Source organism: Streptomyces sp. BF23-19, from assembly GCF_041106355.1.
In the GTDB taxonomy this organism is placed as follows: Bacteria; Actinomycetota; Actinomycetes; order Streptomycetales; family Streptomycetaceae; genus Streptomyces; species Streptomyces virginiae_A.
In genome coordinates, this window is sequence record NZ_JBGBPT010000010.1 from 15,374 (window position 1) to 71,008 (window position 55,635).

48 protein-coding genes and 2 pseudogenes are annotated in these 55,635 nt (G+C 72.6%); 25 read left to right on the forward strand and 25 right to left on the reverse strand.

What is annotated here, in order from left to right; translation table 11 throughout:
• Positions 1-307 precede the first annotated feature (307 nt).
• Positions 308-1,213 (reverse strand): 5'/3'-nucleotidase SurE, encoded by a 906-nt coding sequence (gene surE / locus AB8A24_RS08235; RefSeq protein WP_328964730.1) that lies wholly within the window; start codon positions 1,211-1,213, stop codon positions 308-310.
• 116 nt (positions 1,214-1,329) lie between these two features.
• On the reverse strand, positions 1,330-2,583 hold the full coding sequence (locus tag AB8A24_RS08240; RefSeq protein WP_328964731.1) for an MFS transporter: 1,254 nt from the start codon (positions 2,581-2,583) through the stop codon (positions 1,330-1,332).
• A gap of 618 nt (positions 2,584-3,201) precedes the next feature.
• Here AB8A24_RS08240 and AB8A24_RS08245 point away from each other — a divergent pair.
• The 3 genes from AB8A24_RS08245 (at position 3,202) to AB8A24_RS08255 (ending at position 6,743) form a co-directional block, all read left to right on the forward strand.
• Positions 3,202-3,945 (forward strand): phosphatase PAP2 family protein, encoded by a 744-nt coding sequence (locus AB8A24_RS08245; protein WP_328964732.1) that lies wholly within the window; start codon positions 3,202-3,204, stop codon positions 3,943-3,945.
• 112 nt (positions 3,946-4,057) lie between these two features.
• Positions 4,058-5,632 (forward strand): carboxylesterase family protein, encoded by a 1,575-nt coding sequence (locus tag AB8A24_RS08250; RefSeq protein ID WP_328964733.1) that lies wholly within the window; start codon positions 4,058-4,060, stop codon positions 5,630-5,632.
• Between the two features lie 103 nt (positions 5,633-5,735).
• Positions 5,736-6,743, forward strand: coding sequence for a LacI family DNA-binding transcriptional regulator (locus tag AB8A24_RS08255; protein ID WP_328964734.1), 1,008 nt, complete (start codon positions 5,736-5,738; stop codon positions 6,741-6,743).
• A gap of 515 nt (positions 6,744-7,258) precedes the next feature.
• Here AB8A24_RS08255 and AB8A24_RS08260 read toward each other — a convergent pair.
• Positions 7,259-8,020: a phosphatase PAP2 family protein gene (locus AB8A24_RS08260; protein ID WP_328964735.1), complete on the reverse strand. Its 762-nt coding sequence runs from the start codon at positions 8,018-8,020 to the stop codon at positions 7,259-7,261.
• A 119-nt stretch (positions 8,021-8,139) separates the two neighbouring features.
• The gene (locus AB8A24_RS08265; protein WP_328964736.1) at positions 8,140-9,090 is read right to left on the reverse strand and encodes an alpha/beta hydrolase; all 951 of its coding nucleotides are present in this window, start codon (positions 9,088-9,090) and stop codon (positions 8,140-8,142) included.
• Between the two features lie 252 nt (positions 9,091-9,342).
• Here AB8A24_RS08265 and AB8A24_RS08270 point away from each other — a divergent pair, with 252 nt between their 5' ends.
• The 8 genes and pseudogenes from AB8A24_RS08270 to AB8A24_RS08305 all read left to right on the forward strand — a co-directional run bounded on the left by AB8A24_RS08270 (position 9,343) and on the right by AB8A24_RS08305 (position 18,329).
• Positions 9,343-9,786 carry an ATP-binding protein gene (locus tag AB8A24_RS08270; RefSeq protein WP_328964737.1) on the forward strand — a complete coding sequence of 148 codons (444 nt, stop codon included), beginning with the start codon at positions 9,343-9,345 and terminating at the stop codon, positions 9,784-9,786.
• A gap of 170 nt (positions 9,787-9,956) precedes the next feature.
• Positions 9,957-11,567, forward strand: a pseudogene (locus AB8A24_RS08275) (AMP-binding protein); the annotation flags it as partial.
• Between the two features lie 126 nt (positions 11,568-11,693).
• Positions 11,694-12,083: pseudogene (locus tag AB8A24_RS08280) on the forward strand (acyl-CoA thioesterase); the annotation flags it as partial.
• The gene (locus AB8A24_RS08285; RefSeq protein ID WP_369475244.1) at positions 12,065-14,368 is read left to right on the forward strand and encodes an FAD-dependent monooxygenase; all 2,304 of its coding nucleotides are present in this window, start codon (positions 12,065-12,067) and stop codon (positions 14,366-14,368) included. The pseudogene AB8A24_RS08280 and the gene AB8A24_RS08285, both read left to right, overlap by 19 nt.
• A gap of 20 nt (positions 14,369-14,388) precedes the next feature.
• Positions 14,389-15,417, forward strand: coding sequence for a carbon-nitrogen hydrolase family protein (locus tag AB8A24_RS08290; protein WP_328964739.1), 1,029 nt, complete (start codon positions 14,389-14,391; stop codon positions 15,415-15,417).
• Positions 15,414-16,526: a cupin domain-containing protein gene (locus AB8A24_RS08295; protein WP_328964740.1), complete on the forward strand. Its 1,113-nt coding sequence runs from the start codon at positions 15,414-15,416 to the stop codon at positions 16,524-16,526. The genes AB8A24_RS08290 and AB8A24_RS08295 overlap by 4 nt, the downstream gene beginning before the upstream one ends.
• A gap of 108 nt (positions 16,527-16,634) precedes the next feature.
• Positions 16,635-17,540, forward strand: coding sequence for a fumarylacetoacetate hydrolase family protein (locus tag AB8A24_RS08300; protein WP_328964741.1), 906 nt, complete (start codon positions 16,635-16,637; stop codon positions 17,538-17,540).
• A 9-nt stretch (positions 17,541-17,549) separates the two neighbouring features.
• Positions 17,550-18,329: an Asp/Glu racemase gene (locus AB8A24_RS08305; protein ID WP_369475245.1), complete on the forward strand. Its 780-nt coding sequence runs from the start codon at positions 17,550-17,552 to the stop codon at positions 18,327-18,329.
• A gap of 246 nt (positions 18,330-18,575) precedes the next feature.
• Here the strand turns inward: AB8A24_RS08305 and AB8A24_RS08310 are convergent, their stop codons facing one another.
• The 4 genes from AB8A24_RS08310 to AB8A24_RS08325 all read right to left on the reverse strand — a co-directional run bounded on the left by AB8A24_RS08310 (position 18,576) and on the right by AB8A24_RS08325 (position 22,343).
• Positions 18,576-19,631 (reverse strand): alcohol dehydrogenase catalytic domain-containing protein, encoded by a 1,056-nt coding sequence (locus AB8A24_RS08310; RefSeq protein ID WP_369475246.1) that lies wholly within the window; start codon positions 19,629-19,631, stop codon positions 18,576-18,578.
• A gap of 54 nt (positions 19,632-19,685) precedes the next feature.
• Complete coding sequence (locus AB8A24_RS08315) at positions 19,686-20,540, reverse strand: DMT family transporter (protein ID WP_266387315.1); 855 nt, start codon at positions 20,538-20,540, stop codon at positions 19,686-19,688.
• A gap of 100 nt (positions 20,541-20,640) precedes the next feature.
• Positions 20,641-21,438 carry an alpha-L-glutamate ligase gene (locus AB8A24_RS08320; protein WP_328964743.1) on the reverse strand — a complete coding sequence of 266 codons (798 nt, stop codon included), beginning with the start codon at positions 21,436-21,438 and terminating at the stop codon, positions 20,641-20,643.
• On the reverse strand, positions 21,435-22,343 hold the full coding sequence (locus AB8A24_RS08325; RefSeq protein ID WP_369475247.1) for a RimK family alpha-L-glutamate ligase: 909 nt from the start codon (positions 22,341-22,343) through the stop codon (positions 21,435-21,437). The genes AB8A24_RS08320 and AB8A24_RS08325 overlap by 4 nt, the downstream gene beginning before the upstream one ends.
• Before the next feature lie 153 nt (positions 22,344-22,496).
• Here AB8A24_RS08325 and AB8A24_RS08330 point away from each other — a divergent pair, with 153 nt between their 5' ends.
• Both AB8A24_RS08330 and AB8A24_RS08335 read left to right on the forward strand, forming a co-directional pair.
• Positions 22,497-23,915, forward strand: a complete 1,419-nt coding sequence (locus AB8A24_RS08330; RefSeq protein ID WP_328964745.1) for a hypothetical protein — start codon at positions 22,497-22,499, stop codon at positions 23,913-23,915.
• A 9-nt stretch (positions 23,916-23,924) separates the two neighbouring features.
• The gene (locus tag AB8A24_RS08335) at positions 23,925-24,656 is read left to right on the forward strand and encodes a hypothetical protein (protein WP_266387300.1); all 732 of its coding nucleotides are present in this window, start codon (positions 23,925-23,927) and stop codon (positions 24,654-24,656) included.
• Between the two features lie 468 nt (positions 24,657-25,124).
• On the opposite strand, the gene AB8A24_RS08340 is transcribed toward AB8A24_RS08335, so the two are convergent.
• From AB8A24_RS08340 to AB8A24_RS08350, 3 genes are all read right to left on the reverse strand, one after another.
• Complete coding sequence (locus AB8A24_RS08340; protein WP_328964746.1) at positions 25,125-25,850, reverse strand: zf-HC2 domain-containing protein; 726 nt, start codon at positions 25,848-25,850, stop codon at positions 25,125-25,127.
• The gene (locus AB8A24_RS08345) at positions 25,847-26,458 is read right to left on the reverse strand and encodes a sigma-70 family RNA polymerase sigma factor (RefSeq protein ID WP_030725819.1); all 612 of its coding nucleotides are present in this window, start codon (positions 26,456-26,458) and stop codon (positions 25,847-25,849) included. The genes AB8A24_RS08340 and AB8A24_RS08345 overlap by 4 nt, the downstream gene beginning before the upstream one ends.
• A 144-nt stretch (positions 26,459-26,602) precedes the next feature.
• The gene (locus tag AB8A24_RS08350; protein WP_328964747.1) at positions 26,603-27,601 is read right to left on the reverse strand and encodes a DUF1996 domain-containing protein; all 999 of its coding nucleotides are present in this window, start codon (positions 27,599-27,601) and stop codon (positions 26,603-26,605) included.
• Positions 27,602-27,683: 82 nt separating this feature from the next.
• On the opposite strand from AB8A24_RS08350, the gene AB8A24_RS08355 reads away from it, so the two are divergent.
• Positions 27,684-28,667: an aminoglycoside phosphotransferase family protein gene (locus tag AB8A24_RS08355; protein WP_328964748.1), complete on the forward strand. Its 984-nt coding sequence runs from the start codon at positions 27,684-27,686 to the stop codon at positions 28,665-28,667.
• Positions 28,668-28,738: 71 nt separating this feature from the next.
• Here the strand turns inward: AB8A24_RS08355 and AB8A24_RS08360 are convergent, their stop codons facing one another.
• On the reverse strand, positions 28,739-29,905 hold the full coding sequence (locus AB8A24_RS08360) for an ATP-binding protein (RefSeq protein ID WP_369475248.1): 1,167 nt from the start codon (positions 29,903-29,905) through the stop codon (positions 28,739-28,741).
• 328 nt (positions 29,906-30,233) lie between these two features.
• Between AB8A24_RS08360 and AB8A24_RS08365 the strand changes: the two genes are divergently transcribed.
• From AB8A24_RS08365 to AB8A24_RS08380, 4 genes are all read left to right on the forward strand, one after another.
• Positions 30,234-30,785, forward strand: a complete 552-nt coding sequence (locus AB8A24_RS08365) for a GNAT family N-acetyltransferase (protein ID WP_369475249.1) — start codon at positions 30,234-30,236, stop codon at positions 30,783-30,785.
• Between the two features lie 75 nt (positions 30,786-30,860).
• Positions 30,861-31,610, forward strand: a complete 750-nt coding sequence (locus AB8A24_RS08370) for a DUF1838 family protein (protein ID WP_328964751.1) — start codon at positions 30,861-30,863, stop codon at positions 31,608-31,610.
• 447 nt (positions 31,611-32,057) lie between these two features.
• Positions 32,058-33,824, forward strand: coding sequence for a S8 family serine peptidase (locus tag AB8A24_RS08375; RefSeq protein WP_328966091.1), 1,767 nt, complete (start codon positions 32,058-32,060; stop codon positions 33,822-33,824).
• Positions 33,825-34,040: 216 nt separating this feature from the next.
• Positions 34,041-36,806: an AAA family ATPase gene (locus tag AB8A24_RS08380; RefSeq protein WP_369475283.1), complete on the forward strand. Its 2,766-nt coding sequence runs from the start codon at positions 34,041-34,043 to the stop codon at positions 36,804-36,806.
• 24 nt (positions 36,807-36,830) lie between these two features.
• On the opposite strand, the gene AB8A24_RS08385 is transcribed toward AB8A24_RS08380, so the two are convergent.
• The 3 genes from AB8A24_RS08385 to AB8A24_RS08395 all read right to left on the reverse strand — a co-directional run bounded on the left by AB8A24_RS08385 (position 36,831) and on the right by AB8A24_RS08395 (position 38,670).
• Entirely contained in the window at positions 36,831-37,745 is a 915-nt protein-coding gene (locus tag AB8A24_RS08385; protein ID WP_369475250.1) for a glycoside hydrolase family 19 protein, read from the reverse strand.
• A 152-nt stretch (positions 37,746-37,897) separates the two neighbouring features.
• Entirely contained in the window at positions 37,898-38,311 is a 414-nt protein-coding gene (locus tag AB8A24_RS08390; protein ID WP_328964753.1) for a rodlin, read from the reverse strand.
• A 167-nt stretch (positions 38,312-38,478) separates the two neighbouring features.
• Positions 38,479-38,670: a DUF5302 domain-containing protein gene (locus tag AB8A24_RS08395; RefSeq protein WP_030725782.1), complete on the reverse strand. Its 192-nt coding sequence runs from the start codon at positions 38,668-38,670 to the stop codon at positions 38,479-38,481.
• A gap of 208 nt (positions 38,671-38,878) precedes the next feature.
• Between AB8A24_RS08395 and AB8A24_RS08400 the strand changes: the two genes are divergently transcribed.
• The gene (locus tag AB8A24_RS08400) at positions 38,879-40,240 is read left to right on the forward strand and encodes an FAD-dependent oxidoreductase (RefSeq protein ID WP_328964754.1); all 1,362 of its coding nucleotides are present in this window, start codon (positions 38,879-38,881) and stop codon (positions 40,238-40,240) included.
• An 85-nt stretch (positions 40,241-40,325) separates the two neighbouring features.
• On the opposite strand, the gene AB8A24_RS08405 is transcribed toward AB8A24_RS08400, so the two are convergent.
• Entirely contained in the window at positions 40,326-40,844 is a 519-nt protein-coding gene (locus AB8A24_RS08405) for a DUF664 domain-containing protein (protein WP_328964755.1), read from the reverse strand.
• Between the two features lie 85 nt (positions 40,845-40,929).
• Positions 40,930-42,474 (reverse strand): MFS transporter, encoded by a 1,545-nt coding sequence (locus AB8A24_RS08410; RefSeq protein WP_328964756.1) that lies wholly within the window; start codon positions 42,472-42,474, stop codon positions 40,930-40,932.
• Positions 42,475-42,628: 154 nt separating this feature from the next.
• Between AB8A24_RS08410 and AB8A24_RS08415 the strand changes: the two genes are divergently transcribed.
• Genes AB8A24_RS08415 through AB8A24_RS08425 form a run of 3 tightly spaced genes read left to right on the forward strand, consistent with a single transcriptional unit; the run spans position 42,629 to position 44,030 of the window.
• Positions 42,629-43,066 carry a MarR family winged helix-turn-helix transcriptional regulator gene (locus tag AB8A24_RS08415; RefSeq protein WP_030725769.1) on the forward strand — a complete coding sequence of 146 codons (438 nt, stop codon included), beginning with the start codon at positions 42,629-42,631 and terminating at the stop codon, positions 43,064-43,066.
• An 11-nt stretch (positions 43,067-43,077) separates the two neighbouring features.
• Positions 43,078-43,449 (forward strand): DUF4180 domain-containing protein, encoded by a 372-nt coding sequence (locus AB8A24_RS08420; RefSeq protein WP_369475251.1) that lies wholly within the window; start codon positions 43,078-43,080, stop codon positions 43,447-43,449.
• Positions 43,446-44,030, forward strand: a complete 585-nt coding sequence (locus AB8A24_RS08425) for a HutD family protein (RefSeq protein WP_328964758.1) — start codon at positions 43,446-43,448, stop codon at positions 44,028-44,030. Before AB8A24_RS08420 ends, AB8A24_RS08425 begins: the two co-directional genes overlap by 4 nt.
• 43 nt (positions 44,031-44,073) lie before the next feature.
• Here AB8A24_RS08425 and AB8A24_RS08430 read toward each other — a convergent pair whose 3' ends face one another.
• The gene (locus tag AB8A24_RS08430) at positions 44,074-45,906 is read right to left on the reverse strand and encodes a galactose oxidase-like domain-containing protein (RefSeq protein WP_369475252.1); all 1,833 of its coding nucleotides are present in this window, start codon (positions 45,904-45,906) and stop codon (positions 44,074-44,076) included.
• A 228-nt stretch (positions 45,907-46,134) separates the two neighbouring features.
• Here AB8A24_RS08430 and AB8A24_RS08435 point away from each other — a divergent pair, with 228 nt between their 5' ends.
• Positions 46,135-46,797, forward strand: coding sequence for a DUF4360 domain-containing protein (locus AB8A24_RS08435; protein WP_328964760.1), 663 nt, complete (start codon positions 46,135-46,137; stop codon positions 46,795-46,797).
• Between the two features lie 131 nt (positions 46,798-46,928).
• Here AB8A24_RS08435 and AB8A24_RS08440 read toward each other — a convergent pair whose 3' ends face one another.
• Both AB8A24_RS08440 and AB8A24_RS08445 read right to left on the reverse strand, forming a co-directional pair.
• Positions 46,929-47,990: a LacI family DNA-binding transcriptional regulator gene (locus AB8A24_RS08440; RefSeq protein WP_328964761.1), complete on the reverse strand. Its 1,062-nt coding sequence runs from the start codon at positions 47,988-47,990 to the stop codon at positions 46,929-46,931.
• Positions 47,991-48,079: 89 nt separating this feature from the next.
• Complete coding sequence (locus tag AB8A24_RS08445; RefSeq protein ID WP_266387250.1) at positions 48,080-48,508, reverse strand: MarR family winged helix-turn-helix transcriptional regulator; 429 nt, start codon at positions 48,506-48,508, stop codon at positions 48,080-48,082.
• A gap of 128 nt (positions 48,509-48,636) precedes the next feature.
• On the opposite strand from AB8A24_RS08445, the gene AB8A24_RS08450 reads away from it, so the two are divergent.
• Positions 48,637-49,521, forward strand: a complete 885-nt coding sequence (locus AB8A24_RS08450; protein WP_328964762.1) for an MBL fold metallo-hydrolase — start codon at positions 48,637-48,639, stop codon at positions 49,519-49,521.
• Positions 49,522-49,771: 250 nt separating this feature from the next.
• Here the strand turns inward: AB8A24_RS08450 and AB8A24_RS08455 are convergent, their stop codons facing one another.
• The 4 genes from AB8A24_RS08455 to AB8A24_RS08470 all read right to left on the reverse strand — a co-directional run bounded on the left by AB8A24_RS08455 (position 49,772) and on the right by AB8A24_RS08470 (position 53,266).
• The gene (locus AB8A24_RS08455; RefSeq protein WP_266387242.1) at positions 49,772-50,608 is read right to left on the reverse strand and encodes a class II glutamine amidotransferase; all 837 of its coding nucleotides are present in this window, start codon (positions 50,606-50,608) and stop codon (positions 49,772-49,774) included.
• An 87-nt stretch (positions 50,609-50,695) separates the two neighbouring features.
• Positions 50,696-51,208, reverse strand: coding sequence for a pyridoxamine 5'-phosphate oxidase family protein (locus AB8A24_RS08460; RefSeq protein WP_328964763.1), 513 nt, complete (start codon positions 51,206-51,208; stop codon positions 50,696-50,698).
• Between the two features lie 140 nt (positions 51,209-51,348).
• Positions 51,349-52,767, reverse strand: coding sequence for a glycoside hydrolase family 16 protein (locus tag AB8A24_RS08465; RefSeq protein WP_369475253.1), 1,419 nt, complete (start codon positions 52,765-52,767; stop codon positions 51,349-51,351).
• A gap of 277 nt (positions 52,768-53,044) precedes the next feature.
• Complete coding sequence (locus AB8A24_RS08470; RefSeq protein ID WP_266387234.1) at positions 53,045-53,266, reverse strand: hypothetical protein; 222 nt, start codon at positions 53,264-53,266, stop codon at positions 53,045-53,047.
• Positions 53,267-53,484: 218 nt separating this feature from the next.
• Between AB8A24_RS08470 and AB8A24_RS08475 the strand changes: the two genes are divergently transcribed.
• A complete protein-coding gene (locus AB8A24_RS08475; RefSeq protein ID WP_033225802.1) occupies positions 53,485-53,694 on the forward strand; it encodes an acyl-CoA carboxylase epsilon subunit in 210 nt (69 codons plus the stop codon).
• Between the two features lie 50 nt (positions 53,695-53,744).
• Here the strand turns inward: AB8A24_RS08475 and AB8A24_RS08480 are convergent, their stop codons facing one another.
• Positions 53,745-55,376: an FAD-dependent monooxygenase gene (locus AB8A24_RS08480; protein ID WP_328964765.1), complete on the reverse strand. Its 1,632-nt coding sequence runs from the start codon at positions 55,374-55,376 to the stop codon at positions 53,745-53,747.
• Positions 55,377-55,635 lie beyond the last annotated feature (259 nt).

Consider the following 55,635-nt stretch of genomic DNA (forward strand, 5'->3'; position numbering starts at 1 on the left):
GCAGGGCGCCCTGCGCGACGCCGACCACCGGGCGTGGTGATCCGCCGGACGGCGACGGCGGCGACCACGCGGCCGCGGGTGGTACGGAGGCGAGCAGTGCCACCAGGGCAAGTGCGGTACCGAGCAGGGACCTTGCCGAGGGCAGCCGTTTCCCGGGCCTCTTCATCCGTCCTCCTGGAGTGTTGCCGATGCGTGCCGATGCGTGCCGAAGTCGTCCCGGGGTGGGGCCGCTGCCGCGCCGGGGCGGGGCCGGGTGGTGTCCGGCCGGGGCGGAGCGGGGTGCGGGCTCCGCCCCGGCCGGGGCCTGTCAGGGGCGGAGCCCGGCGATCAGCGCGGCGGTCACGGCCTGGTCGACCGGCCCGGTGTTCCAGTTCGGGTTCATGGGACTCACGGCGATCCGGTCGGCGGCGACGGCCTCGATGTCACCGCCCTTGGCCGCGGGCCGCAGGTCCACCTTGACGGTCACCTTCCAGGTGCCGTCGCCCGCGTCGGTGAAGTCCGGTTCGAGCAGGGTCTGCGGGTCCTGGAAGGTCGCGGCCACACCGGCGGCCGTTCCCTTGCCGTCCGCGCCGACCACCGGGTGGTTGACGTTCAGACCGACGCCCTTGGGCAGCAGCGGCCCGGACCGGGCCCGCGTCCGCAGCCGGTCGATCAGCTTGACCGCGAAGTCGAGCGTCGGACCCATCGCGTTGACCGTGGTGACCGGGTCGGGCGCGGTGACGCCGCCGGTGCTCAACGCGATGGCCGGTACGCCGTGCTCCAGCGCGGCGACGGCGCCGCCGACCGTACCGGAGTGGGTGGCCAGACCGGCGACGTTCGGGCCGAAGTTGGTACCGGAGACGACCAGGTCGGGGGCGTCGCCCGCGAACACCTCGGCCAGCCCGAAGGCGACGGAGTCGCCGGGGGTGCCGTCGACGGCCCAGACCTTCGGCTCGGGGTGCTTCACCGTGATCGACGGGCCGCTCAGCATCTTCGTACCGGTGCCGCTCTGGTTGGTGAGCGGGGCGACGATCGTGACGTCGTGCCCGGCGGCGGTCAGCCGCTCGAAGGCCTTGCGGATGCCCGGGGCGTTGTAGCCGTCGTCGTTCGTGAGCAGGATCCGCAACGGGCCGGCGGGCGCGGTCCGCGGCGCGGCGACCGCCGGTGCCGTGCCGGCCAGCGCCGGCGTGCACAGCAGCAGCGCGGCCAGCGGCAGAACTCGCTTGCGTCTCACAGGTTGCTCCTTGGGAGGGGAGGTGGTCGAGGGTGAGCAGGGGTGGGAACCGGCGGGCGCACGACCCTCGGCGTGCGCCCGCCGGAGCTGCGGACGGGCGGGCCCGGGGGAGGGGGTCAGCGCACGCTGCGGATCGGGAGGATGGCGAGCGCGCCGACCAGCGAGAGGGCTCCGCCGACGAGGAAGAGCGGGGTGTAGCCGCCCAGGCCGGTGACGACGGCCGAGGCGACGAACGGGGCGATGATCTGCGGCCCGGCGTTCGCGATGTTGAGGACACCCATGTCGCGGGCGGCGTCCTCGGCCCGCGGGAGGACCAGCGTGACGAGCGCGGTGTCGACGGCCATGAAGCAGCCGAAGGCGAGTCCGTTGAGCGCACTGAAGACGAGCATGCCGGTCCAGGTCGGGCTGATGACCGGGACCACCATGACGAGCCCGGCGAGGGCCGCCGACACACCGACGAACACCTTGCGGCGGTTCCAGCGGTCGGACAGCAGACCGCCCACCACCGTGGACACCGCCATCGCGACCATCGACACCGGGGTGAGGACGGCCATCGCGGCGGGCGGGGTCAGTCCGTCGGGCAGCGCGATGTGGTCGCCGAGGATGTACAGCTGGTAGCCGACGACGGAGAAGTAGCCGAGGACCATCAGGGCGCGGCCGATGAAGGCCCAGCGGAAGTCGTGGTTGGCCAGGGCCGAGAGGAAGGCGGCCAGTTGGGCGCCCTTGGGTCTGGCGGGCGCCTCGGCGGCGGGTTCGGTCCGCGCGACGTCCCGGCAGAAGACGCTGAGCAGCAGGGCGGATCCGGCGACGATCGCGCCGAGGATCAGGTAGCCGGTGCGCAACTGGTCCGCGGTCCGGGAGGCGATGAGCACGCCGACGGTCCCGCCGATGGGCAGACCGAGACCGACGAGTGCGGACGCGGTGCCCCGGCGGGCCGCGGGGATCCGGTCGGGCACGATCGCGGTGACCGCCGCCTGGAAGACGTTCATGGTCGCCTGGATCAGGCACCAGACGATGCCGACGAGCAGGGCCGTGCTCACGCTGCCCAGGAGGGCGAGCAGGGCGAGCGAGGCCAGACCACCGCCCACGATCCACGGGTTGCGGCGCCCGCTGCGGTCGGACAGGGCGCCGGCGATGGGGTTGAAGGCGGTGGCGAAGACCGCGCTGACCCCGCCGATCAGGCCGAGGACGGCGACCTTGTCGTCGGGGGCTATCGCGGCGATCTGGGTGGGCAGCAGGACGGAGCCGACGCCCATGTAGAGCGCCATCATCGCCGAGTTGGCGACCAGCAGGAGGGGCAGGAGACCTCGCCGGGGGGCGGGCTCCCCGGTCGGGGGTACGGACGGTTCGACGACTTCGGGCGTGGCCATGACGACTCCTCGGGGGACGGAGCGGGGAGGTGGCGTGCGAGGGAGAGAGGGGCGGCCCATGAACGGGCGCGGGACGGCGTCGCCGTCGGGACGTGCGGTGGCGGACGTCGTTCGTAACGTGATGTTGTTACACGTGTCACCAGGTGCGGTGGACACTGTGTAGCACCCATTTCCGGGCTCCGCCAGGTCCTACGGCGCGTCGTTGTGCAGATCGTGACCGTCGGGGGAGTCGGCGTGGCATGACGTGTAACCAACCGGTCGCGGCCATCGGGTGCGGTAGATGTGTCGAGAAACCCTCTTGCTCTTGTGGCGGTCGTGACGCATCGGCAATACTCCGTGCCGCACCGCGACGATCCCGTCGCCGGCGGGCTTCCCGCCCGTCCCGGCGTTGCCGGGTGCCGTGCGTCGCCGCCGCGTTCCCGTGGCTGCCGGCCGCACCTCGATGACGTATCCCGATGCCGTACCCCGAGGGCGTTTCCCGATGGCGTCCCCCGCCGTGACGTCCTCCCCACGACGTCCCCTGAGGGTGTTCCCCGGCGCCCTCCTTGCGTTCCACCGTCCCGTGCCTGCTCTCCGCGTGCCCCCACCGCTCGGGGAGACGACCGTGAAAGGCCCGCCATGTTCCCCTCGCCCTCCTTCGTGCCACCGTCCCGGCCGCCCCTGCCGGTCCGCCCGCCCCGGCATCACCTTCCGGCGGCCCCGCCGCGTCATGCGCTCGGCCTCGGGATCGCCCTCCTGGTCCTCGCGCTGCTGGCCGGGCTGCTGCTCCGGCTGGGCCGGAGACCCTTCTTCCAGGGGCTCGACGACCGGTGGGCGGCCTCGGTGAACGACTCCGCCGCCGCGGGATCCCCCAGCGGTGACGGTGGCAGCGGCTTCATCACCGTCCTCGACCGGCTCGGCGGCCCGCTCGGCATGGTCCTGCCGCTGCTGGTGATCGGCTGCCTGTGCGTCTACGGACGCTGGCGCTCGGGGCTGTTCGTCTTCACGGTCACCGTCGTCGCCAACCTCGTCGTGCTCCTGCCCCTCAAGCAGCTGGTCGACCGGCCGCGTCCGCCGCACCCGCTGGTGCTGGTCAACGACGGCTCGTACCCGTCCGGGCAGGTGTTCGGCGCGGTGACGCTGGTGGTCGCCGTTGCGGTGGTGGTGTTCCCGCCGCGTGCGCGACGCTGGTGGTGGGCGTTCGGAGCCTCGTACGTCCTCGCCATGATGGGCAGCCGGACCTGGCTCCATGCCCAGTGGCTCAGCGACACCGTAGCCGGCGCCCTCGTCGGCGTCGGAACCTGCCTCGTCCTGTGGCGGGCCTTCGCTCCGCTACTGGAGACGGAGTCGGAGCGGATGGCCTCGAACAGCCTGTGGCTGTGAGGTGCGCTCCCGGAGTGCACATTATTGAGCAACATTGACGTTCGACAAATTTTCGCCATATTCTCGATCGGGCGGCGCGCATCGGCGCGCGGCAGCGAGGAAGGAACGGCTCATGCCTCACCCCCCAGGCCAGGACCCGGCGGTGGTGGACCTGCCCGCAGGCCGCCTGCGCGGCGCGAACGAGGGCGGGCTCACGGTCTTCCGAGCCGTGCCCTACGCCGCCCCGCCGGTCGGTGAACTGCGCTGGAGGCCGGCGCGGCCGCACGCCGGCTGGAGCGGCACGCGGGACGCCACCGCCGACGGCCCGAGCGCGCCGCAGATGTACATGGAGGGCGGTGACCCGGTGCTCGGTGGGCACGGGTCACCCCCCTTCGACGAGGACTGCCTGACCCTGAACCTCTGGACGCCCGCCGTCGACGACGCCCGGCGCCCGGTCCTGGTCTGGATCCACGGCGGCGGCTTCGTGTCCGGCTCCGGATCGCTGCCCGGCTACTCGGGCGAGACCTTCGCGCGCGACGGCGACCTCGTCGTTGTGAGCATCAACTACCGCATCGGGCCGCTCGGTTACCTCTACCCCGGTGACGGGGAAGGCGGTGAGGGGGGTGAGGTCGGCGCGGGCGGTGAGGGCGGCGAGGGCGGCAATTTCTGGCTCACCGACCAGCTCGCCGCCCTGCGCTGGGTGAAGGAGAACATCGCCTCGTTCGGCGGAGACCCGGACTGCATCACGGTCGCCGGGCAGTCCGGCGGCGCGGTGTCCACCGCCGCCCTCGCCGGCCATCCGCAGACCGAGGGCCTGATCCGGCGGGTGATCCTGCAGAGCCCGCCCTTCGGCCTGGACCTCCCCGGCCCGGCCGCGTGCCTGGAGCGGACCGCCGCCTACCTGGAGCTGGCCGGTGCCAAGGACCTGGCGGAGCTGCGTACGCTGCCCTGGCCGGAGTTGATCGCAGCCGGTGGCGGACTGTTCGCGCAGACCATGCGGTGGGGGTACTGGCCTACGCCCTTCCTGCCCGTGATCGACGGAGTGACCCTCTGCGACCACCCGGCCGAGGCCCTGCTGAGCGGTGCCGCGGCCGATGTCGACGTCATGATCGGCTGGACGCGGGAGGAGGCCAACTTCGGCTTCGCCCTCGACGAGGGGTACGCCGCCGCCACCCGGGCGCAGGTGACCGAGCGGATCGCGGAGACCTTCGGGAGCGAAGCCGCTGAGGGTGCGTATGCCGCGTACGAGCGGGCACGGCCCGGAGCCCGCCCCGCCGACGTCCTGATGGACCTCATCACGGACGAGCTCTTCCGGGTGCCGGCGGTGCGGCTGGCCGAGGCGCGCGGCGAGACGGGCAGTCCCGTATGGGCCTACCAGTTCGACCTGCCCACCCCGGCGTACGAGGGCCGGCTCGGCGCCGCGCACTGCCTCGAACTCCCCTTCGTCTTCGACAACTTCGACCAGTGGTCGCACGCGCCCTTCCTGGCCGGCCTCGCCCCCGCCGTCCGCGACGGCCTCGCGTACGCCATGCACCGGGCCTGGATCGCCTTCGTCCGCACCGGCGACCCCAACCACCCCGACCTGCCGCAGTGGCGGCCGTACGACACGCGCACCCGCACCACGATGCGCTTCGACTCGGTCGTGACCGCCCTCGACGACCTCGCGGGAGCCTCCAGGCTCCTGCACACCCCCGCCCCCTTGATTTGACTCGTGTAACCTGAGAAGGAAGGAGTCACCCGAGCGAAGCCGGTGCGTGCACCGGGGCTCGATCGGATGCCCGGTCCGAGCAGAAGGAGCGTCGAGGGACGTCATGACCAGAGACACTCACGTCCCCGCATCCATCACCAGCGCCGACGTGGCCCGCCTCGCCGGGGTGTCGCGTGCCACGGTCTCCTTCGTCCTCAACGACACCCAGGGCCATCGGGTGAGCGCCGGTACCCGTGTCCGGGTGCTCGACGCGGCGAAGCAGCTCGGCTACGTACCGCACGCGGCCGCCCGGTCCCTGCGCGCCGGCCGCAGCAACCTCGTCCTGATGCCCTCGTCGATCTCCGCGATCGGCCGCCTCGTCAGCGACTGGGTCGACGATCTGCACAGCGAGCTCGACCGCTTCGGATACACGGCCGTCCTGCACGCGGGCCGCTTCGCCGACCCCGTAGACGCCGCCCGGGCCTGGGCCGAACTGCGCCCCGCGGCCGTCGTCGCCCTGGACGGCGACCGCTTCACCCCGCAGGCGGCCGAGGTACTGGCGCGGGCCGGGGTGCGCGGCATGCTGGCCTTCGCGTCCCACCCCGTCAAGGGGGTGCACACCATCGGTTTCGACCACACCCGGATCGGTGCCACCGCGGCCGAGCACCTCATCGCGCGCGGCCGGTCCCGGATCGGCGTGGTCATGCCCCAGGAGCGCGGCCTCGGCACGCTGGCCGAGCCGCGCCTGGCGGGAGCCGAGTCGGTCGCGGCCCGCCACATGGCCACGGTCACCCCGGTCGAACTGTCCTACACCCGGGAGTCTGCGAGCGCCCTCGCCCGGCGCTGGCGCAGCCTCGACCTGGACGCCGCCTTCACCTACAACGACGAGTACGCCGCCCTGCTGCTGCACGCGCTCCAGGCCGAGGGCATCAGCGTGCCCGACGAGGTCGCCCTGGTCGGCTGCGACGACCTCGTCCTCTCCACGCTCCAGCAGCCCCCGCTCACCACGGTCCGGCTCGACATGCCGTCGGCCGCGCGGATCGCGGACGCGGTGCACGAGCTGATCGAGACCGGCACGGCGGCGCCGGTGCCGGCCGTGCAGCCGGTCCTGGTGCACCGCCGCACGTCCTGACCTGCCGACCTCCTGACCTGCTGACTTCCTGACCTGTCGGCCCCGTCAGTCCTCGACGGCCTGGTAGAGGGCGGGCCTGCGCGGTCCTGGGCCGGCTCACCGATCTCGGCTTCGGTCCGGACTGCGTGGCCGCGCAACGCGAAGCCCGGGTTCTGAGGACGGGGCGCCGGCCGTCGCCCGGCACAACGCACTGGTTCGAGACGAAGCTGCGCGCAGCCGGCATCGACATCCCGTATCGGTGACGGTCGCGGGGTCGACCCCGTTGCCGATTGCTCTCGTCCGATCCCCTGCTCCGGACGAAGCCAGGCGGCAGGATCACCGGGCCGGGCCCAGCATCTCGTACACGGCCTGCAGGTGGTCGGTCATCGTCGTCCAGGGCTGCTCGTCGGGCTATGGCCGTCACAGCATCGGCCATGCCTCCTCCGCGCCCCCGGCCGGGGCCCCTGGCCACGGGGGCCGAAGCCGGCCCGGCCCGTGCGCGGTCCGGCCGGCGCGCATGCCGGACGCCCGCTCGCTCAGGCGGTACCCGCGCCCGCGGCCGCCCCCCGACGGTCGTGGGCGCGGGCACGTTCCCGGGCGAGCGCCGGACCGAACAGCCACCACGCCAGCAGTCCCACCCCCGCGCCCGCCGCGGCTCCGGCCACCGTGTCGCTGAGCCAGTGCGCGTGCAGCCAGGTACGGCTCCACATCATGGCTAGCGTGAGGACCGCGCCCCCGATCCACCACGCCCGCCGCCGGGCGGCCGGTACCAGGAGCACCCCGAGCAGCACGACCAGGAGCGCCGCCGTGGCCGCGTGGCCGGACGGGAAGGAGCCGTGGTCGACGCGGACCAGCGGATGGGCCGGGCGCGGCCGGTCCACCAGGTGCTTGAGGCCCTGGACGACCAGCATGTTGCCGCCGAGGGTGGCGGCGAGCAGGAAGCCGGCCGAGACCCAGCGCCTGTGGACGAGCAGCAGGACCAGTACGGACAGCGGTATCAGGGAGCCGACCGGACCGCCGATCAGGTCCAGGATCGTGGCGGCGGCCTGGTAGATCCCCTCGTGCGGGCCGCCCATCCAGATCAGCCACCGGTCGTCCAGCCCCTGGAACGGCGGATCCGCCACGTCGGAGCGGACGACGAGTGCGGGTGCCACGGCCGCGCCCAGGAGCAGGAGACCCGCGACGAGGAGGCCGCGGCCGCGCGGCGTCCCGGTCTCGGGGCGCCGGCCGGTCCCACCGGATCGGCGGGGTCCGCGGGGTCTGCCGTGCGGGGTGGTGGTGGTCGGGTTGCCGGACATGGCTGCCTCTCGTGACCGCGGCGGGGGCCCGCGGCCGGGTGTGCTGTGAAGGGGAACGCGGGGGCGCGGCCGGCGGGGCCGCGCCCCCGCGGTGGAACAGGGGCGCGGGACCGGCGCCGTCAGGCCCCCGCGCCGAGGTGCAGGGCCAGGAAGGCCACGCCCCCCGCGACGATGGCGGGGATGTCGCGGGAGCCGAGGAAGATGTGGTCGGCGCCGTCCACGGGCTGCAGGGTGACCTCGCCCCCGGCGCTCTTGAGGGCCGCGGCGAGGGCCTCGCTCTGGCTGTACGGGACCAGGCCGTCGTGGGTCCCGTGGACCAGCAGGAACGGCGGCGGGTTCGCGCCGGCCGCGTAGGTCACGGGGCTCGCGGCCCGCGCCAGGTCGGGCCGCTCGGCGACGGTGGCACCGAGCAGGGCCTCGTAGGGGTCGGGGAAGTCCGTACCGGGCATGGCCGGCATGGGGTGCTCCGCCAGGGTGACGAGGTCGGAGACGCCGTACCAGTCCACGACCGCGCGGACCCCGGTCCCGCCGGAACCGACGCCCTGCGTGCCCTCCAGCGCCGCGCCCTGTGGGCTGTCGGGGCCGACGAGCCCGGCGAGCGCGGCCAGGTGACCGCCGGCGGACTCGCCCCAGACGCCGATCCGGTCCGGGTCGATGCCGAGGTCTCCGGCGAACGCGCGGACGTAGCGTATCGCGGCCTTCACATCGTGCAGCTGGGCCGGGAAGGGCGCCTCGAGGCTGTGCCGGTAGTCGATGGAGACGAGGGCGAGGCCGGCCGCCAGTACCGCCCCGTGCAGCAGGTCGGCGGGGACGGTGGGCGGCGGGTAGCGGCGGTCGCCGTCCAGCCAGCCGCCGCCGTGGATCCAGACGATCGCCGGGAACGGGCCTTCGCCGGCGGGCACCTGTACGTCGAGCAGCCGGGGGCGGTAGCCGGGCGTGGTCGCGTAGGTGATCCCGTCGAAGCGGCGGACGCCGTCCGCGCCCGTCACGGGCGGTACGGGGGACCGGTACGGCGGGGGCGGCCAGGTCATGTCGGCCATGTCGATCTCGGCGGGAGGAGATTGCGTCATTGCGGCCCTTCCAATTCGGCGCTGTCCCGGTGGAGCGGTGGCGATGTGGCCGGTGGGGCGGACGCAGGCTTCGCGTCGTTTGTCCGGAATGCTTGCGCGAGTCACCGGGGGAGGCGTAGCGTGTTACACGTGTAATCAAGGACTCTAGCGACGCATTTCCGCTGACCACAAGCCCAGGAACGATCCAGATTCCGGATCAGTTACACGAGCTACTGCAGTGGCGGCGCCGCCTTCCCCCTCCGGGAGCACGTCATGCTCACCATCGCCGACACCTCTGCGGTTCCCGTGGTCCGAAGCTACGTCCACTGGGTCGCCGCCCCCGACGCCGCGAGCGTTCCGCAGGTCAGGTCCCGTGTGCGCACCACTCTCGACGGTTGGAGGGTTCCCGGCGAGGTGGTGGACGCCCTGCTGCTGGCCGTCAGCGAACTCGTCGGCAACGTCGTCCGGCACGCGGGCGGCGCCGGCCGGATGCGGGTCGCCGTCGCGGCTGGCTCCGGCTGGCTCCGGCTGGAGGTTGCCGACCAGGGTGCCGGGCTGCCGCGGCTGCCCGCCCCCCGGGCGGAGGTCGACCCGGAGTCCGAATGTGGCCGCGGGCTGCTGATGGTGCAGCTCATGACGGCCGAACTGGGCGGCGAACTCTCCGTGGTGGCACATGAGTTCGGCAAGTCGGTGCGGGTGCGCGTCCCCGCCCCCTGAGTCGTGCCGCAGATGTCCGGAAGGGCGCCCGGAACGGTGTCCGGAAGGGCGCCGGAGGCGCTCGAAGGGGCTTCTTCGCCCCGCTCGATATCGCGAGATGTTGACGGGCGACAAATATTCGACATACCGTGCACCCATCTCCCGCTGCTCCCTGATCGAGGTGCCGCCCCATGGAGCTCTCCCCTTCCGCGTATGCCGATTCCTTCTGTCGTGATCGGCTTCCGCCCTTCCCCCTGTGGCCCGAACTCAACTTCGAACTCGCTGAGTTGGAGTACCCGGACCGCCTCAACTGCGCCCAGCGCCTGCTCGACGAAGCCGTCGAGCGGCACGGCCCCGACCGTCCCTGTCTGCTCACCCCGACCGAGCGCTGGACCTACGGCGAACTGCAGCACCGCGCCAACCAGGTCGCCCAGGTCCTCACCGAGGACTTCGGCCTCCGGTCGGGCAACCGCGTCCTGCTGCGCGGCCCCAACAACCCCTGGCTCGTCGCCGCCTGGTTCGGCGTCCTGAAGGCCGGCGGGGTCGCCGTCACCACCATGCCGCTGCTGCGCGCCGGAGAACTCGCCGAGCTCACCGACATCAGCCGGCCCTCCCTCGCCCTGTGCGACCACCGCTACGCCGACGAGCTCGCCCCGGGCCACCGCCCCGGTCTGCCCGACCTGCCCGTCCTCACCTACGGAGGTCCCGGGCCGGACGACCTGGCCGCGCGCTGCGCCGCCAAGGACGGCCGGTTCACCACCGTGGTCACGGCCGCGGACGACGTGGCGCTGATCGCCTTCACCTCCGGTACCACCGGGCGCCCGAAGGCGACCCTGCACTTCCACCGCGACGTCCTGGCGAACGCCGACACGTTCTCCCGGCACGTCCTCAAGCCCCGCCCGGACGACGTGTTCACCGGCACACCGCCGCTCGCCTTCACCTTCGGGCTCGGCGGACTCGTGGTCTTCCCGCTCCACGTGGGGGCCGCGACCCTGCTGATCGAGCAGGCGGCCCCGCTGCAACTGGCCGACCTGGTCGCGGAGCACGGTGTGACCGTGCTGTTCACCGCGCCCACGGCCTACCGGGCGATCATGGAGGCCGGGGCGGTGGACCGGCTGGCCGGGCTGCGCCGCTGCGTGTCCGCCGGGGAGCCGCTCCCGGCCGCGGTGTGGCACGAGTTCCACGCCGCCACCGGTCTGCGCATCATCGACGGCATCGGCGCCACCGAGATGCTGCACGTCTTCATCTCCGCGGCCGACGAGGACATCCGGCCCGGTTCCACCGGCCGGCCCGTTCCGGGCTACCGCGCGGCCGTGGTCGACGAGAACGGTGACCCCGTCCCCGACGGGCAGCCCGGACTGCTCGCGGTCACCGGCCCCACCGGATGCCGCTACCTGGAGGACCCGCGCCAGGCCTCGTACGTCAGGAACGGCTGGAACATCACCGGTGACACCTACATCCGCGACGCGGAGGGGTACTTCTGGTACGTCGCCCGCAGCGACGACATGATCGTCTCCTCCGGCTACAACATCGCGGGCCCCGAGGTCGAGAAGGCCCTCGTCACCCACCCGTACGTCGAGGAGTGCGCGGTGGTCGGGGCCCCGGACGCCCGGCGCGGCATGCTGGTGAAGGCGTACGTGGTCCTGGGCGCCGGTGTCCCGGCCGACGGGGCGACCGTCCGCGAGCTCCAGACCCACGTCAAGGAGACCATCGCCCCGTACAAGTACCCGCGCGCCGTCGAGTTCGTCAGCGCGCTCCCACGCACCGGCACCGGCAAGCTCCGCCGCGGTGAACTGCGCGAACGTGCCCGCACCGACGCCGCCCCCACGCCGGTCCCGATACCCGCCCCGGCACCGGCCGAGCCGGCCCGCGTCGTCGTCGAACGCCGCGTCGAGTGGACCGACACCGACGCCGCCGGCCACTACCACCACTCCACCGTCGTGCGCTGGGTCGAGGCGGCCGAGGCCGTCCTGCTCCACCGCCTGGGCCTCTCGCACCTGTTCGGCAGCACGCCCCGGGTCCACTTCGAGGCCGACTACCGGGCCCGCCTCTGGTTCGGGGACGCCGTGCGCACCGAGCTGAAGGTCACCAAGGTCGGCACGGCCTCCCTGCACTACGCCTTCACCGTACGGGGTGCACAGGGCGGCGAGGCGGCCACCGGCCGCATGGTCATCGCCCACTCGGCCGCCCACGCCACCGGGTCGACCCCCTGGCCCGCCGAGGTACGGGACCTGCTCGGCACGGCCGGACCGCAGCAACCGGAACTACTCACCACCGCACCATCAGCAGGAGGCACGCCGTGCGCGTCGCAGTCATAGGAGGAGGGCCCGGCGGACTGTACTTCGCGGCCCTCACCAAGCAGCTCTCCCCACACTGGGAGGTCACCGTCTGGGAACGCAACGCTCCCGACGACACCTTCGGCTTCGGGGTCGTCTTCTCCGACGAGACGCTCGACGGCATCGCCCAGGCCGACCACGAGATCTACGAGGCCATGTCGGCCGAGTTCGCCCGCTGGGCCGACATCGACGTCCGGAACCGGGGGAACACCCTCACCTCGGGCGGCCACGGCTTCGCGGCCCTCGGCCGCCGGCACCTCCTGCGCATCCTCCAGCAGCGCTGCGCCGACCTGGCCGTGGACGTCCGCTACCGCACCCAGGCCCCACCGGCGGCCCAACTCGCCGCCGGCTACGACCTGGTGGTGGCGTGCGACGGCGTACGGTCGGCCACCCGAGCCGCCTACGCCGACACCTTCGCCCCCGACCTCGACGAGCGCTCCGGCCGCTACATGTGGCTCGGCACGGACAAGGTCTTCGAAGCCTTCACCTTCATCGTCGACGAGCAGGACTTCGGCACCCTCCAGGTGCACGCGTACCCCTACGACGCCACCCGCTCCACCTTCATTGTGGAGATGACGGAGGACGCCTGGCGGCGTGCCGGCTTCGCGGAGTTCGCCGACCGCGACCATCCGCCCGGCACCAGCGACGAGGACAGCATCCGGCGCTGCGAGGAACTCCTCGCCGGCCACCTCGACGGCCACCGCCTGATCCCCAACAACTCCAAGTGGCTGCGCTTCACCACGGTCCGCAACAAGACCTGGCGGCACGAGAACGTCGTCCTGCTCGGCGACGCCGCCCACACCGCGCACTTCTCCATCGGCTCCGGCACCAAGCTCGCCATGGAGGACGCCCTGGTCCTCGCGGCCAGCCTGCACGAGCACCCGGACGTGCCGACCGCCCTCGCCGCCTACGAGCAGGAGCGCAGGCCGGTGGTGGAGTCCACCCAGCGCGCCGCCCAGGCCAGCCTGGAGTGGTTCGAGCACATCGACCGCTACACCGGCCAGGACCCGCACCAGTTCGCCTTCAACCTCCTCACCCGCAGCCGCCGCGTCACCTACGACAACCTGCGCGTCCGTGACGAGGGCTTCACCACCGCGGTCAACCGCTCCTCGGCCGTGCCGCCGATGTTCCGCCCCTTCCCGCTCGGCGGCCTGCTGCTGCGCAACCGGGTCGTCGTACCGCCCACCGCCCTGCACACCGCGCGCGACGGGGTCCCCGGCGACTTCGACCTCGTCCACCTCAGCACGCAGGCCATCGGCGGCGCCGGGCTGGTCCTCGCCGGGATGACGGCCGTCGGCGCCGACGGGCGGGCCACCCCCGGCTGCCCCGGCCTGTGGAACGAGGAACAGGAGGCGGCCTGGCGGCGCCTCACCGACTTCGTCCACGGCCAGACCGACACCTGCCTCGGCATCCAGCTCACCCATGCCGGACGCCGCGCGGCCACCCACGGCGGCGGGCAGCCGGTCGCCGCCTCGGCGCTGCCCTGGGACGAACGCGGCCCGGTGCCGCGCGAGGCCGACCGGGCCGACATGGACGCGCTCGTACGGGACTTCGTGACCGCGGCCCGGCGGGCCGACCGGGCGGGCTTCGACGCCCTGGAACTCCAGTACGGGCACGGGCACCTGCTCTCGGGCTTCCTGTCCCCGCTGACCAACCTGCGCACCGACGAGTACGGCGGCGATCTGGACGGCAGACTGCGGTTCCCGCTCGAAGTGCTGCGCGCCGTACGGGAGGTGTGGCCGGCGGGCAAGGCGCTCCTCGTGCGGATCTCCGCCGCCGACTGGGCCGAGGGCGGCACCACCGAGGCCGACGCCGTCGCCATCGCCCGCGCGCTCGCCGAGGCGGGCGCCGACGCCATCGACGTCTCCACCGGCGAGGTCGTCGCCCACGAGAAGCCCCGCTACGGCCGCAGCTACCAGACCCCCTACGCGGACCTCATCCGCAATGCCACCGGGGTGCCCACCATCGCCGTCGGCGCGATCTCCACGTACGACGACGTGAACTCGATCATCCTGGCCGGCCGGGCCGACCTGTGCGGCGTCGGCCGCGCCCAGCTCCACGACCCCCTGTGGACCCTGCACGCCGCGGCCGCCCAGGGCTACCAGGGCCCGGCCGCGCCCTGGGCACGCGCCTGGCGTGCGGGCAGCGGGCGGCCCCCGTCGGCGCGGACCGACCGGATCCCGCCGCGCCTGGAACTCCTGCGCCGGCCCGCCGCATCCGTCCACCGCCGCTGGCTGCCCCGCGCGGCCGTCCCCGCCCACCGATAGGCCCGGAGGTACCCACGCACATGGACAGGGACCACCTGCCCCGCTTCACGGCGGCGGCCGTTCAGGCCGCGCCCGTCTACCTCGACCCCACCGCCACCGTCGACAAGGCCGTCGCCCTGATCGCCGAGGCCGCGGCGAACGGCGCCGAACTCGTCGTCTTCCCCGAAGTGTTCGTCCCCGGCTACCCGTACTGGAACTGGACGATGAACCCGGTCCAGGGGTCCCCCTGGTTCGAGCGGCTCCAGCGCGCCTCCGTCGACATCCCCGGCCCGCACGTCGACCGCCTGCGCGCGGCGGCCCGCCGGCACGGCGTCGTCCTCGTCATCGGGGTCAACGAGCGGGCCGCGCACAGCCTCGGCGTCCTCTACAACACCCTGCTCACCATCGGCCCCGACGGCGAACTCCTCGGTGTGCACCGCAAGCTGGTCCCGACCTGGGCCGAGAAGCTGACCTGGACCGGCGGCGACGGCAGTTCGCTGAAGGTCCACGACACCCCGATCGGCCCGCTCGGCGCCCTCGCCTGCGGGGAGAACACCAACACCCTGGCCCGCTTCGCCCTCCTCGCGCAGGGCGAACTCGTCCACGCCTCCTGCTACATCGCCCTGCCCGTGGCTCCCGCCGACTACGACATGGCCGACGCGATCGCCGTCCGGACGGCCGCCCACAGCTTCGAGGGCAAGGTCTTCTCCGTCGTCGCCTGCTCCACCGTCTCCCCGGAGATCGTGGACGCCATCGCCGGGGACGACGAGGAACTGCGGGGGCGGTTCACCCGCCCGCGCGGCGCCCTGTCCGGGATCTTCGGCCCGGACGGCCGCCCGGTCACCGAACCCCTCGTCGACGAGGAGGGCATCGTGTACGGGGAGATCGACCTCGCCCGGTGCATCCAGCCCAAGCAGATGCACGACATCGTCGGCCACTACAACCGCTTCGACGTCTTCCGTCTCGAAGTGGACAACCGTCCCAGGCCGCCCGTCACCTTCACCGTCCCGCCCACGGTTCCCCCGCCCGCCGCCCCGGCCACCCCCGCCGCTCCCGAGGAGGACGTATGACCATCGAGCAGGACGACACCATGCTCGGCCGTGCCCGGGTGTCCGACACCCCGGAACTCACCCGCTACTACGAGGAGCTCGGCACCCTCGACGCGGGCGCCCTGTGGACCGTCGCCAACGACATCGAGCCCTGGTACCCGCAGCCGAAGTCGGTCCCCGTGCTGTGGCGCTACAGCGAACTGCGCCCGCTGGTCCACAAGGCCCTCGGCCTCGTCAAGGGGGACGACGCCGGCCGCCGCGTCGTCATGCTGGTCAACCCGGGCCGCAAGGACGTCAGCGCCGCCGCCGGGCTCCTCTACACCGGCCTGCAGATCATGGGCCCCGGAGAGGCCATGACCGCCCACCGCCACCAGGCCGCGGCGCTGCGCTTCGTCCACGAGGGCACCGGAGCCTGGACGATCGTCGACGGCCAGAAGCTGAAGGTCGGCCCCCGGGACTTCGCCATCACCCCCAACGGCACCTGGCACGAGCACGGCAACGACGCCGACGACGCCCCCGTCATCTGGCAGGACGGACTCGACATCCCCCTGGTCAACGCCCTGGACGCCGGGTTCTACGAGGTCCACCCCGAGCTGTACCAGACCCCCGGCAAGGTCATCAACTCCTCGGTCCTGACCTACGCGGCGAACCTGCTGCCGTACGGCGTCGAGAAGTGGACCCGGCCCTACTCCCCGCTCCTCGCCTACCCCTGGGAGCCCACCTACGAGGCCCTGCGCGGCCTCGCGAAGGCGAGCGAGGGTTCCCCGTACGACGGGATCATCGCCGAGTACACCAACCCGGTCACCGGCGGCTCCGTCATGCCGACCATGGGCGCCCACATGCAGCTGCTGCGCCCCGGCCAGGCCACCCTCGCCCACCGCCACACCGGCTCGGTGATCTACACGGTGGCCAAGGGCCACGGGGTCTCGGTGATCGCCGGACAGCGCTTCGAGTGGCGGCAGGGCGACATCTTCTGCGTCCCGTCCTGGGCCTGGCACGAGCACCACAACCTCGACGAGTCCGAGGACGCCTGCCTGTTCTCCTTCGACGACTTCCCCGTCATGCGCTCGCTCGGCTTCCACCGCGAAGAGGCGTACACCGACAACGGCGGCCACCAGCCCACCCCCTGAACCGCTCCGCCGTACCGGACGCCGCCGGCCCTGACACCGGCCCCGGTACGGCGGAGCCCCCGCCGCCGATCCCCGCGGCACCCTCCCTCTCCTACGCAAGGAGCCCCCATGCGGCTGCTCAGCTACACCCTCGACGATGCCTCCGTGCGTCTCGGCGCGCAGGTCGACGACCTCGTCGTGGACCTCGCCACCCTGGCCCGGCAGGCCACCGCGCAACTGCCCCTGGACCTGCTGTCGTTCATCCGGGCCGGCGCGGCCGCCCAGGAGACCGCGCGCGGCCTGCTGGCCGCCGGCCCCGAAGCCTGGCCCGCCGAGGCCGTCCATCGGCTCGACGCCGTGTCCCTGCGCGCACCCCTGCGCCCCGGCAAGATCATCGGCGTCGGCCTCAACTACATCGAGCACGTCGAGGAGTCCAGCCGCAGCCTCGACACCGACAAGGACCTGCCGCCGCGCCCCGTCCTCTTCGGCAAGCCCGCCACCGCCGTCACCGGCCCCGACCAGCCGATCCTGCACAACGCCGACCTGACCACCCAGCTCGACTGGGAGTGCGAACTCGCCGTCGTCATCGGCCGCCCCGCCTTCCGGGTGAGCGAGGAGGAGGCGTACGACCACATCTTCGGCTTCAGCATCGTCAACGACATCAGCGCCCGCGACCAGCGCCGCTCCGGCCAGTGGTTCTTCTCCAAGGGCCAGGACTCCTACGCCCCCTTCGGCCCGGTGGTCGTCACCCGTGACGAGATCCGGGACCCGATGGCTCTGGACCTCTCGCTGCGCGTCAACGGCGTCACCAAGCAGAAGTCGAACACCCGGCACATGCTCTTCCCCATCGCCCGCCTCATCGCCGACATCAGCTCCGGCATGACCCTGGAACCCGGCGACGTCATCGCGACGGGTTCGCCGTCCGGTGTCGGCGCCGGCATGGTCCCGCCCGAGTACCTGCGCCCCGGTGACACCGTCGAAGCCACGGTCGAAGGCATCGGCACCCTGACCAACCCCGTCGTCGACGCCCGCTGAGGAGCGCACATGTCCCCCCGTACCTACCGCATCGGCCAGATCGTGCCGAGCTCCAACGTCACCATGGAGACGGAGGTCCCGGCCATCCTCCGGGCCCGCCAGGCCGTCGTACCCGACGAACGCTTCACCTTCCACTCCAGCCGGATGCGCATGACCCATGTGACCCCGGAACAGCTCAAGGCCATGGACGCCGATTCCGACCGCTGCGCCGTGGAACTCTCCGACGCCCGGGTCGACGTACTGGGCTACGCCTGCCTGGTCGCCATCATGAGCATGGGGCTCGGCTACCACCGCACCTCCGAGCAGCGCCTGCACACCCGGACCGTCGAGAACGGTGCGCCCGCCCCGGTCGTCACCAGCGCGGGAGCCCTCGTCCACGGGCTGCACACCATCGGCGCCGAGAAGATCGTGCTGCTGGCCCCCTACATGCGCCCGCTCACCCGGACCGTCGTGGAGTACCTGACGCACGAGGGCATCGAGGTCCTGGACCACCAGGCCCTCGAGATCCCCGACAACCTCGACGTCGCCGCCCACGACCCGGCCCGGCTGCCGGGCCTCGCGCGAGCCCTGGACCACGCCGACGCGGACGCGGTCGTGCTCTCGGCGTGCGTGCAGATGCCCTCCCTCGGCGCCATCGAGGAGGCCGAGCAGCTCCTGGGCAAGCCGGTGGTGTCCGCGGCGGTGTGCACGGCCCACCAGATGCTGCGGGCCCTGGACCTCGACGCGGTGGCCCCGGGGGCGGGCCACCTGCTGTCGGGCCGGTACGCGCGCACCCCGCTGCCGGGGTAGCCGGTACGCCCACGGGAGCGTCGGCACCCAGTGGTACGGGTCCGAGGGCCCTTGACGCGAAGACCTCCGGGCGGTGAGTTCCCGGACGGCTCCCACCGCACGGAGGTCTTCGCCGTGTTCACGACCTCGACAGGTGTCGACCACGCTCGTGCGGGGCGACAGGCCGCGGCTCCACTCCGCGGACCGCGCCGAGCCGCGCGAACAGGTCGAGTCGGTCATCCGGGCCGAGGCCCGGGCGATCGCGGCTCAGCTCCGGGCGCCCGCTCCCGGGAGGATGATCGTGACCCCGCGCCCGGCCGCCGTGCCCATCGCGGCCAGCGCCGCCGGGGCGGCGTCGAGCGGGATCGTCGAGGTGACCAGCAGGTCCGGCCGCAGCGCCCCGCCCCGGACCAGCTCCATCATCGGCGGGTAGGCGTGCGCCGCCATGCCGTGGCTCCCCAGGATCTCCAGCTCCCAGCCGATCACCCGGTCCATCGGCAGGACCGCCGCTCCGGCCGCCGCCGGCAGCAGTCCCACCTGCACGTGCCGCCCGCGTCGGCGCAGCCCGGCCACCGAGGCCGCCGCCGTCGCCGGTGATCCCAGCGCGTCCAGGGACAGGTGCGCGCCCCCACCGGTCGCCTCCCGGACCGCCTGCGCGGTGTCGGCGGTGTCCCGGGCGTCCACGCAGTGCACGGCGCCGAACTTCCGTGCCAGATCCAGCGCCCCCGGCGCCGTGTCCACGGCGACCACCCGGGCCCCGGCCGCCGCCGCGATCATCACGGCGGAGAGCCCCACCCCACCGCAGCCGTACACGGACACCCACTCGCCCGCCGCCACCCGGCCCTGCGCCACCACCGCCCGGAACGCCGTCGCGAAGCGGCAGCCGAGACCGGCCGCCGTCGCGTACGACAGCTCCTCGGGCACCGCCACCAGATTCACATCGGCGTGGTCCAGGGCCACGTACTCGGCGAAGGACCCCCAGTGCGTGAACCCGGGCTGCGTCTGCCGCGCGCACACCTGGTGGTCGCCGGCCGCGCAGTCGGCGCAGCTGCCGCAGGCGCACACGAAGGGCGCCGTGACCCGGTCACCGACCCGCCAGTTCACCACGCCGGCCCCCACCGCCTCGACCACACCCGCGAGTTCGTGGCCGGGCACGTGCGGCAGCACGATGTCCGGGTCGTGCCCCATCCAGCCGTGCCAGTCGCTGCGGCACAGCCCGGTGGCCTCCACCCGCACCACCACCCCGCCCGCCGGCGGACCGGGCTCCGGTACCTCCCGTACCTCGGCCTGCTCGCCGTACCGTTCGAAGACCACCGCTCGCATGGATCCCGCCCTCCGCTCGACTGCCCGCACGGTACCGGTCGCCGAGGGCGCTGTTCACGGCGCGCCCTCCCCGGCCCGGGCCAGGGCCAGCACGCCCCCGCAGATCAGGGCGATGCCCAGCAGTTGGGGGAGCAGCCACCAGCCCGACCGCAGGTGTTCCTCGTACAGGACCACCCCCAGCGCGATGCTGATGCTCGCGTCGCCGAGGGTCAGCGCGGGCTGCGAGGCGACCAGCGGGCCGCCCTGCATGGCGTGTTCCAGCAGGAGCAGGGCGCAGATGCCGCTCGCCCCGAAGGCGTACGTCTCCCAGGTCGTCAGGAAGGCGACGAAGCCGCTGTCGTCGAGGACGTGCACCGCGGACTTCATCAGCGCGGCGGTGAGCGCGTAACAGACGGCGGTGGCGGCACCGAGGCAGCCGGCCCGGGCGCGGCCGGGCGGCAGGCGCATCCCGGCCACGGCCAGGGCGGCCACGACGACCGCGCACGCCGGCAGGGCCACCATCCAGCGCTCGGCCGGCACGTCCGTACGGTTGCCCATGGGCGAGGCGGCCACCAGCGCGACCCCGAGCCCCGCCACCACCCCCGCCACGGCCAGCCACAGCGCCCCCGGCAGCCGCTGCCGCGTCACCAGCGAGGCGATCAGCAGCGCGAGCGGCAGCTCCAGCACGAACAGCGGCTGTACGAGGGCCAGGGCGCCCGTGGCGAGCGCCACGGCCTGGCCCACCCCGGCCGCGATCACGGCCAGGATGCCGCCGATCCACAGCGGCCGCCGCAGCAGATCGAGGACCAGGCCGAAGCGGAAGCCGTCGCTCTGTGGCACGGTCAGCGCGGCCCGTCGCTGGAGCACGGTGGCGAGTGCGTTGCTGAACGCCGCGAACAGCGCGAAGAGGACCGGCAGGACGACGCCCATGCCCCGATCCTCACGGTGCCCGCCGCCCCGCCGTGGCACGACACCGGGCCACGGCCGTCATGCCCCGCGCATTCCCCCGTCCGGACCTGCCCGGCAACCCTCAGGCACGCCCCGCGGCCCGGCGCAGGGCCAGCGCCGCGAGGGCCTCCGGAGCGCCGGCCTGGCCCCGGACGCCGGGGAAGGCGTTGACGTCCACGATGAGCGGTGCCCCGCCGCCGGTGTCGATGATGTCCACGCCGTAGACGTCGAGCGCGAACACCGCGCCCACCTCGCGCACCAGATCGGCCCAGCCGGACGGCAGTTCCGCGAGCGGCAGGGGGCGGGTGGGCCCACGGCCCCCGGGGGAGAGCTCCGAGCGACGCAGGGCCGAGAAGACCTGGTCCCCTATGGCCCACAGCTTGTGGTCCCAGCCGCTGTTGGGCGCGTAGTCCTGCGCCACGACCGGCTCGTGCGGCCATTCCCGGGCCAACTCCCGCAGGCGTGCCGCGTCGTTCACGCGGGCGACGAGGTCGCCCCGGCGGCTGCGCCGGCTCTTGACCACCACGGGGGCGTCGAGCAGGGCCCCGGCGGCCCACGCCCCGAGGGAGTCGTGGGTACGGGTCGCGGCGAAGGGCAGCCCGGCCCGCAGGGCGAGCTCGGCCATCTCCGTACGGTCCTGGCACAGCGCGGTGGCCGCGGCGGAGTTCACCACGGTCGCTCCCCGCCGCTCCAGGTGGCGGGCGAGACCCAGCGCGTGCGGTGTCCGCGACTTCAGCAGGTACACCTCGGCGAGCGGCAGCGGTACGTCCCCGAGCGTGACCGGATCGAGGGCTTCGACCGTGTGCTCCGGGGCCAGCAGCGCGGTGGTGTCCGCCAGCAGCGGATGCCCGGGCTCCGGGGTGATCAGGCCGATCCTCACGCGCCGTCACCTCCCACGGCGGAGACCTGCGCCGGGATCGACAGGGGCAGCGGGTACGGCAACGCCACGGGCGCCGGCGGGGGTGCGCAGCCGCCGCCCGCCCGTGCGAGGTCGAGGACGGCGCGGGCCACACGCGCGGCCGCGTCCGGCACCTGTCGGAAGCTCGGGAAGTCGTTCACGTCGACGACCACCGGGCCGTCCGGGCCCAGCAGCACGTCCACGCCGTACAGGTCCAGCCCGTAGACCGACCCCACCTGGGCGGCGATCGCCGCCACCTCGGCCGACAGCGGCACGCGGCGCTCCCGTACCGAGGGGTCGGGGTGCAGCGGGGAACAGCGCTCGGTCGCGAACAGTTCGCCGCCGACCGCGTACACCTTGATGTCCGTGCCCGAGTTGGGTACGTACGGCTGGGCGATGAGCAGACCCTCGCCCGCGAGCGCGGGCAGCAGCGACTCCAGCCGCTCCGGCGAGGACACCAGGTGCACGGCCCGCCCGGAGCTGCCGTCGGCGGGCTTGACGACGAGCGGGTACTCCGCCTCCGGGATCTCCCTGAGCAACTCGGGGCGGGCCACCGCGTAGGTGGGCGGCAGCGGGAGCCCCCGGCCGCGCCCGAGGGCGGCGGCCAGTGCCTTGTCCCGTACGCCCCGGATCGACCGGGCGTCGTTGACGGTGGTCGTCCCGGCCGCGGCGGCGGCTTCGAGCAGCGTCAGGCCCGGGCCGCCGGACACCGTCTTGAGCACCCAGGCGTCGTGCGCACCCGCGTCCACCACCTCGGTCATGCGCAGGAGCGAGCCGCCCGGCCGCACGACGTCCACCTGGTGCCCCCACGCGGTCAGCTGCCGGATCACCTCGTTCGGCATGCCGTCGTGGCGGTAGTGCTCCTCCACCAGGAAGCAGAGCCTCATGGACCTTCCCCATATCCCCGGACGTCCGCCGATACCGTCCGGCGAGTTGTGACGTCACAGGATGTCATGGACCGCAATGTGATGATCGGTCCGCGTGTGGGCTTCCTTGTTACGCTGCCCGTTCCACATCACCGGGGGAGGGATCAGGGCGGCATGGGCGATCGGTGGACGGAGCTGCTGCACGGGCTCGCAGGGAACGAGGCCGCACCGGCGGACGTGCTGCTGCGACTGCTCGGCCACGAAGACGAGTGGCTGCGTCGAGCGGTTGCGCAGCGCGCGGCTCTTCCGCAGGAGGTGGTCGAGGCCGTTCTCGTCCACCCGGACCGCCGGGTCCGGGCCGCCTTCGCCCAGAACGGCGGAGCCGACCCCGACCAGCGTGCCCGGCTGGTCGACGACCCGTCCGCGTCGGTCCACCTCGCCCTGGCGCACGGCCCCCTGGCCTACCGGCAGCGGGTGGCCCCGCTCCCGGACCGGGCCTACGAGCGGCTGCTCGACCACCCCAGGGGCATGGTGTCCGGCGAACTGGTCAGGTGGGGCGCCGCACCCGCCCACATCCTGGCGGGACTCGCGGACCACGAGGATCCGATGTTCCGGGAGGCGGCCTGCCGTGCCTGGGACCAGCTCGCGGACGAGGTTCGGGAGCGGCTCCTGCACGACGAGGACCCGGACGTGCGGCAGGCCGCCGCCCTGCGGGTCTGCCACGAGGACGAGGAACGGACCACCTGGCTCGTCGGCCGCTCGGGGAACGGGTGGCACCTGGGGGAGGTCCTGGCGAGGGGCCGGCTCACCCGGGAGCTCGCCGAACGCCTGGTCGCGCGGGGCGAACGGATCGCCGCGATCGCTGCCAACCCCTCGCTCCCGCCCGACCTGGTGGCCCGGCTGGCCGTCGACCCCGACCCGCGGGTCCGCCTCCAGGTGTCCGCCCGCCCCGAACTGACCGAGTCCGAGCGCGCCGCCGTCGACCACACCGTGGACGCCGAGGACCGGCTGCCCACCCTGGGATGGGTGTGGGAGCGCCGTACGGACACCGCGTTCCTGCGGAGGTGCGCCCGGTCCGCGCACACCTGGCTGCGGCGCAGTGCGGCGGTCTGCCCCGGCCTGCCGGTCGACGCCGTCGAACTGCTCGCGCGGGACGAGGACTTCGCCGTACGGCTGCTGCTCGCCGAGTTCTACCCGGAGCCGCCGCCCGAGCTGCTCCTCGACCTCTACCTGAACGGCACCCACCGCGCCGTGGGCATGCTGGTCGCCCGGCCGGGCTTTCCCGCCGCCGGGCTCGCCGCGCGCCTCGGCGACTCCCCGGACCCGAGGGCCCGGCGCCTGGCCCTGCGCGACCCCGGTCTGGAGCCGGAACTCCTGGACCGGCTCGGCCGGGACCCGGAAACACGCGCGGCCGCCGGCCGGGACCCCCGGCTCCCGGTGGCCCGGATCCGTGAGTTGCTCGCCGATCCGGATCCCGAGGCAGCGGCCGCCGCGGCGGCCAATCCCGCGCTTCCCGCCGCGGATATGCGTCAGTTGCTGGACCGGGCGCAGGTGCCGGAAATCCTGGTGAATGATCGGACGATCGGCTGCTAGGTTGATCACGTGCCGAAGTTGAATCAGATCATCGCAGTGGAAAAGGGCGTCAAGTCCAAGTCCCTCCAGGAGCTCACGCAGGCTCACCACGACGTCCAGAAGCCCGCCCTGCTGGCCGGAATCTCCCGGACCTACCAGCCCAAGGACGAGGAGGGCGAGCAGCTGCCGCCCGAGTCGACCCGGGTGCAGGTCAAGGCGGAGGACGTGCTGCGGGCGACGGCCGGCACCCTGACGCGGCTGTTCGACGTGACGGCGACCAAGGACTGGGCCAACCGCACCGCGGCCGCCGATGTCGTCGTGGACGGAACGGTCCTGCTGGCGCAGGTGCCCGTGCCGTACCTGCTCTTCCTGGAGAAGCAGCTCACCGACATGCACACCTTCGTACGGAAGCTGCCGGTGCTGGACGCCTCCGAATCCTGGAACCTGGACCCGTCCACGGACTCCTGGAAGACGGACGCGGTGCGCACCATCCGTACCAAGAAGGTGCCGCGCAACCACGTGAAGGCCGAGGCCACCGAGAAGCACCCGGCGCAGGTCGAGGTGTACTACGAGGACGTTCCGGTCGGGTACTGGACGACCGTGAAGTTCTCCGGTGCGCTGCCGGCCCGTCGGGTCAACGAGCTGCTCGACCGCGTGGAGAAGCTCCAGCAGGCCGTCAAGTTCGCCCGCGAGGAGGCCAACAGCGCCGAGGTCACCGACCAAAGGATCGGCGACGCGGTGTTCGGCTACTTGTTCAAGTAGCCCCGAAGACTCCCTCTGTATGTCTGCAGGGGGTGCGCGAGAGCGCAAGCTGAAACTGATGTTGAAGCTGAACTGGGGTGTCAGTTGGGGGTTCGAATCCCTCCCCCGGCATTACGAGCCGGGTTGGCCCAAGCTGGTAGAGGCGGCCCCGTTAATCTCAGATTCTCGCTCCAGTCTCAGTATTCGCCGCCGAACACCGGATCGACCGAGCGTGGACGATCATCGATGGATGGGGGTTCAAGTCCCCTCTGTGCCTCTTCTCGTGGCGCGGTAGTTCAAAGGTAGAACACGTCGATCTAAGAATGATCCGCGACTCTTAAACGTGCCGGTGTGCGCAATTGGGTGGCACACAGGAGCCCGGGAGCTGGATATGCTCCCGGGCTCCGTCACGTTCCGGCCCAGGCCCAGGCCCGGAACCCGGAACCGGAGTCCGGGGTCCGGAGGGCCGGGCTCGCGCCCGCGCTCCGGTCAGACCGGTACGGACACGAACGTCCGGCCCGACTCGTTCTCGACCAGGATGGCCTTGACGTCCGCCGGGTCCACGGCCGCCGAACCGTCCAGCCCCGCGCCCTTGCCCTCGCCGTTCTCCTGGCTGCCCACGACCCAGCTGCCCGCGGTCGTGCGCGTACCGTTCTTGGAGACCACGACCAGCCGGCACCGCTCACCCGGCGGAACTCCCGTGACCGCGGCGCGCACCCGCACCCACTTCGGCGCGGGCGTCATCTGTACGGTCATCCGCGCGCCCGAGGTCTGATCGGTCCCGGAGAGCGTCTTGGTTCCGGCGGGCGGCGGCGAAGGGTTCGCCGTGGCCGTCGGGGACGGAGGTACGGGCAGCGCGACCGCGTCCGGATCGCCCGCACCCAGCTGGGTGCCCGCCCAGAACACGGCGGCCAGCGAGGCGGCCACGGCCAGTCCCGCGAGGCCCGCGCGCCGTCGCGAGTCACCGGCCCGCTCGCCGCGCATCTGCCGCAGGGTGCGCTGGAGCAGCAGGTCACCGCCCTGCGGCGGTCCGTCGAGGAACGCCTCATCGGGCACCTCGCCCAGAGCCGCCTCCATCTCGCGCAACGCGGCCACCTCCTCCCGGCACTGCACACATCCGCTCGTGTGTTCCTCGATCCGGCGGATCTCCTCGGCGTCCAGGACGCCGAGCACATAGGGGCCGAGCAGTTCCTCCTCGTGCCGCTGCCGGTTCATGCCACCACCTCACGCAGTCCGGCGGGCTGCTGGGGCGGCCTGCCCGATCGCTTTCCTTCTCTGGAACCGATGTCCCTGAATCCGTCGCTCTTGAAGACGTCGCGCAGCGCCTTGAGGGCGTAGTGCGAGCGAGATTTGACCGTACCCGCCGGGATGCCGAGGCTGTCGGCCGCCTCCGCCACGCTGAGCTGTCGGTAGTACAACTCCTTCAGGACGTCCCGGTGTTCCGGCGACAGCTGATCGAGGGCCCCCAGGACCGTCATGCTGTCCACCACGGAATCGGCGTGGTCCGCCTCCACCGGGGGAGCGGACGAGGCCCCGGACACCTCGGGCGGTCGGGCGGCCTTGGCCCGGTAGCGGTCGGTGATGATGTTGCGGGCCACGGTGAGCAGCCAGCCGCGCACCGAGCCCTTTCCGTTGACCAGCACCTCGGAGTGGCGCCAGGCCCGGATCAACGTCTCTTGTACGACATCCTCGGCGGCGGCCCGATCTCCGGTCAGCCGGGTGGCGTACGCGAGCAGGGCGTGACCGTGCTCCTCGTACACCGACTTGATCAGTGCCTCATCGGTCGAGCCCCGCCGAGTGCGGGGCCACAGTGGTCCGGCCATCTCACCCTCTCCGTCTTCCTCGCATATGTGGTGCGGTCGGAACACGCCACCAGGACGGATTCGGTTCACGTGACCTGCGTCACTCGGATCCCGTCGTGCGGATCCCGTCACTCGGGGCGGGTCGGTCGGCTCGGGTCGGGCCGCTCAGGTCCGGCAGGCGCGGCCCTTGTTGAGGCAGTCGACGACCGAGGCCATCTGGCGGTCGGTCATCGCGTTCACGAACATCGCGTGATCCGTCTTCGGGCTGTGCCGCTGCTCGGGGAAGGAGTCGAGGGCCACGTTCAGCCCCGGGGGGATGTCGTAGGCGAGCCAGACGCGCAGTTCGGGCACCGGGAAGGTGTCCTTCGGGCAGACGCCGTTCGCGGCGGTGAACAGCAGGTGCGAGCGGTGCGTGACGCCGACGGTGTCGAGGCCGTTCCAGCAGCTCGGGAAGACGAGGGTGCGGGTGACGCGCTCGCCCGCCGGGCAGCGCGGATAGCGGGTGGTGGCCCGGTCGGGGGAGCCCGAGCACCCCCAACGGGCCCGGACGTCGGCCTCGCTGCCCGCCGTGTACGCGACGGCGTCGCCGGTCATCCCGCGCAGGAAGCGCGGCATCGGCACCACCTTGCTCACGGGATTGCCGCGGAACTCCACCCGGACCGAGGCCTCCGGCACGATCTCGCCGACGTTGCCGTGCCCCGCCGAGTCCTCGTGCGGGCGCGTGCCCGGGCGATCGGGGCGACGCAGGACGGGCCAGTAGTACGTGGACCGGTCGCCGCCCGCACAGCTCGTGGCGGCCGCGTCCAACGAGGCCTCCGTGGACAGCGCGTCGGTGGAGAGGTTCCCCACGTAGGCGTGCGTGTGATGGGCGCCGCCCGGCAGGCCGGGCGAGACCACGAGGTTGTCCTCGTTGTAGTGACGCTCCTCGTTGCGGCCGCAATCCACCACCATCGAACCGGTCGACCCCTCGGACCCGGAGGCGGGAGCGGCCGCCGGGACGCGCGGGACCTCACGTATGTCCACGTAGTCGGACGCCACCGGCCGCCCGTCCGCCGCCCCGGCGTGCGGACCGACCGCTCGCCACGCCCCCAGTACCGCCGCGATCAGCACGCCGCCCAGGACCAGGCAGAGGGCGAGAGTGAGCAGCCGGTGTTCGTTCCCCATGCCGGTCACCGTCGCCGCTGGCGTCCCCGTCGTCAACCTGACATCCGAATGGTGGGCGCGGGAAGATCGATAGGCTGTCTCCATGACGGTGGGCGAGGGGGCCGAAGGCATGGGCGACGATCCTCACGGCGAGGGCTGGGATGCCACGCGCTCCTGGGTGGAGCAAGGGCTGTCCGAGGTCGAACGCATCGAGAAGGTCGTACGGCTGCGCGGCGGCTGGACCTCGCGGATGCGCCGCCTGGACCTCGGCGGACCGGACGGTCGGCGCTCGCTCGTGCTGCGGTCCTTCGTCACACCCTTCTACCTCCGGCACGCGGAGGGCCTGCTGACCCGTGAGGCGGATATCCTGCGGCTGCTCGCCGACACGGACGTACCGGCGGCCGAACTGGTGGCGGTGGACGCGACGGCCCGGCACTGCGACCACCCCTCCTTGCTGATGTCCCTGCTGCCGGGAACCGTGCGCCTGGGCGACCGGCACGCCGACGACCGCGCCGACCTGCTGGCCCGTCAACTGGTACGCATCCATCACCTGCCGGTGTCCGCACAGAGCCGGCCGCGCACCTATCAGCCCTGGGCCTCCGCCGAGCGCGTGAGCCCGCCCGCGGACACCGAGCGGCCCGAGCTCTGGCAGCGGGCGGTCGACGTCATCCGCCGCGACCCCCCGGCCTATCAGGGCCGCTTCCTGCACCGGGACTTCCATCCCGGGAACGTCCTGTTCACGGGTACGGGCGAGGACCTCCGGATCAGTGGCGTCGTCGACTGGGTGGAGACCTCCTGGGGGCCCGCCGACCTCGACGTGGCGCACTGCTCGACGGCCCTCGCCCTGCTGCACGGGGTACCGGCGGGGATGGGCTTCGCCGACCGCTACGCCGCCGCGGGAGGAACCCTGGCCGAGGACCCCACCGCCCATCTCCACTGGCGGCTGCTGGACGCGCTGGGCTTCGCGCCGGACGCGGAGAAGGTCGCTGTGCCCTGGCGCGAGCTGGGCCGCGTCGACCTGACGGCCCGTGTCATGACCCAGAGGCTGGAGGGGTACATCCAAGCCCTCTTCGAGAGGTACGCCTGAATCGCCGTATCCCGGCCGACCGGCGGCCGACCACCGCCGTGCACCGACATCGGCCGGGATACGGCGAGCGCTCAGCCGAGGGCGTCGGCCCCGAGGATCCGGTCGACGACCGCCGTGGCCTGCTCCGGGTTCTCCTCCAGCCAGGCTCCGAGATGTTCCCCGACGGCCTCACCGACACAGGCGCGCACCGCGGCGTTGCCCAGCTCTCCGTGTGTGGCGCCGACGAACTCGGGGTCGTCCAGCTTGACCGACACGACCGCCGTCAGGCCCGCGGCGACGCGTTCGCCGTCGAGGCCGGGGGCTTCGGCCGCCGGCAGCCCACGCCCTCGCGCGTACGCGTCGAGCGCGGCCGCCACCCCCGCGCGCAGGCCCGCCTCATGCGTGCCGCCGTACGGTGTGGCCACGCTGTTGGCGAAGCCACGGATCCGTTCCTCGGGGGAGCCGCACCATCGCAGGGCCACCTCCATCGTCCCCGCCATCCGCGGGTCCTCCCGCTCGAAGCCGATGACGTCCGTGTGCACCGGGGTCCCCGCCCGCGCCGGGAGCGAGAGCACGAAGTCCCGTACCCCGCCCAGGAAACGGAACCGCGCCGTCTGGGGGCCGTCCGCAGGGCGCTCGTCGGTCAGGGAGATGTCCAGGCCCCGGTTGAGGAAGGCCAGTTCCCTGAAGCGCTCCGCCAGCACGGCGAATGAGCACTCCGTCGTCGCGAAGAGGACGGCGTCGGGCCGGAAGGTGAGGGTGGTCCCGCTTCCGGGCGCCGGACCCGCGGCGGTGGGCGGAGTGACGGCGACGCCGCGCGCGTACTCCTGGACCCGGCGGACCCCCGCGCGCCGCACCTCGGCCGTCAGGCGGCTCGACAACGCGTTGGCGACGGCGGGCCCCAGGCCGAAGCGGGTCAGGTTCACCGCGCGACGGTCGCCGGGCCGCGCCCCGAAGGACAGCTCCGTCAACAGGGCTTCGAGGCCGGGGCCCTCGGTGTCCCCGGCGGCTGCGAAGGGGACACCCGGACCGTCGTCGGTGACCCGCACGCCGCCGTCGGCCAGGAGGGTCACGCCGACGGAGCCGGCGCGGCCGCTCACGGCCTCGTTCACCGCCCGGTCCGCGACCTCGAAGACCAGTTGGTGCAGGCCGCGTTCGTCGGTCGAGCCGATGTACATCCCGGGCCGCCTGCGAACGGCCTCGGGCCACTCCAGCACCTTGATGTGGGCGGCGTCGTATCCGATCGCTTCGTCACTCACGAAATCCCCCTCCGATGGTGTCCGGCAGATGTCCCCAGCCTAGGTGAAACCGAGGAAAGGGCCAGGTCAGAGCCGGTTTGTCGCGTGCATGTACGGGCAGGTGAGGGGCTGTCCGGTGCGGGTCCGCCCCGGGGGCGCGCACCGCGACCGAATCGCGGCCCGTGGCCCGCCGAAGCCGCGTACGGCCCCGTTCCCGGCGGCCCCGAGGTGCCCGATTCCGGTGTGGCTCTCAGCCCGGTGTGAGGCACCGCGTCAGCGCGGCCCGCTGCCGCTCGGGCAGGTGGTCACCCGTCGGCGCACGCCCGGACGTGCTCAGTACGATCGCTCGATGATCACTTCCGTCACGCTCGGGGCCGCCGCGACACCGACCGCTCCGGCTCTCGTCCTTCGGCCCTGGTGCGTGGACGACGTCGCCGCGTTGGTCGAGGCCTCCCCGGATCCCGGGCCGCGGTCCGAGGACGACGGACTGGGGTGGGTGCGGGCCCAGGAGTGGGGCTGGGCGGAGGGGGTGCGGTTCGGCTTCGCCGTCCTGGAGTCGGGCACGGGCACGGGCGCGTCGTCGCCGGCGCGGCTGGTGGGCAACGTCGTCCTCAAGGAGGTCGCGCCCGGCAAGGCCGCCGCCGAGGTCGGCTACTGGACGGCGACCCGGGCGCGGGGCCGGGGTGTGGCCTCCCGAGCCCTGGAAGCCCTCACCAACTGGTCCCTGGACGTCTTCCGGGCCGACGGCCTCGAACGCCTCGAACTGCTCCACCAGGTGGACAACCTCGCGTCCTGCCGCGTCGCGGCCAAGTGCGGCTACGCGTACGACAGGACCCTGGCCTCCGCGCCTCCGGCCTTCCCGCTCGACGGCCACCTGCACGTACGCCGCGCGGCCGCCTGACCTGTCGCCGGCGGGGCCGAGGTTGTCCGTAGGGCCGCTTGTCCGGCCGTGCGGCGACCGCGCACAGTGGGGCGTATGACAACAGAGCTGACCCCCGCCGAGCTCCTGCACGCATTCGCCCGCACCCGCGCCTCGCTCGACGGCGCCGAGGTCACCTACTGGTGGACCGGGGACGTCCACTCCTGGGCCCCGGGCGAGCCCTACCGGCGCCTCTTCGGCTTCGAAGGGCTCAACGTCGCGCGCCTCGTGGCGGACGAGGAGCTCGGCGGCTACCAGCTCCTGTCCAGGGAAGCCGCCTTCTACCTCGACCCCGCGACCCGGGAGATCCTGGAGACCTGGCAGGACAAGCCGGTGGTCCACGTCTGGAACGATCCGGCCAACCAGAAGTGGCGCCCCTTCCCGGTCCCCATGACGGAACTGGGCGACCAGGTCTGCTTCAGCCTGGAGATCCCGCTGGCCTACCCCTCGCCCCTGCCGGTCGAGGAGTACCCGGCACAGTCCGCCGACGACACCTACCGCGCCCTGGAGCTGTTCCAGTTCTTCGCGCCCGCGGCCACCCTGACCACCGACGCGGTGAGCGTCCCCGCCACGATGTCCTGGACCCGGATGTCCCCGTGGCTGCCCTGGATGGAACAGGGGCAGCGCCCCGGCGGCCTCACCTTCCACTGCCGCGGCCGCAAGCTGGTCTCGTACACGCAGGTTCCGGAGCGCACCCGCGCCTATATCGCCGAAAATCAGCCTGAATTCGCCCACGCACCGGAGAAGTGGAGCGAGCCGAACGAGACCAGCTGGACGTACTTCCGCAAGCTGTTCCCGCCGCGGTAGAGCCGGTCCCCGCTCCCACCCCCGGTCCCGCGCGGCGTGCGCGCGGTCGCCGAACGTCCCTGGTCAAAGCCCTGCCGAGGGATCCCCGGGGGGAGCCGCAGGGGGTGGACAAGGGTTTTCCCCGTATCGAGTTCATCCCCGTGTTGCCTACTGTCTGCCCACCGGCGATCTTCCCCTGGCCCTGCGGCACACACGCCAACCCCACATGGCGTGAAGGCGGCATCGGTCGGGGGGAGAGCCGGGACCGCCGTTGCCCGGCCCCGCCGTTGCGGCTCGGGCGACGTGGCGCGCGGCGGAGCCGGGGCGAGCTCGACCAACTCGCTCCCGGTCCCGCGGCCGCCGGAACCTCCCACACTGCACTGACCGGCCGCTCCGGCACGCCCGGAAACGGCCCTCGAAGGGGAACACGTGCACGCTTCCAGACGTAGGCTCATATCTGTGGTGGCCATGTCGGTCACCCTGCTCGCCGGCTCCGCGACCGCCTCCGTGGCCCTGGCCACCGAGACCCCCGCCGCGGCCCCCGCCGCCACGGTCGCCCCCACCGCGCCGGTCGAGAACCTCATCGTCGGATACAAGTCCTCGGCCACCGAGGCCAGCTCGAACACCGCGGCGGCGGACGACGCCACCGCCAAGGGCAAGAAGGCCGGCAAGAAGACGAAGTTCGACCGCCGCCTTGGCACCGGCGCCGCCCTCGTCAACCTGGGTGGTGCGACCGCCCCGGCCGACGCGGCGAACGTGATGGCCCAGTTCCGCGCCGACCCGGACGTCGCCTACGTCGAGCCGGACACCCGCGCCTACGCCATGGCCGTCACCCCGAACGACACCGAGTACGCCAAGCAGTGGGACCTCTTCGAGTCCACCGCCGGCATGAACGTCCCCGGTGCCTGGGACACGACCACGGGCTCCGGCGTCACCGTCGCCGTGATCGACACCGGCTACGTCGCCCACTCGGACGTCGCGCCGAACATCGTCTCCGGCTACGACTTCATCTCGACCTCCTCCGAGGCCCGCGACGGCAACGGGCGGGACAGCAACCCCGCCGACGAGGGCGACTGGAACGCCACCGACGGCGAGTGCGGTGTCGGTTCCAAGGCCAGCACCTCCTCCTGGCACGGCACCCACGTCGCGGGCACCATCGCCGCGGCCACCAACAACTCCAAGGGTGTCGCGGGCATCGCCTACGGCGCGAAGATCCAGCCCGTCCGCGTGCTCGGCAAGTGCGGCGGTGCCACCTCGGACATCGTCGACGCGATCACCTGGGCCTCCGGCGGTTCCGTCGCGGGCGTCCCGGCCAACGCCACCCCCGCCAAGGTCATCAACATGAGCCTCGGCGGCTCGGGCACCTGCGGCACCAGCTACCAGAACGCCATCAACGCCGCCGTCGCCCGCGGTACGACCGTCGTCGTCGCCGCAGGCAACAGCAACGCCAACGCGTCCGGCTTCTCGCCCGCCAGCTGCAACAACGTGATCAACGTGGCGTCGACGAACCGCGCCGGCGAGCGCTCGTACTACTCCAACTTCGGCACGATCATCGACATCGCCGCCCCGGGCGGTGAGACCCGCCGCGCCACCGACACGCCCGGCACCGTCACCACCCCCGAGAACGCGATCCTCTCCACCCTGAACGCCGGCACCACCACCCCCGGTGCCGAGTCCTACAAGCCCTACCAGGGCACCAGCATGGCCGCCCCGCACGTCGCGGGTCTCGCCGCCCTGCTGAAGTCCGCCAAGAGCTCGCTGACCCCGGCCCAGATCGAGGCCGCGATCAAGGCCAACGCCCGCCCGCTGCCCGGTACCTGCACCGGTGGCTGCGGCGCCGGCCTCGCCGACGCGGCCGCGACCGTCGCCGCCGTCACCTCGACGACCCCGCCCACCGGCGGCTTCGAGAACACCACGGACGTCGCCATCGGCGACAACACCACCGTGGAGAGCCCGATCACCGTCAGCGGTGTCACCGGCAACGCCCCGGCCACCCTCAAGGTGGGCGTGAACATCGTGCACAGCTACATCGGTGACCTCAAGGTCGACCTCGTCGCCCCCGACGGCACCGTCTACACCGTGCACAACCGCTCCGGCGGCAGCACCGACAACATCAACCAGGTCTACACCGTGAACGCCTCCTCCGAGGTCGCGAACGGCACCTGGAAGCTGCGCGTCAACGACAACGCCGGCGGCGACACCGGCAAGATCGACTCCTGGAACCTGACCTTCTGATCAGGAGCCAACTCGGCCTGACGGCCAGATAGTACGGACCAAAGCGAGCCCGCGGACCTGCTGATACACCTCGTATCGGCAGGTCCGACGGGTTTTCCCGGGACGTGACTGATTTCTGCGTCACAATCCGTGGTCGCCCGCCACTCGACCTCGTATTGTCGCCTCTCACAGGAAGGGCACAGGAGCTGGGGATCGAGAGGCTGGTGGCTGTGCGTGGTGGCGGCGACGGGGCACGCTGACACAAGTGTCGGACACGGAGAACTGATCAAGGCGGTCGACCGCGCGTTGACCGCGCACGGCCGGGCGCTGTTGATCGGACCGGCCGGCGCGGGCAAGACCGAGGTCGTGCGCGCCGTCGTGGCCGCGGCCGAATCGCGCCGTGAGACCGTGCTGTGTCTCGCCCCCGAGGCCGCCGACCAATGGATACCCGAGGCGTCCGCCGCCGCCCTCCTCGCCTCCGTACCCGGCGGCGCCCTGGAACAGCTCTCCGGCCCCCAGCGCACCGCCATCGCCCTCCTGCGCCGCGAGGCCGACGCCCCCCGGGCCGGCCGCGACCACATCGCGCTGCGCCTCGCCGTGGTCGAGGTGCTGCGGGCGCTCGCCGACCGGCACCCCGTCCTGCTCGTCCTCGACAACGCCCAGTGGCTCGACGCCGAGAGCACCGACCTGCTCCGCTTCGCCCTGCGCCTCACCCCGCCCGGCGTACGGGTCCTGGTCGCCGAATGCGTCCAGGGCGGGGTCCCGGTGGGCGAACCCCTCTGCGGCCCCGGCGTCCCCGCCATCCGGGTCCCCCCGCTGGGGGCCGACGAGGTCGCCGAACTCCTCGTCCGCCACGGCCTCCCGGCCCGCCTCGCCGGCCGCATCCACCAGGCCAGCGGCGGCAACCCGCGCCTCGCCCTCGCCCTCGGCCACTCCCTCGCCGAAGCCGCCGAGGCCCGCGACTGCAGCGCCCACCACGCCGACGCCCTGCCCGTCTCCGGACAGGCCCGCGAGGTGGCCCGCCGGCTCCTGGCCGGGGCCCCCGTCCAGGCCCGCCGCACCCTGCTGCTCGCCGCCCTCGCCGCTCGCCCCACCATCTCCCTGCTGCGCCGGGCGGGCCGCCCCGACGCCGAGGCCGAGCTGGCCGAGGCGGAACGGGCCGCGCTGGTCAGGGTGGGGGAGGACGGCTCCGTGGAGTTCACCGCCGGCGCCCTGCCGACCGCCCTCGCCGCCGACGCGGGCTGGCCCGAACGCGCCGCCGGGCACGCCGCCCTGGCCGAGGCCGTCGACGATCCCGTCCAGGCCGTACGGCACCGCGCGCTGGCCGTGGACACCCCCGACCAGTGGCTGGCCGAGGAGATCACCGAGGCCGCCGCGGCCTGCCGGCGCCGGGGCCAGCGCGCCCTCGCCGCCGAACTGGGCCTGCTCGCCGCCGAACGGACGCCGTCCTGGCTGGCCGGTGAGGAACTGGCCCGCCTGGTCGCTGCCGCCGAGGACGCCGGCTGGTCCGGCCGCGCCGACCTCGCCCGCCGCGCCACCGGGGCCGTCCTGGCCCGCGACGCCTCGCCCGCCGACCGGGTCCGGGCCCGCCTCGCCGTGATCGACGCCGCCGGGCAGGCCCTCGGCGCCCTCGACGAGACCATCGCGTACGCCATGGACGAGGCCGCGGGCGACCCCTCGCTGCAGGCCGCCGTCCAACTGCGGATCGCCTGGAAGCACAACCTCAGCGACGGCGACCCGGTCCGCTCCCGCGACGCCGCGGCCCGCGCCGGGGCGCCCGCCGCACTCGGCGGCGACCAGGTCGCCGAGGCCATGGCCCTGACCGTACGGGCCCGGATGGGCCGGATCCTGGGCGACCCCGGCGCCGAGGCGATCCTGGCCGAGGCCCTCGCCCTGCCCGCCCCCGAGGTGCCGCTCGGCATGCGCAACGCGCCCCAGTACCTCGCCGTCCGGCACGCCCTCTTCGACGACGGCCTCGACGACGCCCGCCGCCAGCTCATGGTCCTGCTGCCCGCCGTCCAGCGCACCGGCTCCGCCGAGGACGTCTTCGAGGTCCTGCGCAGCCTCACCGAGGTCGAACTGCGCGGCGGCCGGTGCGAGGCCGCCTCCGCCCACGCCCGCCGGGCCCTGGAGCTCACGATAGACGCGGGCCTCTCGCCCGGCCCGGCCTGGTACGTCGCCGCGATGGCGGAGGCCATGGGCGGCAGCTTCGCCCGGGCCGCCGGCTACGCCCGGCGCGGCATCCAGGCCTCGCAGGAGGAGCAGGACCTGGTCTTCCTCTCCCGCAGCCTGCACGCGCTCGGCCTCGTCGAACTCGCCACGGGCGAGGCGGCGAAGGCCGTCGCCACCCTGCGTCGGGTCGCCGAACTGGAGGCCGCCCAGCAGGTGGTGGACCCCTCGATCCTGCGCTGGCACGGGGAGCTCGCCGAGGCCCTGATCGCCGCCGACGCCCCCGAGGAGGCGGCCCGGCTGCTGGCCTCCGTCCGCACGGTCGCCGTCGGCCTCGGCCGGACCGGGGTCGTCGCGGCCCTCGACCGGGCCCGCGGGCTGTGCCTGTCGGCTCAGGGCGACGCGGACGCGGCCGTGCACCTGCTGGAGGCCACCGCCCAGCGCTTCGACGTGCTCCGGCTGCCGCTGGAACGCGGCCGTACGCTGCTCGCCCTCGCCCGGGTGGAGCGCCGCCGGCGTCGGCGGGCGCCGGCCCGCGCGGCGCTGCGGGCCGCGGCCGAGGTGTTCGACCGGGCCGGGGCCGCCCCCTGGACGGAGCTCGCCAGGGAACCGGCCCCCGGCGACGGCGCCGGTGCGCGGGTACCGGCGGCCGCGACCCTGACCGAGGCCGAGACCCGGCTCGCGCTGCTGGTCAGCCAGGGCGCCAGCAACCAGGAGGCCGCGGCGAAGCTGTTCCTCAGCGTCAAGACGGTGGAGGCCCGGCTGACCCGCATCTACCAGAAGCTCGACGTCCGCTCCCGGGCCCAGCTGGCCACCGCGCTGCGCACGCGGTGACCGTCCCGCCGGTGGCGGCTCCGCTCAGCAGCCGAGGTTGTTCCCGGGGGTCACCCCGAGCAGCTGCGTGAAGCTCTGATACTTCGAGATGCGGCTCTGGACCTGGGCGGGGTTGCCGCCGTTGCACTCCAGGGAGCCGTTGATCGAGCGGATGGTCTCCCCGAAGCCCGCGCCGTTCACCATGGCGGCGTGGGCGGTCATCGTGCCCGGGCCGTTCTGGGTGTTCCAGTACCAGAGCGCCGTCTTCATGGCGACGGCCGGATCCTGCTCCACCAGGTACGGGTTGGCGAGCAGGTTGATGCCGAGGGCGTCACCGGCGGCCTTGTAGTTGAAGTTCCAACTGAGCTGGATGGGTCCGCGCCCGTAGTAGGCGGCCTGCCCGGCGGGACAGCCGTACGGCTGGCTCGCGTCGCAGTAGTGGGGGTAGTTGGCGGTGTTCTGCTCCACGATGTACACGAGTCCGCCCGTCTCGTGGGAGACGTTCGCGAGGAAGGCCGCGGCCTCGCGCTTCTTGGTGGTGTCGTCGCCGGTCTTGGCGAACCCGGGGTAGGCGGACAGCGCCGCGACCAGGCCGTTGTAGGTGTAGAAGGGGTTCCGGTTCGGGAACATCTGGTTGAACTGGGCCTCGGAGACCACGAATCCGCTGGGGTTGCCCGGGTCCGGGTCCGTGCTCCCGCCGCCGCAGGTGCCCTGGTCCGCCCAGACGCCCCACTGGCCGGTGGTGCCGGGCGTCTCGCCCTGGGTCCACCACTTCGCCTGCCAGTTGTGGCCGCCGTACGAGGCGCTCATGCCGCCCGTGTAGACGGCCGAGGAGGCCCAGGCGCCGGCGCAGGGGGTCGCGGCGACGGCGGGGGAGGAGGGGAGGGTGAGGGCGAGGCCGGCCGTGACGGCCGCGGCGGCGGTGAGTGCGAGGGCGCGGAGGCGAAGCGCACGTATCACGTAACTGCTCCTTCAGTGGGGGGACTTGTCGTGGGGGCAACGGTGCCCACTGAAGCGAAAATGGTCTGAACCTGTCAAGGTCTAGACCAAATGAAACGCGCCGGTGTCACGCGTCACGCGTGACGCGTGACACCGGCGCGGAATCGAGCCGATCAGCTGCCCTGGGAGAGGTTTCCGGAGAGGACCGGGATGTTGCTGGCGATGTGCGAGACCGACTCGTCGCCCTTGGCCTGGGTGGAGTTCTCGGCGCACTGCTGGTTCTGCGGGTTGGCGAGCACGTTGACGTCCTGGACGCCGACGTTGGCGATGAGCGCCAGCAGGGACTGGGCGTTGACCTTGGCCGGCAGGCCGACGCAGAGCTTGTTCAGCGAGCCCTGAATGGCGCCGAGCTGCGGGCTCATCTTGCCGGCGGTCTCCTGGTTGCCGTAGATCTGGGCCGCGTTGTTGCCGTTCACGGTGTTGACGCCGTTGTCGTTGCCGATCGCCATCGCCGGGGAGGCGACTGCGGCACCCGCGCCGAGCACGGCGGCGGTGGCGGCTGCGGTGGCCATGAACTTCTTCAACATGTGGGGATCCTTCTGTCGCACTGTCGCGTGTGATGGCTGCCCTCGGCGGGACGTGCTGATCAACTGTCGACAGTGCTCGCGGTTATCCCCACTCACCCGTGTGGCCCAATGCCGGATCGAGCCACCCCCGGCCGTGGCGGCGGGGGCGAGCTCCTCAGGTCCGAGGGTCAGCCGGTCTTGCGGCGGACCTTCTTGTTCTTGCCGCCGGGGCCGCTGCTGGCACCCTGGACCTTCGCCCGGCTCTGGTGGGCCTGCTGGGACTGGGCGTTCGCGGCGTTGCGTTCCAGGGCCTCGCGGAACTTGCGCTTGGCCGCGTCGGCCGGGGACTCGTCCTGCGGGGTGTCGGTTTCGTCAGCCATTTTGTCCTCCTGGGGTGATCAAGCGGTTTCAGTCTGTCAGGTGCCGTCGGTGCTGACCAGCGAGTTCCCTTATGCTCCAAGCGTTGCTTGGGGTAGTCATAAGTTTTGATTATGGGGTCATAAAGAGACACCGGGTGCTGAGTTAGGTTTACCTTCGTTTAGGGTTCCCTTTGATCCACCTTGCCGTCGCTCGAAGGGAACCTCTGCCATGCCTCGCCCTCTGCGGGTAGCAATCGTCGGTGCCGGCCCGGCCGGTATCTACGCCGCCGACGCGCTGCTGAAGTCCGAGGCAGCCGTCGAGCCCGGTGTGTCCATCGACCTCTTCGAGCGGATGCCCGCGCCCTTCGGCCTGATCCGGTACGGCGTCGCCCCCGACCACCCCCGGATCAAGGGCATCATCACCGCCCTTCACCAGGTGCTCGACAAGCCGCAGGTCCGCCTCTTCGGCAACGTCGACTACCCGAACGACATCAGCCTCGACGAGCTGCAGTCCTTCTACGACGCCGTGATCTTCTCCACCGGCGCCACGGCCGACCGCGCGCTGACCATCCCGGGCGTCGACCTCGACGGCTCCTACGGCGCCGCCGACTTCGTCTCCTGGTACGACGGCCACCCGGACGTCCCGCGCACCTGGCCGCTGGAGGCCGAGAAGGTCGCCGTGCTCGGCGTCGGCAACGTCGCCCTGGACGTCGCGCGCATCCTCGCGAAGACGGCCGACGAGCTGCTGCCGACCGAGATCCCGGCGAACGTCTACGACGGCCTCAAGGCGAACAAGGCCCTGGAGGTGCACGTCTTCGGCCGCCGCGGTCCGGCGCAGGCCAAGTTCAGCCCCATGGAGCTCCGGGAGCTGGACCACTCGCCCAACATCGAGGTCATCGTCAACCCCGAGGACATCGACTACGACGAGGGCTCCATAGCCACCCGCCGCGCCAACAAGCAGGCCGACATGGTCGCCAAGACCCTGGAGAACTGGGCGATCCGCGACATCGGCGAGCGCCCGCACAAGCTGTTCCTGCACTTCTTCGAGTCGCCCGCCGAGATCCTCGGCGAGGACGGCAAGGTCGTCGGACTGCGCACCGAGCGCACCGAGCTCGACGGCACGGGCAACGTCAAGGGCACCGGCAACTTCACCGACTGGGACATCCAGTCCGTCTACCGGGCCGTGGGCTACCTCTCCGACGAGCTGCCCAAGCTCCCCTGGGACGTCGAGTCGGGCACGGTCCCGGACGAGGGCGGCCGCGTGATCGACGCCGGTGGCCACCTGCGGTCGACGTACGTCACCGGATGGATCCGGCGCGGTCCGGTCGGCCTGATCGGCCACACCAAGGGTGACGCGAACGAGACCGTCGCGAACCTGCTCGCCGACCACGCGGAGGGCCGCCTGAGCGAGCCGGCCGCCCCGGCGCCGGAGGCCGTCGAGGCCTTCCTCGCCGAGCGCAGCGTCCGCTACACGACGTGGGAGGGCTGGCACCGACTGGACGCGGCCGAGAAGGCCCTCGGTGAGCCCCAGGGCCGCGAGCGGGTGAAGATCGTCGAGCGCGAGGACATGCTCGAAGCGAGCGGAGCGTAGGAAGGGGAGGGCCGGGACCCGTACGGGGTCCCAGCCCTCCGTGCGTTCGGCGGCGGGAGCTGCGGCCCCCGGGGCGAGGACGTCCTCAGACGCCCCGGTCCCGCTCCAGCACGCCCCGTACGAAAGCCGCCTGCCCGGCGTGCTGGAGGTCGTCCCCGAGCACGCTGACCAGGCGTACCCCGAGGGTGACCGGTGGATCCCAGCGCTCGTCGACCACCCGGTCCAGGTCGGCGGCGGCGAGGCCGCGCACGAACCGAGCGGTCCGCTCGTGCACCGCGTCGAAGTAGCCCAGCAGCAGCTCGCCCGAGTCGACCCGGACGGTGTAGACGTCCCGCGGCGTGTGCCCGTACCCGGTCGCCCCGGCGGGCAGCGGCAGGGCGAACCGGTCCGACCAGCCCTCGGAGTCCCACACCTGATCGGTGCCGGCCGCGTCCGCGATGTGGTCGTCCTGGACCCGGGTCAGGTGCCAGACGAGCCAGGTGACCGAGTTCGCCGCCGGGTCCACGCGAGCGTTGAGCAGCTCCGGAGTGACCCCTTCCACGACCTCGTGAACGATCTCCCGGATGCGTCCGAAACCGTCGGCGATGACGTCCGTAGCCTTCATGGATCCACCATGCAAGGCCCGGGGGCCCGACCGCCGCGAGCGACACGCGGAGGTCGGGCCGCCGGGCCGGCGGACGGACGCTCGGTCAGCGGCCGGCGTCGGCCTTCTCGGCCGTGTCGACCTTCGCGGCCGTGTCCGCCTGCTCGGTCGCCGCTGCGGGCTCGGCCGCCACGGGCTGTCCGGCGGCCGCGGCCACGGTGCCGTGCCCGCTCCGCAGGCCGATCCAGCTGATCACCGCGACCAGCGCGAAGGCCACCGCCCCGATCCCGAAGGTGAGGGTGAACCCGGACTCGGCGGGCAGCGGGGGAACCCCCGCCGGCAGGTGCTCGACGGTCTTGGAGGCCAGGATCGTGGTGACGACGGCGCTGCCGATCGCGCTGCCCGTGGAGCGGGAGATCGAGTTGATGCCGTTGGCGATGCCGCTCTGGTGGTGCGGGACGCTGGACATGATCACGGCGGGCATGGCGGCGTAGCCGAAACTGACGGCCGCGCCGACGACGAGCCCGGCGCCGATCACCGAGAAGCTGTGCTGGTGGTCCAGGCCGAGCCAGGCGAAGCCGGCCGCGCCGAGGGCCGCTGCCAGAGCCAGTGCCGTACGCGGACCGCGGTGGCGCACGATCTGGCCGCCCACGGGCGAGGCGAGCAGTGAGACGATGGCGCCGGGCAGCAGGAACTGCACGGAGGCGCGCAGGATGGACGCGTCGAAGCCGTAGCCGGTGAGGGCCTCGGGCATCTGGACGAGGTACGAGACGCCGAGGAAGTTCGCGAACATGCCGAAGCCGACGAGGACGCCGGCCAGGTTGGCCATCAGCACGGGGCGGTGGACGAACATCTTCATGTCGACGAGCGGCTCGCGCACCTTGCGCTCGACGAGCACCCAGACGGCGGCCATGACGGCGGCGCCGGCGAAGCTGCCGAGCGTGCGGGCGGAGCCCCAGCCCCACTCGTGGCCCTGGGAGATGGGCAGCAGGAGCAGCAGCAGCGCGATGCCGAGGGTCAGCGCGCCGAGGAAATCGGTACGGCCGCCGGTCTTGTGGCGGGTCGCCGGGACCAGGAAGACGACCGCGAGCAGGGCGAGGAGCGCGAAGCCGGTCGCCATCCAGAAGGCGTTGCGGTAGTCCGCGTCGGAACCGGAGGTGAGCAGCCCGGTCGCGACGAGCGCGAGCCCGCTGCCGAACGCGAGCGTGCCGCTGACCAGGGCCATCGCACCCGGCAGCTTCTGCGGCCGGACCTCTTCGCGCAGGACCGACAGGGCCAGCGGGAAGATCGCGGTGGCGGCTCCCTGGAGCACCCGGCCCAGGATCAGCAGCGGCAGCGAGGTGGCCAGCGCCGCGATGACGGAGCCGACGACCATGACGCCGAGCACGGCGACCAGCGTGGGCTTCTTGCCGTGCTGGTCGCCGAACCGGCCGAGCAGCGGGGTGAAGACGGCGGCCGACAGCAGGGTGGCGGTGGTCACCCAGCTCACGTTGGCCGTGGTCGTGCCGAGGTCTTCGCGGATGAGGCCGAGGATCGGGACCGGGAGGGTCTGCATCATCGACACGACCATGGCGGCCAGGCTCAGGGCGAAGACGATGACCGTCTCGTTCCGGTGCCCGGCGGCCGGGGTGGCGGGGGAGTGGGTGCTCATGGCTGGGGTGAACCTTCTTCGTGTTTCGGAGCTGAAGAGCTTCGGAACGCAGATGTTTGACCTTCTCAAGTAACTCGACCGACGGTAGACGTCGATAGTTAAGGTGGTCAAGTAAACAATTGATAATGTGAAGCATCCTGAGTACGCTCCAGGTATGAGCGACACCGCCACGCAGACCCCCACCAAGCTCCAGCTGCTGGAGCTGCTCGCCGCGATCGGCACCGCCCAATGGCGCGAGTTCGCGGCAGCCGCGGCCCAGCACGGCCTGACCTCCACCCAGGCCCGGGTCCTCGCCCAGCTCGACGGCCCCGTGCCCATGCGCGGCCTCGCCACCCTGCTCGTGTGCGACGCCTCCAACGTGACCGGCATCGTCGACCGGCTGGAGGCCCGCGAGCTGGTGCGCCGGGAGCCGGACCCGGCCGACCGCCGCGTCAAGAACGTCGTCGCGACGGACGCGGGCCGCGAGGTCATCCGCCGCGTACGCGAGGAGATGCAAGCCATGCACGGTGCGCTCGACACCCTGGACGAGGCCGAGAGCGCGACGCTCTACGCCCTGCTGGGCCGCCTGCGCCCCTCGATGGAGAAGAGCTAGCCTCGACCTCCATGAGCACCCTTCAGACGATCAACGACGTTCCCGTCCTGATGTGCGGGGCCGAGGGCGAAGTCATCGCCGGTGAACGCGAGGCCCTGGACTGCATAGGCGATGCCTCCTACCAGGGCGCCGAGTGGGTCGTCATCCCCGTCGAGCGCTTCGACGAGGCGTTCTTCCGGCTGAGCACCCGCGTCGCCGGCGAGATCATTCAGAAGTTCGTCCAGTACCGGATGGGCATCGTTGTCCTCGGTGACATCTCCCGCCACACGGCGGACAGTGCGGCGCTGCGGGACTTCGTGCGCGAGTGCAACCGGGGGCGCCAGACGTGGTTCCTCGCCGATGCCGCGGAGCTGCGCGGGCGGCTGACCGGAGCAGGGGCGTGAGCGGCGGCGGGATCCGGATCCTGCGGGCGGCCGACCGGACCGCCACCGTCTGGAAGAACGGTGGGGGAGTCACCCGCGAGATCGCGGCCTGGCCCGAGGGCGCCGGTATGGACGACTTCGGCTGGCGCGTGAGCCTGGCCGAGGTCGGGGCCGACGGGCCCTTCTCGGCCTTCCCCGGCATCGCGCGCACCCTGACCCTCGCCGAGGGCGCGGGGATGGACCTCACGGTGGCGGGCGTACGCCGGCTCGTGGACGAACGGTTCGCGCCGCAGGACTTCCCCGGGGACGAGCCGACCGACTGCCTGCTCCTGGCCGGCCCCGTCGTGAACTTCAACGTGATGTACCGCAGGGGCGCGGTGGAGGCGCAGACCGCCGTCGTACGGGGCACGCTCGCCCTCGCGGTCCCGCCGGGCGGCACCCTGCTGGTGGTCGCCCTGCAGGGACCGGCGGTACTCGAACACCCCGGTGACCGCACGGACCTGCTCCCGTACGACGCTGCCCTGCTGACCGGCCCGCTCGACTGCCGCGTCCGCACGACCGGCCGCGCGGCGGTGGTCCGCTTCGCCCCGGACCAGCTCTAGGTGACCGGACACCGCGACCCGGCAAACCTTTCCGGCCACAGCACTAGCGGGTGCGGTCGCGGGTGCCCAGTTTGATCCATTTCGCGGTGCTGGGCACGCCCTTGGCGTCCAGCAGGAAGAGCATGTAGTAGCCGGGCGGGGCGTCGGCCGCGCTCGGCGGCGTGCGGAGACCGATCGTGGAGCCGTGGACGCCGGTGATCCGCAGGTCCAGGTGGCGCTGGCTGGTGTTCACCGAGTGGGTGACGGTCGTCGGCGCCAGCAGCACGGCGCGCGTGACGTCCTTCGCCGTCGAGCTCGTGACCTGGAAGGCCGTGTCGTGGGCGAGGTCGCCCCCCGGGGCCCGGTCGAGCGCCGGCCGGGCGCCCCGGTGCAGATAGGCGGGCTCGAAGAGCTCGATGCTGCCGTCCATCCCGTCCTTGATGTCGGGATCGTTGGCGATCTGCTGGAGCTCGTCGCCGGTGACCATCATCCGGCCGTCCGGCAGGACCAGGGCGTTGGAGTGGTAGCCGCGGGGCAGCCGCTGGGCCGGACCCAGCTTCCAGTGGCCGCGCGCGTCGCGCAGTTCGATCTGCCGGTACTTCAGGTCGGCCTTCGGGTTGAAGGGCCCGTTGCCGTAGTTCCGGGTGTCCAGGGCGCCGTTCACCGTGATCAGGGTCCCGTCGGGCAGGATCAGGGTCCCGTCCTGGGTGCGGCCGAAGGCCCGCGGTTCCTCGATGCTCCAGCGGCCGCCGGACAGCCGGTACGTGAGCGGGTCGCGCGGGTCGCCGCCGAGCACCAGGACGGAGTCCGGGCCCCGGAAGCCGGCCGGCAGCGGCACGGCCGAACCGTAGCCCCGGAAGTCGGCCGGCCGCCGGGGCAGGTCCGTGCGGGTGTCCTTGACCGGGTCGAACAGCCACTGCTGGTCCGCGTCGCGGCCGAGCCCGTAGATCTTCCCGTCCCGCAGCGAGAAGAGGTGCGGATAGTCGTTCCGGAAGGGGGCCTGGGACCGGAGCCGCTCCGCGGGCACGTTCGCCGGGATGTCGTACGAACGCCAGGGCACGGGCCGCCCGAGCGCCGGGAAGCGCTCCACCACCGGGGTGGGGGTGCCCGTACCGCGCTCGGACTGGCCGGACATGATGATCTGCCGGCCGTCCGGCCCGGTCACCACCGACGGGTACCAGCGACCCACCGCCATGTCGCGGTTGCGGAACCACTTCTCGGTCCACGGGTCGAACACGAAGGACAGCTTGGCGCCGCTGCCGCCCTTCCCGCCCACGTTGCCGCCGAACACCCCCACCATTCCGTTGGGGAGGTAGGAATGGCCGGCGCAGAAGAACGGCGCCGGGCGCGGGGCGTAGGCGCCGTCGGGCATCAGCACCACCGGTGGCGGCACGTTCGTGAAGGCCTTGGCCCCGGTTCCCCTGGCGGGGTCCCAGAGGTAGGCACGGCCCGCGTTGGTCCAGCCGACCGTGTTGGTGGGCCCGGTCTCCTTCGTGGGATCGGCCTCCACGCGCTCGAAGGAGAAGAGCAGCACCTTGCCGGTCGGCAGCTGGGCCACGTGGACGCCGAAGTCGGGGGAGGGGAAGAACTCGGTGAAGCGGCCGAACCGGGCCGCGTCGAACTTCGCGTTGCCCTTGAGCTGGGAGTCCCGCAGCGAGGCCAGGCTCGAGGTGCGCTTCGACTGCGGGTAGCCATGATTGCCCTTGGCGGCCTCGCGCAGCCGCGTGTGCGCGCGGGCGTGCTCCTCGCCGAGCACCCCGGCCTCGTCGCCGGTGTGGTGCACCGCGGCGAAGGCCTGGGCGGGTCCGGCCAAGGTGACGGCCAGGGCGCCGGCCAGGGCGCCGGCGAGCGCCGACGCCGACAGGGCGGCGAAGCGTGGTCGTGGTGCGCGGGGCATGGAACTCCTCACCGCGGGAGGGTGCTGGTGGCCTGAAGGGCCTCGCCGATATTAGGAAAAATCGGAAGGAGCGGCCGGTGCGACTCGGCGCTCCGGGCCGGCTGGGGCCATTCAGCGGAGGGGTTTGGATAGATTTATCGTTTCTGCGGTGACGGGCTACGGCCATCGAGGTGAGACCGCGTGCCCGTCGGCCGACCGGGGCGGCCGCGGACCGCTATCCATGGCGGTGTGATCAAGTCCCTCCGCATCGGAGTCACCGCAGCCGCCGTGACCGCGGCCCTCGTCGCGCTCACCCCCGCCGCCGGGGCCTCGTCCTCGGCGCCCACCGCCCCCACCGACCAGGTGACCATGGACGTCGCCTCCGTGAACGGCTCGGGCTGCCGTCCAGGCAGTGCCGCCGTCGCGGTGTCGCCGGACAACTCGGCCTTCACCGTCACCTACAGCGAGTACCTGGCCCAGACAGGCGGCGGTATCTCCGCCGTCGAGGGCCGCAAGAACTGCCTCCTCTCCCTCGACGTCCACGTCCCCCAGGGCTACACCTACGCCGTGGCCAAGGTGGACTACCGCGGCTTCGGCAGCCTCGCGCCGGGCGCGGTCGGCACCCAGAAGGCGAGCTACTACTTCCAGGGCATGAGCCAGACCGCGTACCGCACCCACAAGTTCACCGGCGAGCTCGTCGACAACTGGCAGGCGACGGACACCACGGGCATCGAGGCCCTGGTCTTCGCGCCCTGCGGCGAGCAGCGCAACTTCAACATCAACACCGAGCTGCGCGCGGAAGTGGGCACCTCGGACCCGGAGGACACCAGCTTCATGGCGCTCGACTCGACGGACGGCAGCATCAACAGCGTGTACCACTTCTCCTGGAAGCAGTGCCCGGTCCGGCACTGATCCGGGAGCACCCGCTCCCCGTTCGCGGGGGCCCGCCGCCGGTGGGCCCCCGCGGCATGTCCGGTGCAGGGTCCGGTACGAGGCCCTCTACGGGGCCGGGCGCCGGGTCCGGTACCGGACCCGGTACCGGGTCAGGCCGACGCGCGCCGCACCAGGGCCGTGGCGGTGATCACCGGATCGGGCGTGGTCCGCCCGTGCCGACCGCCGTCCGGGCCGCCGTTCAGGCTGCGCATCAGCAGCCGCGCCATCAGGCGGCCCATGCCCTCGATGTCCTGGCGTACGGTCGTCAGCGGCGGATCGGCGCTCTCCGCCACCGGTTCGGCGTCGTCGAAGCCGACCAGCGCCACGTCCCCGGGCACCGTGCGACCGCTCTCCCGCAGCACGCGCAGCGCGCCGGTCGCCATCAGGTCGTTGCCGGCGAAGACGGCGTCGATCCCGGCGTCCCGGTCCAGCAGCTCCGCCATCGCGCGGGCCCCGCCCGCCGGGGTGAAGTCCCCCTCGGCGAACAGTTCCGGGCCGGCCGCCGCCAGTGCGTCCCGGTACCCGCTCAGCCGGTCGGCCGCCGAGGTCTGGTCGAGCGGGCCGGCGATGTGCGCGATCCGCCTCCGCCCCTGCGCCAGCAGGTAGCGCACCGCCTCCCGGGCGCCCCCGCGATTGTCGGCGTCGACGTAGACCACGCCCTCGTCCTCGCCCTTCCCGGTCCCGGTGGTCCAGCCGGGCCGGCCCCCGTACACCGTGGGCATGCCGATGCGGCGGGTGATGGCGGGCAGCGGGTCGTCGGTGTGCAGGGAGAAGGCGAGGGCGCCGTCGACGTGGCCGCCCGCCAGGTACCGCTCGATCCGGTCGTAGTCGCCGCGGTGCTCCACCAGCAGCAGGACGAGCTGGGTGTCGTGCGCGGTCAACTCCTTGGCGATGCCGCGGACCTGGCGCGAGAAGAAGGGGTCCGAGAAGATCCGGACCTCCGGCTCCGCGATGATCACCGCGACGGCCCCGGTGCGCCGGGTGACGAGGGTGCGGGCCGCGGGGTTGGGGACGTACCCCAGCTCACGGATCGCCGTGCGCACCCGGTCCACCAGATGCGCGCGGACCCCGTCTCCGCCGTTGACCACGCGGGACGCGGTGGCCCGGGACACCCCGGCGTGCTCGGCGACGGCCTCCAGGGTGGGGCGGCTGCCGGGACGCGGCTCGGTCACGGATGTTCCTCCACGGTGTCCACGGATGGTGGCCTCGACGGTCAGCAGGGTAACCGGTGATCGCCCCCGGTCGCTGCCCCGTAGGCGGGTTACGGCCGGGTCGCCGCCCGCTCCAGCAGGTCCCGAAGTGCGCGCTGCTCCTCCGGGGCGAGGCCGGCCAGCGGGGAGTCGACCGCGAGGAGCGCGAGGAGACGTTCGCGCAGTGCGGTGCCCTCGGCGGTGAGGACGAGCTGCTTCGCGCGGCGGTCGGTGGGGTGCGGGTGACGCTCGATCAGGAGCTGCTTCTCCAGCTTGTCGACGACGAAAGTGGTGTTGGAGGGCTCGCAGCTCATGCGTTCGGCGAGCTCGCGCATGGTCATCGGCCCGCTCATCTCCCGCAGTGCGGTCGCCTGGGACGCGGTCAGGCCCAGGGTGGCGGCGCGCTCCCGTACGTGCTCCGCGATGCGCTGGGCCAGCCCGTTCACCAGGCCGCACAGCTGGCGCTCGGCGATGGCCTGCAGCTCCGGGGGAGTCGTCATCCCACCACCCTAGCAAGTCCGTGAAGCCGAAATAATTACAGCTTGAATGATTCGAACTTGATGTTTATGGTGGCGTCGTCGCCGCAGTACACCGCGGCGACCTGATGGCACTTCACAGGAGAGAACCCATGGCCGACTTGACGGCGACTCAGGACGTACGACTGCGCCGACCGGCGGGAATCCGCTCGATACGGCTGGGCGACACCAAGGTGTCGTACGTGCCGGACGGCGACGTCCGGCTCCGCCCGCTGCACCTGCTCCAGGACAGCACCGACGAGGTGTGGGCCGCGCACCCGGAGTACCTGGACCCCGAGGGCCACCTCGTGGGGAGCGTCGGCGGCCTGCTCGTGGAGCACGGCGGCCGGGCCCTGCTGATCGACGCGGGCTTCGGCCCGCAGGAGCACGCGGCCCCGGACGGCCCGCTCGCCACGATCCGGGGCGGCTCGCTCGTGCGCAGTCTGGCCGAACTCGGGCGCCGTCCCGAGGACATCGAAGCGGTGGCCTTCACCCACCTCCACGCCGATCACATCGGCTGGGCCTGCCACCCCGCACCCGGCGGCGACCACCCGGTGTTCGCCCACGCCGCGTACCTGATCTCCGAACTCGAATGGGAGGGGCGCGATCTCCTGGTGGCCCAGGGCATGGCCGAGCAGGTCGCGGCCCTGGCGCCGCGCGTGCGTACGCTCACGGACGGTCAGGAGATCTTCCCCGGCGTGCGTGCACGGATCACCCCCGGCCACACCGTCGGGCACGCCGAGTACGTGATCACCGGCGGCGGGCGCCGTCTGATCGCCTTCGGCGACGCCGTGCACTCGCCCCTCCAGATCGACCACCCGGCATGGTCCTCGGGCTTCGACCACGACGGCGCCCTCACCGCCGGTCACCGCCGGCGCCTCGTCGCCGAGCTGGCGGAGCCCGGCACCATCGGCTTCGGCGTCCACTTCGCCGACGTGGTGTTCGGGCAGGTCCGGCAGGACGGGTCCGGCCCGGCCTGGCACCCTCTGGACGGGTGAACCGGAGGTCGGGCGGCGCCGGGGTTCCGGGCCGGCGACGGCGTCTCGGGCGCGGGCTCCCGGCGCGGGCTCAGGGCCCGGGCTCAGGGCCCGGCTGACCACCAACCGGTAGCGGCCGGGCTCGACGGCGAAGCCCTCGCGGTTCGGCTCGACCGTGCCGATGTGGACACGGAAGGTGACGACGGACATGTTTTTCGGGGGAGCGCCTACCCGCAACCTCGCCCGCCACGCCCTCGCCCGGTCCGGCGGGTCAGAGTTCGGGAAGGAACGGGAGGTAGTCCGAGTGGGGGCCGGAGGGGATGACCGCGTAGCTGCTCTCTGGGAGCTCGTTCCATACGCCGTGCAGGTCACCGAGCGGCTCGGAGACCACGAGGCGGGTCTCGTCCGAGACCTCCCTGAGGTAGGGCAGCTCCGGATGGAGGTGACGGACGGTCTCGGCCCTGCTGCTGTAGTAGAGCGACCGGGACTTCCCCTGGCTGGAGTAGCGGAAGGCCCAGACGCGCTCGCCGTCACTCACCGCCACCGTCATCTGGAGCGGCTCGGGCACGCCGTGCTCCTTGCCGAGGCGCTCCACCAGCCCCGCCATCCTGGCCACGGCACCCGGGGCGTCCTGGTCGAGACCGAACGTGACCGCCAGGTAGAACATCACCTCGGAGTCCGTGGACCCCTCGATGCACGGGAAGAGCGCCGGATCGACGGCCATGCAGAGGTCACGCTGCAGCCGGTGGAAGTCCGCGATCGCGCCGTTGTGCATCCACAGCCAGCGGCCGTGGCGGAACGGGTGGCAGTTGGACTGCTGGATCGCCGAACCCGTCGAGGCGCGGACGTGCGCGAAGAACAGCGGCGAGCGGACGTGCGCGGCGAGTTCCTGCAGGTTGCGGCTGTTCCAGGCGGGGCCGACGTCCCGGAAGACGGCCGGTGTGCCATCGCCGTCGGCGCTGTACCAGCCGATGCCGAAACCGTCGCCGTTCGTCGGTTCCGCGCCCATCCGGGAGCGGAGGCTCTGGTTGATCAGCGAGTGCTCCGGGCGGTAGAGCACGGTGTCGAGGAGCATGGGCGAACCCGAGTAGGCGAGCCACCGGCACATGCGCACCATCCCCTTCGCGACCTGCTTCGAGCCTAACCCCACCGATGTCACGGTTCCCGCGGGACAGGCCGGCCGGGCAGGGGCGGGTCAGGAGAAGAGCCAGCGCGTCTGGCTGTACCCGCCCTTGCCGAAACCGAAGGCCGTGCTCGGGCGCACCGCGAAGACCACCGCCTCGCCCGCGTCGGGATTGACGAACACCCCGTCGCCGATGTCGAAGTGCCACTCGGCGCCGTATTTCGCCTCCCAGGCGGCGGCGAGCCGGCGCAGCCGTTCGGGATCCGTGACCCGGGCCGCCACACCCTCGACGACCAGGTCGAATCCCTCGTGGAGGGTGTTGGTACCGGTGGTCAGGACGACGTGCGCGTTGCCGCGGAGGTTCTTGGCCTTGCGTTCCTCGGGCCCGGTGCAGAAGTGCAGGGCGCCGTCCGCCCAGACGCCGATCAGCGGGGTGACGTGGGGCCGCGCGTCGGGGCGTACGGTCGTCAGCCAGTACAGCTCCGCCGCGGCCAGTCGGGTGACGGCCTCCCGCCAGGGCACGGCCTTCGCCCGCTCGTCGCTGTAGCGCGCGTCCAGCTCGGCGCGGGGTTCCTCGTCGGCCATGGGTCGTCCTCCTGCTGCGGCTTCGGCTGCGGCCTCCTGCGGCGGTCGGTCACCAGCCTGTCCCGCGCGGCCCCGGCCGTCCACCGGGGCCGCGCCCGCGTCGTCCCCGCGGAGTCCCACGGGGACGACACCGCCGTCCGTCAGTGACCGAAGTCGAACCAGTTGACGTTCACGAAGTCGGCCGGCTGGCCGCTGGCGAAGGTCAGGTAGACGTCGTGGGTGCCCGTGACCGCCGTGATGTTCGCCGGCACCGTACGCCAGCTCTGCCAGCCGCCGGTGGAGGCGACCGAGAAGCTGCCGACCGGAGCCGAGGCCGGGTTGTCGAGCCGGACCTCGACCAGGCCGCTGACCCCGCCGGCCGCACCGCCGGCCACCCGTCCGTAGAACTGCCGGGCCGGGTCGGAACCGAAGTCGACGCCCCGGAAGAGCGCCCAGTCACCGTTGCCGATCGCCGCGAGGTTCTGACCGCCGCCGCTGTCGGTGGTGCTCTCCGTGGACAGGCCCGACTGGCCGTCGTAGGACTCGGCCTGGATCGCCGTGTACGCGTCGCGCTGACCGGGCGGGGTGGTCGGCGGGGTGGTGGGCGGGGTGGTGGGCGGTGTGGTGCCGCCGGTCGACCGGAGGACGGACACGTAGTCGACGACCATCGCGTGCCCGGGCTGGGTGCCGGCGTCCGGGCCGCCGCCGAAGGCGTCCGGGAAGCCGCCGCCCATGGCCACGTTCAGGATGATGAAGTAGCCGTGGTTCGTGGCGTTGGTCCAGGTCGTCGCGTCGACCTGATCGGCCCGCACCGTATGGAAGTTGAACTCGTCGACGTAGAAGCGCATCTCCTCGACCGCGGTCGAGCGGTCCCACTCGACGGCGTACGTGTGGAAGCCGGCCTGGCAGGTGGCGCCGGGGCAGACGCGCCGGCCACCGATTCCGGAGGTCTCGTTGCAGGGGCCGCCCGGGCTCGTGCCGCAATGCAGGGTGGCCCAGACGTTGTTGAGGCCCTGGACGTTCTCCAGGATGTCGATCTCGCCGATGCCCGGCCAGTTCCACCAGTTGCCGCGATAAGGCGCGCCGAGCATCCAGAAAGCCGGCCAGTAGCCCTTGGCGGCCGGGCCCGTCACGTTCGGCATCTGGATGCGGGCCTCCGACCGGAGCTTGCCGCCCGCCGGGGGCTCGAAGTCGGCCCGCCGGGTCTCGATACGGCCGGACGTCCAGTTGCCGGCGGCGTCCCGACGCGGGGTGATGCGCAGGTTGCCCGTGCCGTCGAGGGAGACGTTGGAGGGGTCGGCGGTCATCGTCTCGATTTCGCCGGTACCGAAGTTGGCCGGTCCACCGGGGTAGGAGGTGCCGGTGGTGTACTGCCAGTCGGCGGTGTTCACCCCGGATCCCGCGGCTCCGTCGAACTCGTCCAGGAACACCCGGGACCAGCCGGTCGGTGTGGGGGGAGCCGCGGCGCTCGCGGGCAGGATCACGGCCGCGGCGGCGGCCGCGACCACGGTGATCGTGCTGAGCGCGGCCAGAACGGCCCGCCGGACCGTCGGCCGCTTCCTGCCGGATATCTCGTGCATGGGTGCCCTCTCTGAAGCGCGCCGAGGCGCGGTGCGGGGGGAAGGGTCAGCGGATCGGCGCCTTGAGAGCGCTCTCAGAACGGCGCCGCTGGACACTGTCCTCCGCGCCCTCACGGGCAGTCAAGAGATTGAACCGGCAAAGCGCTTGCAGGCAGGGGGAGTTCAAGCAGTGAACGCTACGGGATGTCTCGTCGATCAGGGGCCCGTACCGCCGCCGCCGACGGGCGGCCGACGGCGGCGGCGGGGCGCTCACCCGTACGGACCAACTCGCCGTACGTCATACCGGCGGACCGAGTACCTCCTCGGCGCCGGGCAGGTCATGGACGGAGGACGCCGTCCCGGTCAACGGCAGCAGACCGGACAACGGGCACGGCACGGGCATCTCGTGGTCGACCTCCCACTGCCCGACCCTGTTCCCGCCCGCGTGGTCCATGGTGCAGACGGCGTACAGGTTCCCGGCGCAGCCCCGGCACAGCAGCGGCCGGTGGCCGGTCACCACGGCCGGTCCGGAGTGCCGCGCGGGACCCGCTCTTGTAGCGTCGGTCGCGACAGGATTCCCGGTGTTCCCACCGGAGTCCGCCGGCCGGTTCGCTCATGCGGAACACGTCCCGTCAGCGCTCCGAGCCACCCGTGTGCCGCCCGCGCCGGAGCCGAGCCGGTCCGCCCCTCGCGAAGCGACCGGGCGCACGCGCAGCCCCCGTGAGAGAGGCCGTGCCGATGTCGAAGGATGTCCCGATAGCGAGCCTGCTGCGTGTGGAGCGGGGCGTCGCCGCCCCTGAGGAACTGGCCGCGATCGCGGTCGTCGTCGCGTGTTACGCCGGGCGGACCTCCGGCGGCGGCGACGAGGCCGGCGCCGCCGGGCCCGGCCGCCGGCGTACCGCCGTACCGGCCGCCGGCTGCTGGGCAGGTTGCTGGGCCTGCCGCTGAACCCCTTCCGCCGGCCGCACGCCCGGCCGGCGGAATCGGGGGAGAGGTTCTCACGCCCGGCGCAGCACCGTCGAGAGGACCTCGCGCAGCGTCGCCGCGGCATCGGCCACGGCTTCGTCCGAGCGCCAGGCCACGAACCCGTCCGGCCGTACGAGCACGGCGCCCTGGGGGCTCATCGCGTGGACCTCGGTCCAGTCGGAGCGCCCTTCCTGGACCAGGTCGGCATCCGGCCCGGAGCCGATGGTGTAGGCGTCCAACCGCAGCGGCAGTTGCTCGGCCACTCGCTGTGCGGCCGCCTGCCACGGCGTCCCCGTACCGCTGAGCAGCACGAAGGAGCGCTCGTAGAGGTCCAGGGTGGAGATCCGTTCACCCGCCCGGGTCACCCACATGTGCGGGGCCCGGGTCCCGGTGTCGCCGACCAGGCGCAGGTTCTCCGGGATGACGGGCCGTCCGGGCTCGCCGCCGATGAGCGCGCCCTGCGGGTAGCAGTAGCCCATGGCGGTGGTCAGGACCCCGCTGCCCGGCCCGCCGCCCATGGTGGGCGGCGGCGCGTACCCCGGGTGGCTGTGTTCGGCCGACCGGGCCGACGCCCGCTCACTGGTGGCCCTGGCCACGGGCAGCCGCTCGGCCTCGTAGGTGTCGAGCAGCTCGATGCCGGCCGAGCCGTCCAGTACCGCGGCGATCTTCCACGCCAGGTTGTGCGCGTCCTGGATGCCCGTGTTCGAGCCGAACGCCCCGGTGGGGGACATCTCGTGGGCCGCGTCCCCGGCCAGGAACACCCGACCGGACGAATACCGCTGCGCCACCCGTTCGGCCGCGTGCCACGGTGCCTTGCCGCCGATCTGCACGTCCAGGTCGGGTACGCCGATCGCGTCGCGGATCTGATCCACGCAGCGCTCGTCGGTGAAGTCCTCGAGGGTCTCGCCCTGCTCCGGGTGCCACGGGGCGTGGAAGACCCACTGCGTCTTGTTGTCCACCGGCAGCAGTGCTCCGTCGGCCCCCGGGCGGATCAGGTAGCAGACGATGAAGCGCAGGTCGCCCAGCACCTCGACGAGCTTCTCCGAGCGGAAGGTGACGCTCACGTTGTGGAACAGCTCGCCGTTACCCGTCTGGGGGATCCGCAGCTGTTCCCTGACGGGACTGCGCGGTCCGTCCGCGGCGATCAGGAAGTCGGCGCGCACGGTGATGTGCTCGCCCGTCTCCCGGTCCTTCACCACGGCGCTCACCCCCGTGGCGTCCTGGTCGAAGCTCATCAGCTCGGTGGAGAACCGTACGTCCGCGCCCAGCTCACGGCTCTGCTCGGCCAGCACCGGCTCGATGTTGTTCTGGCTGCACAGGCACCAGCCGGTCGGACTGAACCGGGCCAGCGCCCCGGCCGGATCGATCGACTTGACCAGCCAGTTGTGGTCGCCGTCGGTCAGCGACCGGGCCTGCAGAATGCCCTGATTTCCCTCCAGTACGGACGCCGCCCGGCGGATCGCGCGCTCCGCCCCTGCCGTGCGGAACAGCTCCATCGTCCGGGCGTTGATGCCACGGCCCCGCGGGTGCGCGGAGGTGCCGGAGTGCTTCTCGACCAGCAGGTGCCTCACTCCGTGGCGGCTCAGGAAAAGCGAGGTGGACAGGCCCACGAGGGAGCCGCCCACGACGAGAACCGGTACGCGAACATCGGCGTTGTCTTCCATCAGCTGCGGGCTCCTGTTTTCTGTGTGGGGGAGTGGAGTCTTTATGCCCCCGATCCGCGATGAGGCCCAGTTGATTCGCCGGTTGTCACCCGCTTGATCCGGACATGTAGCGGTACGTCCCCACCCGGATGACGATGAGCGACAGCGGCTCCCCCTGAGACGCGCCGGCCTGCCGTTCCCCACCGAGGCGGCCGCCGGCCCGGGCGGACGCCACCGGTGACGGACGAGGGGTCCGTACGCGATGGATCTCCACCCCCTC

Excerpts from the sequence above, each read along its gene's own strand:
- AB8A24_RS08240 (WP_328964731.1), bottom strand. The coding sequence starts at position 2,583 with ATGGCCACGCCCGAAGTCGTCGAACCGTCCGTACCCCCGACCGGGGAG.
- AB8A24_RS08245 (WP_328964732.1), top strand. The coding sequence starts at position 3,202 with ATGTTCCCCTCGCCCTCCTTCGTGCCACCGTCCCGGCCGCCCCTGCCG.
- AB8A24_RS08250 (WP_328964733.1), top strand. The coding sequence starts at position 4,058 with ATGCCTCACCCCCCAGGCCAGGACCCGGCGGTGGTGGACCTGCCCGCA.
- AB8A24_RS08255 (WP_328964734.1), top strand. The coding sequence starts at position 5,736 with ATGACCAGAGACACTCACGTCCCCGCATCCATCACCAGCGCCGACGTG.
- AB8A24_RS08260 (WP_328964735.1), bottom strand. The coding sequence starts at position 8,020 with ATGTCCGGCAACCCGACCACCACCACCCCGCACGGCAGACCCCGCGGA.
- AB8A24_RS08265 (WP_328964736.1), bottom strand. The coding sequence starts at position 9,090 with ATGACGCAATCTCCTCCCGCCGAGATCGACATGGCCGACATGACCTGG.
- AB8A24_RS08270 (WP_328964737.1), top strand. The coding sequence starts at position 9,343 with ATGCTCACCATCGCCGACACCTCTGCGGTTCCCGTGGTCCGAAGCTAC.
- AB8A24_RS08290 (WP_328964739.1), top strand. The coding sequence starts at position 14,389 with ATGGACAGGGACCACCTGCCCCGCTTCACGGCGGCGGCCGTTCAGGCC.
- AB8A24_RS08295 (WP_328964740.1), top strand. The coding sequence starts at position 15,414 with ATGACCATCGAGCAGGACGACACCATGCTCGGCCGTGCCCGGGTGTCC.
- AB8A24_RS08300 (WP_328964741.1), top strand. The coding sequence starts at position 16,635 with ATGCGGCTGCTCAGCTACACCCTCGACGATGCCTCCGTGCGTCTCGGC.
- AB8A24_RS08305 (WP_369475245.1), top strand. The coding sequence starts at position 17,550 with ATGTCCCCCCGTACCTACCGCATCGGCCAGATCGTGCCGAGCTCCAAC.
- AB8A24_RS08310 (WP_369475246.1), bottom strand. The coding sequence starts at position 19,631 with ATGCGAGCGGTGGTCTTCGAACGGTACGGCGAGCAGGCCGAGGTACGG.
- AB8A24_RS08315 (WP_266387315.1), bottom strand. The coding sequence starts at position 20,540 with ATGGGCGTCGTCCTGCCGGTCCTCTTCGCGCTGTTCGCGGCGTTCAGC.
- AB8A24_RS08325 (WP_369475247.1), bottom strand. The coding sequence starts at position 22,343 with ATGAGGCTCTGCTTCCTGGTGGAGGAGCACTACCGCCACGACGGCATG.
- AB8A24_RS08330 (WP_328964745.1), top strand. The coding sequence starts at position 22,497 with ATGGGCGATCGGTGGACGGAGCTGCTGCACGGGCTCGCAGGGAACGAG.
- AB8A24_RS08340 (WP_328964746.1), bottom strand. The coding sequence starts at position 25,850 with ATGAACCGGCAGCGGCACGAGGAGGAACTGCTCGGCCCCTATGTGCTC.
- AB8A24_RS08345 (WP_030725819.1), bottom strand. The coding sequence starts at position 26,458 with ATGGCCGGACCACTGTGGCCCCGCACTCGGCGGGGCTCGACCGATGAG.
- AB8A24_RS08350 (WP_328964747.1), bottom strand. The coding sequence starts at position 27,601 with ATGGGGAACGAACACCGGCTGCTCACTCTCGCCCTCTGCCTGGTCCTG.
- AB8A24_RS08355 (WP_328964748.1), top strand. The coding sequence starts at position 27,684 with ATGACGGTGGGCGAGGGGGCCGAAGGCATGGGCGACGATCCTCACGGC.
- AB8A24_RS08365 (WP_369475249.1), top strand. The coding sequence starts at position 30,234 with ATGATCACTTCCGTCACGCTCGGGGCCGCCGCGACACCGACCGCTCCG.
- AB8A24_RS08370 (WP_328964751.1), top strand. The coding sequence starts at position 30,861 with ATGACAACAGAGCTGACCCCCGCCGAGCTCCTGCACGCATTCGCCCGC.
- AB8A24_RS08375 (WP_328966091.1), top strand. The coding sequence starts at position 32,058 with ATGTCGGTCACCCTGCTCGCCGGCTCCGCGACCGCCTCCGTGGCCCTG.
- AB8A24_RS08390 (WP_328964753.1), bottom strand. The coding sequence starts at position 38,311 with ATGTTGAAGAAGTTCATGGCCACCGCAGCCGCCACCGCCGCCGTGCTC.
- AB8A24_RS08395 (WP_030725782.1), bottom strand. The coding sequence starts at position 38,670 with ATGGCTGACGAAACCGACACCCCGCAGGACGAGTCCCCGGCCGACGCG.
- AB8A24_RS08400 (WP_328964754.1), top strand. The coding sequence starts at position 38,879 with ATGCCTCGCCCTCTGCGGGTAGCAATCGTCGGTGCCGGCCCGGCCGGT.
- AB8A24_RS08405 (WP_328964755.1), bottom strand. The coding sequence starts at position 40,844 with ATGAAGGCTACGGACGTCATCGCCGACGGTTTCGGACGCATCCGGGAG.
- AB8A24_RS08410 (WP_328964756.1), bottom strand. The coding sequence starts at position 42,474 with ATGAGCACCCACTCCCCCGCCACCCCGGCCGCCGGGCACCGGAACGAG.
- AB8A24_RS08415 (WP_030725769.1), top strand. The coding sequence starts at position 42,629 with ATGAGCGACACCGCCACGCAGACCCCCACCAAGCTCCAGCTGCTGGAG.
- AB8A24_RS08420 (WP_369475251.1), top strand. The coding sequence starts at position 43,078 with ATGAGCACCCTTCAGACGATCAACGACGTTCCCGTCCTGATGTGCGGG.
- AB8A24_RS08430 (WP_369475252.1), bottom strand. The coding sequence starts at position 45,906 with ATGCCCCGCGCACCACGACCACGCTTCGCCGCCCTGTCGGCGTCGGCG.
- AB8A24_RS08445 (WP_266387250.1), bottom strand. The coding sequence starts at position 48,508 with ATGACGACTCCCCCGGAGCTGCAGGCCATCGCCGAGCGCCAGCTGTGC.
- AB8A24_RS08450 (WP_328964762.1), top strand. The coding sequence starts at position 48,637 with ATGGCCGACTTGACGGCGACTCAGGACGTACGACTGCGCCGACCGGCG.
- AB8A24_RS08455 (WP_266387242.1), bottom strand. The coding sequence starts at position 50,608 with ATGTGCCGGTGGCTCGCCTACTCGGGTTCGCCCATGCTCCTCGACACC.
- AB8A24_RS08460 (WP_328964763.1), bottom strand. The coding sequence starts at position 51,208 with ATGGCCGACGAGGAACCCCGCGCCGAGCTGGACGCGCGCTACAGCGAC.
- AB8A24_RS08465 (WP_369475253.1), bottom strand. The coding sequence starts at position 52,767 with ATGCACGAGATATCCGGCAGGAAGCGGCCGACGGTCCGGCGGGCCGTT.
- AB8A24_RS08475 (WP_033225802.1), top strand. The coding sequence starts at position 53,485 with ATGTCGAAGGATGTCCCGATAGCGAGCCTGCTGCGTGTGGAGCGGGGC.
- AB8A24_RS08480 (WP_328964765.1), bottom strand. The coding sequence starts at position 55,376 with ATGGAAGACAACGCCGATGTTCGCGTACCGGTTCTCGTCGTGGGCGGC.